At 40.6% G+C, this 41,970-nt stretch carries 47 protein-coding genes, 1 tRNA gene and 1 riboswitch (1 of these 49 cut by a window edge); of the genes, 13 read left to right on the forward strand and 35 right to left on the reverse strand.

From position 1 onward, the window contains the following. Positions 1-504 carry the 3' portion of a methyl-accepting chemotaxis protein gene (locus tag J7I93_RS25590; protein WP_483297120.1) on the forward strand. 93 nt of this gene lie to the left of the window's left edge, so 504 of the gene's 597 nt are visible here — the last part of the coding sequence; its start codon lies off the left edge, out of view; the stop codon is at positions 502-504. Positions 505-572: 68 nt separating this feature from the next. Here J7I93_RS25590 and J7I93_RS02490 read toward each other — a convergent pair whose 3' ends face one another. From J7I93_RS02490 to spoIIIAA, 8 genes are all read right to left on the reverse strand, one after another. Beyond that, positions 573-1,112 carry a SpoIIIAH-like family protein gene (locus J7I93_RS02490; RefSeq protein ID WP_214722938.1) on the reverse strand — a complete coding sequence of 180 codons (540 nt, stop codon included), beginning with the start codon at positions 1,110-1,112 and terminating at the stop codon, positions 573-575. Between the two features lie 3 nt (positions 1,113-1,115). Continuing rightward, positions 1,116-1,784: a stage III sporulation protein AG gene (gene spoIIIAG, locus J7I93_RS02495; RefSeq protein ID WP_214722940.1), complete on the reverse strand. Its 669-nt coding sequence runs from the start codon at positions 1,782-1,784 to the stop codon at positions 1,116-1,118. Then, entirely contained in the window at positions 1,777-2,412 is a 636-nt protein-coding gene (gene spoIIIAF / locus J7I93_RS02500; RefSeq protein WP_214722942.1) for a stage III sporulation protein AF, read from the reverse strand. Before spoIIIAF ends, spoIIIAG begins: the two co-directional genes overlap by 8 nt. Positions 2,413-2,423: 11 nt before the next feature. Then, positions 2,424-3,623, reverse strand: a complete 1,200-nt coding sequence (gene spoIIIAE / locus J7I93_RS02505) for a stage III sporulation protein AE (RefSeq protein WP_214722944.1) — start codon at positions 3,621-3,623, stop codon at positions 2,424-2,426. A 103-nt stretch (positions 3,624-3,726) separates the two neighbouring features. After that, positions 3,727-4,143, reverse strand: coding sequence for a stage III sporulation protein AD (gene spoIIIAD / locus J7I93_RS02510; RefSeq protein WP_214723048.1), 417 nt, complete (start codon positions 4,141-4,143; stop codon positions 3,727-3,729). Continuing rightward, positions 4,131-4,337, reverse strand: a complete 207-nt coding sequence (gene spoIIIAC / locus J7I93_RS02515; protein ID WP_110064378.1) for a stage III sporulation protein AC — start codon at positions 4,335-4,337, stop codon at positions 4,131-4,133. The genes spoIIIAD and spoIIIAC overlap by 13 nt, the downstream gene beginning before the upstream one ends. A 60-nt stretch (positions 4,338-4,397) precedes the next feature. Then, positions 4,398-4,913 (reverse strand): stage III sporulation protein SpoIIIAB, encoded by a 516-nt coding sequence (spoIIIAB, locus tag J7I93_RS02520; RefSeq protein ID WP_214722946.1) that lies wholly within the window; start codon positions 4,911-4,913, stop codon positions 4,398-4,400. Next, positions 4,914-5,837, reverse strand: coding sequence for a stage III sporulation protein AA (gene spoIIIAA / locus J7I93_RS02525; protein WP_214722948.1), 924 nt, complete (start codon positions 5,835-5,837; stop codon positions 4,914-4,916). 258 nt (positions 5,838-6,095) lie between these two features. On the opposite strand from spoIIIAA, the gene J7I93_RS02530 reads away from it, so the two are divergent. The 3 genes from J7I93_RS02530 to J7I93_RS02540 all read left to right on the forward strand — a co-directional run bounded on the left by J7I93_RS02530 (position 6,096) and on the right by J7I93_RS02540 (position 8,482). Then, positions 6,096-7,454 (forward strand): alkaline phosphatase, encoded by a 1,359-nt coding sequence (locus tag J7I93_RS02530; RefSeq protein ID WP_214987815.1) that lies wholly within the window; start codon positions 6,096-6,098, stop codon positions 7,452-7,454. A 91-nt stretch (positions 7,455-7,545) separates the two neighbouring features. After that, on the forward strand, positions 7,546-8,232 hold the full coding sequence (locus J7I93_RS02535) for an SIMPL domain-containing protein (RefSeq protein ID WP_214722952.1): 687 nt from the start codon (positions 7,546-7,548) through the stop codon (positions 8,230-8,232). Between the two features lie 82 nt (positions 8,233-8,314). After that, complete coding sequence (locus J7I93_RS02540; protein WP_214722954.1) at positions 8,315-8,482, forward strand: hypothetical protein; 168 nt, start codon at positions 8,315-8,317, stop codon at positions 8,480-8,482. Positions 8,483-8,522: 40 nt separating this feature from the next. On the opposite strand, the gene efp is transcribed toward J7I93_RS02540, so the two are convergent. From efp to J7I93_RS02560, 4 genes are all read right to left on the reverse strand, one after another. After that, positions 8,523-9,080, reverse strand: coding sequence for an elongation factor P (efp, locus tag J7I93_RS02545; protein WP_214722956.1), 558 nt, complete (start codon positions 9,078-9,080; stop codon positions 8,523-8,525). 23 nt (positions 9,081-9,103) lie between these two features. Further along, positions 9,104-10,165: a M24 family metallopeptidase gene (locus tag J7I93_RS02550; RefSeq protein ID WP_214722958.1), complete on the reverse strand. Its 1,062-nt coding sequence runs from the start codon at positions 10,163-10,165 to the stop codon at positions 9,104-9,106. Next, positions 10,158-10,613 carry a type II 3-dehydroquinate dehydratase gene (gene aroQ / locus J7I93_RS02555; RefSeq protein WP_214722961.1) on the reverse strand — a complete coding sequence of 152 codons (456 nt, stop codon included), beginning with the start codon at positions 10,611-10,613 and terminating at the stop codon, positions 10,158-10,160. The genes J7I93_RS02550 and aroQ overlap by 8 nt, the downstream gene beginning before the upstream one ends. 313 nt (positions 10,614-10,926) lie before the next feature. After that, positions 10,927-11,457 (reverse strand): YqhR family membrane protein, encoded by a 531-nt coding sequence (locus tag J7I93_RS02560; protein WP_214722963.1) that lies wholly within the window; start codon positions 11,455-11,457, stop codon positions 10,927-10,929. Between the two features lie 479 nt (positions 11,458-11,936). Here J7I93_RS02560 and J7I93_RS02565 point away from each other — a divergent pair, with 479 nt between their 5' ends. Next, complete coding sequence (locus tag J7I93_RS02565) at positions 11,937-12,323, forward strand: SA1362 family protein (protein ID WP_353050249.1); 387 nt, start codon at positions 11,937-11,939, stop codon at positions 12,321-12,323. Between the two features lie 31 nt (positions 12,324-12,354). Here the strand turns inward: J7I93_RS02565 and J7I93_RS02570 are convergent, their stop codons facing one another. The 4 genes from J7I93_RS02570 to J7I93_RS02585 form a co-directional block, all read right to left on the reverse strand. After that, positions 12,355-13,239 (reverse strand): patatin-like phospholipase family protein, encoded by an 885-nt coding sequence (locus J7I93_RS02570; RefSeq protein WP_214722967.1) that lies wholly within the window; start codon positions 13,237-13,239, stop codon positions 12,355-12,357. Between the two features lie 183 nt (positions 13,240-13,422). After that, positions 13,423-14,448 (reverse strand): spore photoproduct lyase, encoded by a 1,026-nt coding sequence (gene splB / locus J7I93_RS02575; protein ID WP_214722969.1) that lies wholly within the window; start codon positions 14,446-14,448, stop codon positions 13,423-13,425. 217 nt (positions 14,449-14,665) lie between these two features. Continuing rightward, positions 14,666-17,227, reverse strand: coding sequence for a vitamin B12-dependent ribonucleotide reductase (locus J7I93_RS02580; RefSeq protein ID WP_214722971.1), 2,562 nt, complete (start codon positions 17,225-17,227; stop codon positions 14,666-14,668). A 728-nt stretch (positions 17,228-17,955) separates the two neighbouring features. Continuing rightward, the gene (locus tag J7I93_RS02585; RefSeq protein ID WP_214722973.1) at positions 17,956-18,792 is read right to left on the reverse strand and encodes a lipoate--protein ligase family protein; all 837 of its coding nucleotides are present in this window, start codon (positions 18,790-18,792) and stop codon (positions 17,956-17,958) included. A 182-nt stretch (positions 18,793-18,974) separates the two neighbouring features. On the opposite strand from J7I93_RS02585, the gene J7I93_RS02590 reads away from it, so the two are divergent. Then, entirely contained in the window at positions 18,975-19,358 is a 384-nt protein-coding gene (locus J7I93_RS02590) for a rhodanese-like domain-containing protein (RefSeq protein WP_214722975.1), read from the forward strand. 123 nt (positions 19,359-19,481) lie between these two features. On the opposite strand, the gene gcvPB is transcribed toward J7I93_RS02590, so the two are convergent. Genes gcvPB through gcvT form a run of 3 tightly spaced genes read right to left on the reverse strand, consistent with a single transcriptional unit; the run spans position 19,482 to position 23,404 of the window. Next, positions 19,482-20,942, reverse strand: a complete 1,461-nt coding sequence (gene gcvPB, locus J7I93_RS02595; protein ID WP_214722976.1) for an aminomethyl-transferring glycine dehydrogenase subunit GcvPB — start codon at positions 20,940-20,942, stop codon at positions 19,482-19,484. Continuing rightward, positions 20,935-22,281, reverse strand: a complete 1,347-nt coding sequence (gcvPA, locus tag J7I93_RS02600; protein WP_214722978.1) for an aminomethyl-transferring glycine dehydrogenase subunit GcvPA — start codon at positions 22,279-22,281, stop codon at positions 20,935-20,937. The genes gcvPB and gcvPA overlap by 8 nt, the downstream gene beginning before the upstream one ends. Positions 22,282-22,297: 16 nt before the next feature. After that, positions 22,298-23,404: a glycine cleavage system aminomethyltransferase GcvT gene (gene gcvT, locus J7I93_RS02605; RefSeq protein ID WP_214722980.1), complete on the reverse strand. Its 1,107-nt coding sequence runs from the start codon at positions 23,402-23,404 to the stop codon at positions 22,298-22,300. A 162-nt stretch (positions 23,405-23,566) separates the two neighbouring features. Further along, a riboswitch (glycine riboswitch) is annotated at positions 23,567-23,655 on the reverse strand. Between the two features lie 179 nt (positions 23,656-23,834). Between gcvT and J7I93_RS02610 the strand changes: the two genes are divergently transcribed. Further along, entirely contained in the window at positions 23,835-25,523 is a 1,689-nt protein-coding gene (locus J7I93_RS02610; RefSeq protein WP_214722982.1) for a DEAD/DEAH box helicase, read from the forward strand. Then, positions 25,501-26,295 (forward strand): YqhG family protein, encoded by a 795-nt coding sequence (locus J7I93_RS02615; RefSeq protein WP_214722984.1) that lies wholly within the window; start codon positions 25,501-25,503, stop codon positions 26,293-26,295. Before J7I93_RS02610 ends, J7I93_RS02615 begins: the two co-directional genes overlap by 23 nt. A 53-nt stretch (positions 26,296-26,348) precedes the next feature. On the opposite strand, the gene J7I93_RS02620 is transcribed toward J7I93_RS02615, so the two are convergent. The 9 genes from J7I93_RS02620 to comGA form a co-directional block, all read right to left on the reverse strand. Further along, the gene (locus J7I93_RS02620; protein WP_214722986.1) at positions 26,349-26,534 is read right to left on the reverse strand and encodes a YqzE family protein; all 186 of its coding nucleotides are present in this window, start codon (positions 26,532-26,534) and stop codon (positions 26,349-26,351) included. A 108-nt stretch (positions 26,535-26,642) separates the two neighbouring features. After that, the gene (locus J7I93_RS02625; RefSeq protein WP_214722988.1) at positions 26,643-27,140 is read right to left on the reverse strand and encodes a shikimate kinase; all 498 of its coding nucleotides are present in this window, start codon (positions 27,138-27,140) and stop codon (positions 26,643-26,645) included. Between the two features lie 13 nt (positions 27,141-27,153). Beyond that, on the reverse strand, positions 27,154-27,537 hold the full coding sequence (comGG, locus tag J7I93_RS02630) for a competence type IV pilus minor pilin ComGG (RefSeq protein ID WP_214722990.1): 384 nt from the start codon (positions 27,535-27,537) through the stop codon (positions 27,154-27,156). Then, the gene (gene comGF / locus J7I93_RS02635) at positions 27,527-27,943 is read right to left on the reverse strand and encodes a competence type IV pilus minor pilin ComGF (RefSeq protein ID WP_214722992.1); all 417 of its coding nucleotides are present in this window, start codon (positions 27,941-27,943) and stop codon (positions 27,527-27,529) included. The genes comGG and comGF overlap by 11 nt, the downstream gene beginning before the upstream one ends. A 13-nt stretch (positions 27,944-27,956) precedes the next feature. Then, on the reverse strand, positions 27,957-28,286 hold the full coding sequence (locus J7I93_RS02640; protein WP_214722994.1) for a phosphatase: 330 nt from the start codon (positions 28,284-28,286) through the stop codon (positions 27,957-27,959). Continuing rightward, positions 28,270-28,707 (reverse strand): competence type IV pilus minor pilin ComGD, encoded by a 438-nt coding sequence (gene comGD, locus J7I93_RS02645; protein ID WP_214987817.1) that lies wholly within the window; start codon positions 28,705-28,707, stop codon positions 28,270-28,272. Before comGD ends, J7I93_RS02640 begins: the two co-directional genes overlap by 17 nt. After that, positions 28,707-29,066, reverse strand: a complete 360-nt coding sequence (gene comGC, locus J7I93_RS02650) for a competence type IV pilus major pilin ComGC (protein WP_214722996.1) — start codon at positions 29,064-29,066, stop codon at positions 28,707-28,709. The genes comGD and comGC overlap by 1 nt, the downstream gene beginning before the upstream one ends. Next, complete coding sequence (gene comGB, locus J7I93_RS02655; protein ID WP_214722997.1) at positions 29,066-30,097, reverse strand: competence type IV pilus assembly protein ComGB; 1,032 nt, start codon at positions 30,095-30,097, stop codon at positions 29,066-29,068. The genes comGC and comGB overlap by 1 nt, the downstream gene beginning before the upstream one ends. After that, positions 30,084-31,154, reverse strand: coding sequence for a competence type IV pilus ATPase ComGA (gene comGA / locus J7I93_RS02660; RefSeq protein ID WP_214722999.1), 1,071 nt, complete (start codon positions 31,152-31,154; stop codon positions 30,084-30,086). Before comGA ends, comGB begins: the two co-directional genes overlap by 14 nt. Positions 31,155-31,311: 157 nt before the next feature. On the opposite strand from comGA, the gene J7I93_RS02665 reads away from it, so the two are divergent. Continuing rightward, positions 31,312-31,383, forward strand: a tRNA-Gln gene (locus J7I93_RS02665). Between the two features lie 147 nt (positions 31,384-31,530). On the opposite strand, the gene J7I93_RS02670 is transcribed toward J7I93_RS02665, so the two are convergent. Next, entirely contained in the window at positions 31,531-31,884 is a 354-nt protein-coding gene (locus tag J7I93_RS02670; protein WP_214723001.1) for a Spx/MgsR family RNA polymerase-binding regulatory protein, read from the reverse strand. Positions 31,885-32,192: 308 nt separating this feature from the next. On the opposite strand from J7I93_RS02670, the gene J7I93_RS02675 reads away from it, so the two are divergent. Then, complete coding sequence (locus tag J7I93_RS02675) at positions 32,193-32,891, forward strand: helix-turn-helix transcriptional regulator (RefSeq protein ID WP_214723003.1); 699 nt, start codon at positions 32,193-32,195, stop codon at positions 32,889-32,891. 240 nt (positions 32,892-33,131) lie between these two features. Beyond that, entirely contained in the window at positions 33,132-33,377 is a 246-nt protein-coding gene (locus J7I93_RS02680) for a DUF2626 domain-containing protein (RefSeq protein ID WP_214723005.1), read from the forward strand. Positions 33,378-33,439: 62 nt separating this feature from the next. Here the strand turns inward: J7I93_RS02680 and J7I93_RS02685 are convergent, their stop codons facing one another. Then, positions 33,440-34,510: a class I SAM-dependent methyltransferase gene (locus tag J7I93_RS02685; protein WP_214723007.1), complete on the reverse strand. Its 1,071-nt coding sequence runs from the start codon at positions 34,508-34,510 to the stop codon at positions 33,440-33,442. Between the two features lie 394 nt (positions 34,511-34,904). Beyond that, on the reverse strand, positions 34,905-35,540 hold the full coding sequence (locus J7I93_RS02690) for an MBL fold metallo-hydrolase (RefSeq protein WP_214723009.1): 636 nt from the start codon (positions 35,538-35,540) through the stop codon (positions 34,905-34,907). 100 nt (positions 35,541-35,640) lie between these two features. Between J7I93_RS02690 and J7I93_RS02695 the strand changes: the two genes are divergently transcribed. Both J7I93_RS02695 and J7I93_RS02700 read left to right on the forward strand, forming a co-directional pair. Further along, on the forward strand, positions 35,641-36,120 hold the full coding sequence (locus tag J7I93_RS02695) for a hypothetical protein (RefSeq protein WP_214723011.1): 480 nt from the start codon (positions 35,641-35,643) through the stop codon (positions 36,118-36,120). Between the two features lie 124 nt (positions 36,121-36,244). Beyond that, the gene (locus tag J7I93_RS02700; protein ID WP_214723013.1) at positions 36,245-36,418 is read left to right on the forward strand and encodes a DUF2759 domain-containing protein; all 174 of its coding nucleotides are present in this window, start codon (positions 36,245-36,247) and stop codon (positions 36,416-36,418) included. Positions 36,419-36,455: 37 nt separating this feature from the next. On the opposite strand, the gene J7I93_RS02705 is transcribed toward J7I93_RS02700, so the two are convergent. From J7I93_RS02705 to J7I93_RS02720, 4 genes are all read right to left on the reverse strand, one after another. Then, complete coding sequence (locus tag J7I93_RS02705; RefSeq protein ID WP_214723016.1) at positions 36,456-36,770, reverse strand: MTH1187 family thiamine-binding protein; 315 nt, start codon at positions 36,768-36,770, stop codon at positions 36,456-36,458. Between the two features lie 25 nt (positions 36,771-36,795). Then, positions 36,796-37,950: a YqgU-like beta propeller domain-containing protein gene (locus J7I93_RS02710; RefSeq protein WP_214723018.1), complete on the reverse strand. Its 1,155-nt coding sequence runs from the start codon at positions 37,948-37,950 to the stop codon at positions 36,796-36,798. 513 nt (positions 37,951-38,463) lie between these two features. After that, complete coding sequence (locus tag J7I93_RS02715) at positions 38,464-39,651, reverse strand: M14 family metallopeptidase (RefSeq protein WP_214723020.1); 1,188 nt, start codon at positions 39,649-39,651, stop codon at positions 38,464-38,466. 122 nt (positions 39,652-39,773) lie between these two features. Next, complete coding sequence (locus tag J7I93_RS02720) at positions 39,774-41,633, reverse strand: LTA synthase family protein (protein ID WP_214723022.1); 1,860 nt, start codon at positions 41,631-41,633, stop codon at positions 39,774-39,776. Positions 41,634-41,970: the final 337 nt, after the last annotated feature.

Raw genomic sequence — 41,970 nt, forward strand, 5'->3', positions numbered from 1 at the left:
ACCAACCTGCTTGCCCTTAATGCCTCCATTGAAGCTGCGCGTGCTGGAGAAAGCGGTAAAGGCTTTGCTGTTGTAGCGGAAGAAGTAAGAAAATTAGCAGATATTACAAGAAAAACAGCAAATCAAATATCAGAGAACCTTTGCAATGTGATACAAGAAACGGAGCAATCCAAAGCCAATGTAAACTCCACTGGCGATAAATTAACGGCAAATCTTGATCTGGCCTCACAAACTGAGAGTGCTTTTGAAAACATCCATGAAACCTTTTTAAAGCTCAAAAAAGATATATCAAATTACAAGTCTTTAAGCAATCAAATTCATCAGTCCTCTTCTTCTATAGGAATATCAATCGGGGAGTTTAGTTCAGTTGTAGAGGAGGCAGGCGCTTCCCTCCAGGAAATCTCCTCCTCTGTTGCATTCCAGACAAAGCAATATGAGCATCTTGTGGAATCGATTAATAAAGCCCATTTTTCGATGGAACACCTGGTTAATCTTCAAAAATAGCCTAATAACATTTATAAAAACTAAAAGGTGCCCGCAAGTTATTCTACGGGCACCCTTTTTGGTTCTGATTACTTGGCAATTTGGAATTCAACCGCAACTGCTTCAAGCTGTCCAATTTCATTTCTTACTTCCTGAATGATATTGTTTGCAGCAGAAGGCGAATGATCTTTAGCTTTTACTGTAATTTGAACTTTTTTTCCATCAGCGCGAACGAGGACATCTTCGTAATCCATTGCTCTGATTAACGTTTCAAGCATTGCTTCTTTTTGGGCTATTTCATTTAATTCATCGATTTGATCCTTTGCTTTCATTCTTTCTTCAGCAGGAAGATCTGTCTGTCCCAACACTGTTGTAAGTTCTTCTTTCATGCGGCTGCGCTCGTCATCAAGCTGAAGGCGAAGCGTTTCAAACATTTCATCGCTGGCTGTGTTTGTAATAATGGCATTGCCATCTTCACTCTCAACTGCTTCCATTTCGCCATTTGCCTTCTCCTCCATTGCAGCTAAATCATTTCCTTTTTGCTCAGGAGATGTAACATAATACACGGATAACACAACCACCAAACTTAGCATTGTTAATAACCAGACCGTTTGTTTCTTTAAAAGCATCTATTATTCCCCCTTAGTTTTTTTAGGCATTACAGAAACTCTGTGGCTTGGTACATCAAGCGCTCTTGTAACTGCCTCAATAATCCATTTTTTCACTTGTATATTTTCAGCTCCCTTTGCAACCACCAGTACACCCCTGATTTCAGGTTTCTTGGTTTCTATTACAATCGGAACCTCTTTCTCGCCATTTCGGACAATCACAAGCTGTTCCTCCTGTGACTGGTCCTCTACCTTTCTTTTGCCGCCTTCCCGATCTATTTCATCGGTTGTTTGTTTTTGGGTCGTTTTGTTTTTTTCAAGGACTTTCTTCTCTGTTGCATCCACATTGACGACAACCGTGGCATCATCAACACCGACAATTGCATCAAGGGCCTCTTTTATTTGTGCTTCATATGCCTTTTCATAATTGGCAATTTCGTCATTTCCCCCGGATTGTTTCTGGCCAAATACAGGCACCTCTTCCTCTTGCTTCGCCTCATCCCCGTTTTTAAAAACGGACATGTCTTCAGTGGAAGCATTCTCTTTAAACAGCGTGTTGCTGATCAGCATGATAGCTGCGCCAAAGAGGAGAACAAGAAGCAAGTATTGGTATTTTCCAGCTTTTTTATCGGGCTGCCCGTCTTTGGAGAATAATTTTCTTAACCATGTGAAAGGACCTTTTTCATTATCCATCCCTATCCATATTCCCCCCTTCTACCAGTACTTCGATTGATTTTGCGTCTACATTCCATTTTTGTGCGAGAAGAGAAGCGACTCTTTTTGCCTCATCATCATGTTCAGCCCTGCTGGATGGAAGAGGTTCCCCGGTATTGATTTCCACTTTTTTGACCACTTCTACAGCTTCAGCTTCTGCATCCTTTGCTTTTAATTGGATCATGACCTTTTGCAGGTTATCCGGGAAGGCTTGATTACTGCTTTCATCTACTAAAATATCAATGTTAGCAATTTCCAGACCGTACTGTTCCATCAACTCCTCTTCTGCGTCCTGTTTCATGTGGACAGCCATTTGTTCTAAAATATATGCATCACTTGAGGCTTGTATTTCTTTTTTCTTCATTTCTATTAAATTTTCCATATTTTTTTCACCGGACGCCTCAAAAACAGGCACTGATACAAAAGCTTCTTCAAAGTCACTTGATATAAGTTTTAAAATTGGAGTAAGAATAATTGCGATGAGCAGGAGCCCTGTCACCATTTTTGTATATTTCTGCAGCTTTGAGCTCGGAAGGAGCATATCGATGACAGTGGCCAGCAGAACAAATAATATAATATTTGTTATCCATTCCTTTATAAAATCCACTTCATCCCCCCCTATCTGACCATCATGGTCAAATTCCCGGCAGCAATAATGACAGTAATACTAAGGAAAAACATCAAGGATACAATGGCCAAAGCGGCAAAAACGTATATAACACTTTTGCTGATAATATCCAGGCAGGATATTATCGGGCCTCCTCCCAACGGCTGCAAAATGGCAGCTGCAAATTTATATATAAACGCAATCATTAGTATTTTGATTGCCGGAAAAGCTGCTATGATCAGGAGGATCGCTACACCTGCTATACCTACTGTATTTTTTAAAAGAACCGAAGCGCTGATTACAGTATCTGTAGCATCGGTAAACATCCTTCCGATAACCGGAATAAAATTGCCTGTGATAAACTTTGCTGTACGAATTGTAATTCCATCGGTAACTGCAGCGGAGGCTCCCTGTACTGAGATGACTCCCAAAAACACTGTCAGGAACATGCCGAGAAGCCCTATACTCCAGTTTCGGAGCAGATTGGCAAGCTGGGTCACCTTGTAATGCTCGGAAAGGGTGCTGACAATACTTAGCAATGCTGATAAAAATAGGAGCGGAAGGATGACATATTGAATAAATAAGCCGCTGACATTCATTAAGAATAAAATCACGGGGTGAAAAAAAGCAGCTGATACCACTCCTCCGGACGAAGCAATTAGAGCTAGCAGCAGTGGAATTAGGGCCATTATGAAGGAAACCATCGTTGAAATTGTTTCTTGTGTGTAGTCAATCGCTACATGAAAGCTATTAAGGGCAATAATGATTAAAACCATAAACACAATTGCATACGCCGCTTTGCTGACTGTGCTTTTTTCAAACGAATTTTGCAGAGACTGCAGAAACATGCTGAACACCGTCAGCAAAATTAATGTGCCGAGCAATTTTCCGTTTACAATAAACTCATGAAATATAAACTTCATTGCGCCGGTACCCCATTCTTTAAGTGAGAATTCCTTATCCCCCTTGATGAATTCATAGAGGCTCCCTTTTTGGCTTTCCGGCAAAAAACCGCCATACTCTGTCGTAATTTCTTCCCAAAACCCTTTTAGTTCATCCAGATCAAGGGAATCCACCTGCGACTCCACTAAATCCTGGGGGGAAATCGTATCATCTACTTCGCCGGTCTTTGGTGAGGCTTGTACAAATGGTGCGAGTAAAAAAAATAGGATTATATTGGACAATAAAATTTTCTGCATCCTTTGCTTCATTTTTTCACCTCTTTTATAAGACCCTATCTTGCAGCTTTACCAGCATAAGGGGGCTTGTCTTGCATAACAGGCCTGCTAAGGTTGATTGTCCGGCCAGCTCCATTTAACTTGGAATCATCTGGATGATTGTTTCAATCAATACAGTCAGAATTGGGATGGCCATTGCCAGGATCAGGATTTTTCCGCCCATTTCGATTTTTGCCGCAATAGCCCCCTGTCCTGCATCTTTCGTAATTTGAGCAGCAAATTCAGCAATATAAGCAATCCCAATTATTTTTAAAATCGTTTCTACATATACAATGTTGACCTTTGCATTTATAGCAATCTTTTCAATCATGTGAATAATAGCGTAGATCTGGTCGACCAGAAACAGGAAAATGGCACAGCCTACAAAAACAATCAGTAAAAAGGCAAAATTAGGTTTTTGTTCTTTCACAATCAGTGCAAGGAACGTTGCAACCAGAGAGAATCCGGCTATTTGAAGAATTTCAATGGCTAAGCCCCCCTTTAGCTCTGAAATAAGAACACTGATTTTATTTTTTGGAATAGGTTATCTACAATAGATGCAACCATGAATAAAATATAAATAAAGCCGAAAAGCGTAACCCACTGTGCATATTCCTTTTTTCCGACCTGATCCAAAATCGTATGCAAAAAGGCTACTACGATCCCAACACCCGCAATTTTGAATATGATATCAACCTCTAACCCCATCCATCTCTCCTCCTAAGCTCTGTCCAGAATCCGGCAGCCCATAGCTGCTGCCCGCAAAAACTACATTAATAAAATGATTAAAAGCAGTCCCGATAAAAATCCGAGGCTTTTGACCATTCTTTCGTATTTCACTTGCTTATCATGCGCATCTGCTTCTTCCCGTTCGAGATGTGAAAGGGTAAGCATAATCTGCTTTTGCTGCGAGATCCGGTCATGCCGCCCAAGTGTTTCCCCAAATTGCTTCATAATCTCGAATTCACCTTGTTTAAAAGCGGTCAATTTCCATATTTCTTTTAAGCTTTGTTCCCAGGCATCCTTAACAGTTGTCTCAGAGTCAGTCAATTTTTTAGCAAAGGATTCGAAAAACCATGATAAAGGCTTAGGCAACTGGGCAGAAAGCCTTCTGGCTGCTTCATGAAGCGGTGTATGGCCGTACATTATTTCAGCCTCCAGGGACTGCAGGGCCGATTTCAGCTGCCGCAGCTGACGTGGCCGTTCAGTCAGATGTCTCGAGGCTTCAAATCCAGCCCAAGTTGTAGCGATTATAATAAATACAGCTCCAATTAGCTTCATCATTTAGGTCACTCTCACTTCTTGCAGGAGCTCCTTGCCTGAAGCATCCTTAATACAAGTAATGCTGCCTGGTCCGTCCCTCCTGCTGAGTTCAATAAACCGCTGAAAAATTCCCATATCCAAAACTGCTTTTAAAGTGGGCCGTTTCTTAATTTCTTCCAGGGAGTTACCATGCGTGGTCATAATCAGTTTGATTCCGGCATTTACTGCCTCCATTATGGCTTCCGCATCTTCCTGCCTCCCAATTTCATCGACAACTAACACCTCCGGGCTCATTGAACGGATCATCATCATCATCCCCTCTGCTTTCGGGCACGCATCAAGGACATCAATTCTGTGTCCAAATGACATTTGTGGAATTCCATTTACACAGCCTGCGATTTCCGAACGTTCATCAATAACACCCACCTTGCTCGCCTGAAATGTCCCATCCGGGTCCCCGGATGATATAATTCTCGCTATATCTCTCAGCAATGTGGTTTTACCTGTTTGCGGCGGTCCGATGATCATTGTGTGCTGCCAGCCTTCATTGTAGATGCGCCGAATCAGCTTTTGGGCAATCCCGATTTTTTCTCTGGCAATTCTTATGTTAAAAGAAGAAATATTTCTGATTGCCTTTACTTTTCCTTCTTCAAGAATCACTTTCCCGGCGAGTCCAACACGATGGCCCCCTTCAATCGTGATATAGCCCCTTTTCAATTCTTCTTCGAGTGTATAAATGGAAAAATGGCTTATCTTATTCAACAAGTGGACCGCATCCTCCGAATCAACAATGTAAGGAAGGAAATGAGGCATACCCTTCGTAGTCAATTCGAGCGGCCTGTTAATACGGACTCTTATTTCTTCCAGATCCTTCAAAAAATGTGGAGGGATTTGCTTCAGCTTCTCAGAAATTTTTTTCGGCAAAAAGGCTAAAATCGTTTCCATGTTCGGTCCTCCATTTTTAAATATTTCGTTTCGGACTAGCTTCTCATTATTTAAAATGTATGCCTGCAACAAAACATTATGACTTTGATTTGCTGGCTCTCCCATTTTCTTTGGGACGAGTTTACTTTTCTAATTTAGATAACTAAAAGCAAATTTTAAATTCCAATCGGAGTAAAAAATTTGCTTTTCCAAAAAATAAGCCTATGCAAAATTAAAAAAGGCTGGTGTTAATATATGAAAGCCACATGGATATGCCTTATGATAATCATTCAAATCACGGTGTTTGCTTGTTACCCTGCTCAGGGGCTCGCTCGGCCTGCAAATCTGGAAGAACCTCGAAATGTCATTCTGATGATTGGAGATGGCATGGGAGTCGGGCAAATTGAGATTGCGAGGGAAATGGAGTACGGGAAAAAAGGCCGGCTGTTCCTCGAGACCCTTCCTCACACTGCACTTGTGCATACCTTTTCTGCCAATAACCTGGTAACCGATTCCGCTGCAGGCGGAACGGCGTTGGCGATTGGCAAAAAAACCAATAATGAAATGATTGGAGTCACTCCGGATGGAGCTGAATCAGACAGCATATTGGATTTATTTAAAAAGAACGGAAAGAAAGCAGGAGTTATTTCTACAAATACGGTTACAGATGCAACCCCTGCTGCATTTACCGCAAGTGTCCCCAACAGGTGGTCAGGACAGGAGGAAATAGCCCGTCAGCAGCTGAACAATGAAGTGGATGTACTCATGGGGGGAGGAAGATCCTATTATAGTCCGGAAAAACAGAATGGAAAAGATTTAATTAAGGAAGCCATTCAAATGGGTTATACCTATGCAAGCAATCGGGATGAACTGATGCAAGCAAAGGGAAATAAGCTGCTCGGGTTGTTCAATAATAGTTATATGAATTTTAAGCTGGATCGGCTTCTAATTGGGAGCAAAGAACCAAGTTTAAAAGAAATGACGGAAAAAGCAATCGGTGTTTTGTCAAATGGGAAAAATGGTTTTTTCCTAATGGCAGAAGGAGCGAGGATTGACCATGCTTCACACGCAGGCGATATTACAAGCATATGGAAAGAAACAATCGAGTTTGATAAAGCTGTAAAATATGCGGTTGAATGGGCTAAAAATGACGGAGAGACACTCGTACTTGTCGTGGCTGACCATGAAACAATGGGAATTTCTGCCACAGAGCCGCTGGATATACAGCATCTGAAAAAAATTAAAGCTACCCCTCAATATATGGTCAGCCAATTTGTGAAGGATCAAAATTCTAGATCTTACAGGGCTTACAGCATCAAAGAGGTTCTGAAGAAATACGCCAAAATTGAACTAACTGATAAGGAAATTGCAGCTTTTAATGACCATTTGCTAAACTCCGACAATAAAGTATATCCTCAATACTTGGCAGCCTGGGAGATTGGAAGCCTGATTGCGGAAAGAAACAACGGGGGAATCATTGCAAACAAAGTTAGATCTTTAAGCTCAACTGGAGGGCATACAGGCAATATGATTCCTTTATTTGCTTATGGCAAAGGAAGTGAGGTTTTTTCAGGCGTCCTTGATAACACCGATATTCCTAAAAAAATTGCATCATTGATGAGATACAAATGGGAATAATGCCTGGCTGGTAATTTAATGCGTATTTTATCCCCTTATCCGCCGTACATTCTAGAGAGATATTAAATTTTGAAAGCGGGGAGAGCATTTCATGTATTATCAGCAGCCATTCGTCCGCCATTCAACCCATTCTGTCAGCCAGGCCAGATCCAAACCCAATATCATGAGAGTTTCAGGCGAAGGGAAAATAGCAGTCCAGCCAAGCCAGTCCATAGTAACACTCGGAGTTTCAACCGAAGACCAAGTGCTGCAGAAAGCACAGGAGAATAATGCACAGGCAATTGCTAACATTAAAAATGCTTTAAATAACATTGGAATATTGGATCAACAAATTCGCACAGCCGATTTTTCGATTTTTCCGCAATATGATTTTGTAGATGGGAAACAGGTTTTTCGCGGTTATAAAGTGGAGCATGTGCTTGGCATTACTGTAGATGATATAGAAAATACCGGCCTAGTTGTCGATACGGCAGTGGACAGCGGTGCCAATCTTGTCAGGGGGATTACTTTTGAAATGGAAAGCCAAAGTTTTTATTATCAGCAGGCATTGACCCTGGCTGTTGCGGATGCTTATAAGAAGGCCGAAACAATTGCGGCTGCCTTAAGAGTCCAATTAGTCGGGACACCTTTATCAGTAACTGAGGGTGCTTTTGACTTTGAAAGGCCTGTTCCCTACCAGCCTGCAGCTTTTGTTAAAAGTGAAGTGAGTACACCCATCCAACCGGGAACGATTGATATAACGAGCCGGGTGTCTGCAGAATTTATGTATTACAGCTAGGATGAATTTGACTTATAATTCTCTTCAATATGAAGATAATAAGAGTCTGAACGACAATACGTAACAAGAGAGGTCCTTTAATATGAATGAAGAATTGGGAGAATTTTTAAAAAACCAGAAAAAAGGGGACAGGGCCTATCTCGGCGGAACACGAGATAACCAAAAAGCGCCTACTTCCGACCCTGATTATAATAACCGCAATGACACCGATATATCACCTGGAGCGGAAGGCAGAAAGTATAAAGGATAACACAAAAAATCCCGAGAAACTCGGGATTTTTTTCTAATTATTATGCACGTGACACATAAGAACCGTCAGTTGTATTGATGATAAGCTTGTCTCCTTCATTAATAAAGAAAGGAACTTGTACAGTAAGACCTGTTTCAAGAGTAGCAGGCTTTGTTCCGCCTGAAGCTGTATCCCCTTTAATGCCCGGCTCCGTTTCAGTTACTGTCAGCTCAACAGAGTTCGGAAGCTCAATTCCTAGAGATTCTCCATGGTAAAGCATGATTGCAACTTCCATATTTTCCTTTAAAAACTTCAATTCGTATTCAATTGAAGCAGCAGGCAATTCAATTTGCTCATAAGATTCATTGTCCATGAACACGTGCTGATCCCCATTTGCATATAGATATTGCATTTTGCGGTTGTCAATTTGCGCTTTGGCAACTTTTTCACCGGCACGGAATGTTTTTTCCTGAATGGCACCTGTGCGAAGGTTACGTAACTTGGAGCGGACAAATGCCGCACCTTTTCCTGGCTTAACATGCTGGAAATCCATTACGCGCCAAATGCCGTTATCAACTTCAATTGTTAATCCCGTACGAAAATCGTTTACTGAAATCATGAATATGTCCTCCTAAAATTCAATTAAAGAATAATCAATTCTTTGGTAGAATGAGTAAGCGTTTCATTATGATCCTTTGTAATTAATGTATCATCCTCAATGCGGACTCCGCCAAGACCCGGTATGTAAATGCCCGGCTCAACTGTTACAACCATGCCAGGTTCAAGAATGACATCGGATTTAAACGACAACCCTGGTCCTTCGTGCACTTCCAATCCAATGCCATGGCCAGTGGAGTGGCCAAAATATTCTCCAAAGCCTTTTTCGGAAATATAGTCCCGAGTTATAGCATCTGCTTCTTTTCCGCTCATACCCGGTTTGATGCCTTCCATTCCCCGCTCCTGGGCTTCAAGCACAATATCATAAATTTCTTTCAGCTTATCTTCAGGCTTCCCTACTGCTACTGTACGGGTAATATCTGAAACATAGCCATTATAGTAAGCGCCGAAATCCAGAGTGACGAAATCTCCTTTTTCGATCACCTTATCGCTTGCCACTCCATGCGGAAGGGCAGAGCGGTGTCCGGATGCTACGATAATATCAAACGAAGATGAAACTGCACCCGCTTTTCTCATAAAAAATTCTAATTCATTCGATACTTCCAGCTCGGTAATTCCTGGACGAATGACATCTAGAATATGTTTAAATGCAGCATCTGCTATGTCAGCTGCCACCTTTATTATCTTAATCTCTGATTCGGTCTTAATCAAGCGTAACTTTTCAATTGTCCCGGAAACAGGAACAAGTTCGGCTGCAACCGCTTTTTCATAGGTTTTAAAAGCGGAAAAAGTTAAATGGTCCTCTTCAAATCCCAGCTTCTTAATCCCAAGTTGTTTCACCTGTTCTGCCACTTCTTCAGGAATGGCTCCTGTATGCTTAACAATCTCATAGCCTTCGCATTGTTTTGCAGCCTGCTCAGTATAGCGGAAGTCTGTAATGAATAACGCTTTCTCTTCACTGATTAAAACTGCACCTGCTGACCCGGTAAAACCTGTCATGTAACGGCGGTTATAACTGCTTGTAATCAACATTCCATCTATACCTGATTGCTCGAAGCTTGAGCGCAGTTTCTTTATTTTATCCATGATTATCCTCTCCCTTTAAAAGATCCATTAAGGCATAAAAAGCCAGTTCATAGCCCTTAAATCCCAGTCCGACAATTTGTCCATGTGCCACAGGGGCAATCACAGATGTATGGCGGAATTCTTCACGGGCATGAACATTCGATATATGTACTTCGATCACAGGAACCCGGATTCCTGCTATGGCATCCCTTATTGCATAACTGTAGTGGGTAAATGCTCCAGGATTAAATATAATACCTTTTGTTCCATCTTCATTGGCAAGATGAAGCCTGTCTATTAATTCGCCTTCATGGTTGGACTGAAAACAAGACACTTCTGTCTGGTGTGCACCGCCCAATGATTTGATGTTTTCTTCCAGATGCTCAAGAGTTTCATTACCATAAACGCCTGGTTCCCGCTTCCCAAGCAAATTTAAATTTGGCCCATTTAACAGGAGTATCTTCCTCATAATCAACCCCCTCTTACTTAGTTGCTAATGGGCTTCTTTTTTGGAAAACAGTATGAATGAAATCGTCTTCCTTGCATCCCGAATCCAAGTTTAAAAAGAATGTCCATTAAGAACATTCTAACATAATGTGGAACTTCATACAGTTAAGATGTTTTTACTAAAAGAGGGAAGGCCGCATAAGATAAGGCATTCCCTGTTTGGCATTTGGCTGGTATGATACAAATCGGGAAACAGCTTTAAAAAGTGCTTTCTAACACTGAAAATTAAATATGGAGCTGCTTTATGAGGGCTATTTCCCATTCTCCACAATTGCTTACGGAAACTCCGGATCAGTCCGGGCCTTCTTCTCATCCTCGCTTTTCCCGCGAAGTTCATGGGCTTCATATGAAATGGAATACCCCACAAACACTCCAAATAAAAGATAAAAACATATGGATGTGATAATCGTATTTCGCTCCAATTCCCAGAATGGGCTGATGCCAGGGAATATCGGATTTAATACAAAAAATACAATTAAGAAAAGGGCAATTCCATAGGCGGCCCCAACAAAGATGCTTTCAAACTTCCGCAGCGCTGCATAATAAATAAGTGCGGCAACAATTGAAATGCCTCCGATCAGGAGAATCGAAATCACTGTTCCCAACCACCCCTCTTTCCACGCCCCTATCGTCCAGGGTTCGAGAATGACATTAGGGCGTATTTCTGTAAAATTGAATACATAAGCCAAATAGGCCAGTCCGCTCCACAGAATGCCTCCGATCAAACCAGTAATCACGACCATAGCCATAAAAGACATCGGTTTTTCTCTCTGATTTTGTTCCAATTGCTCTTTTTCTTCTGCCATTTATGCCACCTCCATTTCCTATTATGTCCACCCGCATTTATTCCTTTGCATCAGATTGTAAATTATATTTAAATCGATTGTTGGCGGAAAAAAAAAAGAGATTTTTTTTATGATATTTCCCTTTGGATAGAGGTTTTATCAGTTTTTAAGTAGAATAAAATAAGTATACGAATATAAATTTCAATTGCTTCCTACCCAATTCAACCCATTTCTCTAAAAGGGGTTCCGGGACTGCAGAATCGTGCATAAATTTAAGTAAGAATACGGGTTGCCTTGGAAATGTGCAAGCCTATCTTGATTTAGATCTGCCTGGTAGAAAAAAATGCCAGGTAAATACGATAAACATGACATTCATTCGTTTAAAATGTAAAGAAATAGGAAAAGAAAAAACTGAGGACAACTTTTAATGAAGAAATTACTTAAATCTTTGTATATATAGTTTAAAAGCTTAGAAATTTGCTCATCATGCTTTTAGGGAGGTGGCTTTCTTGAAAAATCGGATTTCATTTTATATTGTCTCCGGGCTTATAATTCTTGCTGCCCTTGGAGTTACCGTCAGCCTGATCTCAGATCCTGCCGGTTTTTTGCAGAGAATAGCTGTCATTGTCATCATCGGTGCTGTCATATACTTTCTTTTTCAGCGCATTAACAGAGCTAACCCCTCTAAGCGTGAGCAGCGGGCTTTTATAAGGGCAGCCAAAAAATCTAAAAAACGCTTTAATTATAAAGAAGCAGGTTCAGCCAACGGCAAAAAGGCGTCCCTTGGTTCCCTTACTTCAATAAAAAAATCTAAGAAAAAGTCTTCTCCACATTTGACTGTCATAGAAGGCAAAAAAGGCAAAAAGAAAAATCGAGCATCCCTTTAATAAAGGGCTCGATTTTTTGTTTTTTTAATCTTTAGTAGCTCCATCTTGAGAAAAATCGCTCCGCACATTGCCTTCCATGCTCAAGCAAATCCCTTTTCTTTTGGTCAGTTAGCTCAAATTCGGCGGTCAGCACCCCATCAGTTGGGATAAATATTATATTTTGCGCGTGTTTTCTTGAAATGTATCGTGCATCATGCGCATCCTTCATGGTTTCGAAAAGGGCTTCATACATCTGTATCGCATTCGCAATCTTATTCGGCGGCCGTTCACTTAGGTTATGGCTTAGTTTAACCCCCAATACAGGCCTGATTTTTTTCACATTTTCCCTATCAAATAACCACATCGGAAAATTGCTCAAAACTCCTCCATCAACGATTACACTTGTGCTGCTGTATGCCTGCATTTTTACTGGCTCAAAAAAATAAGGAAGACTGCAGCTCATACGGATTGCCCTGGCCACCGGGAAAGAGCCCGGATCGATTCCATATTGAACAAGATCATCGGGCAAAACAACAAGCCGGCCATTAGTCAGGTCGGAGGCTATTACTCTTAATGACTGTGGCGGCAGGTCTGCAAATGTTCTTATACCTCTTGCAGCCAGCTTTTCAGCCATCCAATTCTCCAGTTCCACACCTTTGTAAAGTCCTAATCGCCAATAGAGGAGAAGCCATTTAGTGACAGAGAAGGGTATGAATGTCTTTCTTTCATCAAGAAACTTTTTTACATCAAGTTCATCCACAAGCTGATAAATTTCGTCACTTGTATATCTGGCAGCGATTAATGCTGCAACGATGGAGCCTGCACTCGTTCCGGCTACCCGTTTGAATTGGAACCCCCGTTTTTGGACTGCGTCATATGCACCGATTAAAGCAAAACCCTTAATTCCTCCTCCTGAAAAAACACCGTCTATATACATGTAAGCCACTCCTGTCGATGTACTTACTAATAGAGGAACTCTTACTTATACATCTTTAATCAGGAGCTTTTTAAAATAGTACGGCTGACAAGCAGAATTTCCTGCCGATTAGGAATTTGTAAAATAGGAGGTTATTATAGCGTAAAAACTCCACTGCATCCTGTTTCATTTTCGCATTTATGTTTAGGTGAAATATTGGACTTCTGCTTCCGGAAAGAAGGAATGGACATATTCCCTGATCGTGTTCTCCAGTTCTTTAGCTTCTTCCGTTGGATATACATATTTACCGATTCCATATCTTCCCCATTTATACTTGCGCTTTTCTTCATCCATCTCAAGCTTGGATTTAGGATAGCGCTTTTCAATTACCTTTTTGGCTGGTTTGGTAAATCTATGCTGAATCAATTCGAAGGTCAACCCTTGAAGATTGATGCCTTCAAGCGATTTGCTTAATCTTTGAAAAAGTTCAAGATAGCCTTCACGCCAATCTTCATGCATATAAATAGGCGCAACGATAAAACCCAGCGGATACCCTGCGTTTGCCACTTTTCGGGCAGCTTCAAGCCTGTCATCAAAAGAAGAAGTACCCGGCTCAAAATTTTTGATTACGTAACGTGAATTGACGCTAAAACGAAAGCGGGTTTTTCCATTATGGTTAGCATCAAGCAGGTGGTCTACATGATGGTACTTCGTCACAAAGCGAAGCTGGCCAAATTCTGTTTGGCCAATAAATTCAATTGTTTTTTTCAAAGAATGTGTCAAATGATCAATCCCGACGATATCGGATGTACACGCTGCTTCAAAACGTGTTAACTCAGGTTTTCTTTCCTCCATATATTTCGTCGCCTGGTCAAATATTTCTTCCAGGTTCACATACGTACGTATATAAGGCTTGCTGCCAAGTGTCGTTTGCAAATAGCAGTAATGGCAATGGCCCATGCAGCCGGTAGCGAGCGGAATGGCGTATTCGGCTGAAGGCTTTGAGGTATCAAATTTCAGGGTTCTTCTTATACCCACAACTAATGTGGATTTTGCATTGCGGTATTTCTGCAATTCATTGTCGCCGGGAATATTTCTTACCTGGTTGTGGGAAGTCGTCTCCCTAATTTCGATATTCATTTTTTCAAACTTCTCCTTCAGCTCTCTGCCTAAAGGATATTCCAATGCCTGGGGTTCAATATAAACAAGCTGCGGGATAAAAGGATTCATGGGTAACCTCACTTCTTATGTTAGTCGATTTGTTCAACGAACCTTTACTTCTTAATGGTTGACTGAACCTGATAACACTAGTATGAGCAAAATCCCCAAGCAGCAAAAAAAGAAGATGGAACAATTATTTCCATCTCCTTTGGTAATTCTTTTTTATTTGGCTGTTATCGCAAACTTAGTTGCTTTTTATACCTTACGCTCCATCAACTTTACCTAATTATAACCCGCATTTCAGCTGGGCATTACAGTTCGTACACGTATTGCATCCACCTATTTCTTTTACCTTTCCTTTTCGGCATACCGGACAAGTATTGCCTACTTCTGAACCGATTGTTACATCAGTTGAACGAAGGTCGCTGATGGTATCAACTAAGACAACATGCTGCTTTGTTTTCTCTTTCTTAACTGTTTCTGTATCATCAAAGCTGTTTTCTTCTGCTTTCAGTGTCAGGACCTGAGAATCGCGTGATCCGTCAACATAGACCGTTCCACCCTTGGCACCGCCACGGTACAGGCGCTCATACACTTTTTCAACCTGCTCAACACTATAGCCCTTCGGCGCATTTACTGTTTTGCTTATTGAACTGTCAATCCAGCGCTGGATTACACATTGTACATCAGCATGTGCTTCAGGAGCCAAATCCATCGCTGCAATAAACCATTCAGGCAGATTATCCGGATCTGCATCGGGGTTGTGGTCCAAATATTCCTGAACGATATCTGCCTTCACTTCGATAAACTTGCCTAAACGGCCACTTCTGAAATAAGAGAAGGAGAAGTATGGTTCAAGGCCAGTAGAAACTCCAACCATTGTTCCAGTAGATCCAGTCGGAGCAACAGTTAATAGATGCGAATTACGAATTCCATTTTCCAGGATAGACTGACGGACATCTTCAGGCATTTTCTTCATAAAGCCTGTTTGTGTGAATGCTTGGCGCAAGCGGTTTGTATCCTCTGCATTCTCGCCTGTTAGGAATGGGAAGCTTCCCTTTTCCTTTGCAAGCTCCACAGAAGCTCTGTACGCTGTCGTTGCAATTGTTTCAAAGACTTTGTCTATCAGCTCATTTCCTTCTTCCGAGCCATATTCAGTTTCGCAGTAGATGAGCAAATCATGAAGTCCCATAACACCAAGGCCAACACGGCGCTCACCAAGTGCCTGCTTTTGGTTCTCTTCAAGGAAGTATGGGGTTGCATCTATTACATTATCCTGCATACGTACACCCACTTTGACAGTACGCTTCAGCTTTTCAAAGTTTACTGTTTTGTTTTCCTTATCTGCCATTTCTGCCAGGTTCACTGCTGCAAGATTGCAGACAGAATATGGTGCGAGAGGCTGTTCCCCACACGGGTTTGTTGCTACAACCTTTTGTCCATATGCCTGTGCATTTGTCATGTCGTTGGCATTATCGATAAAAAAGATTCCTGGTTCTGCAGAGTATGTTGCACAAATATTAATCAAGTTCCAAAGCTCTTTCGCTTTAATTTTGCGGTAAACACGAACCTTGTAGCCCAGCTTTTCCCATTCTCTTACGTCACCGACTTTATGCCATTCTTCATTATAGATTTTCATGGTCTCGGCATCGTAGGATTCCACATCCGGGAAGCGAAGATTGTATTCTGCGTCATTCTCGACTGCATCCATGAATTCTTTTGTCAGGCAGACTGATATATTTGCACCTGTCAGGAATTCAGAATTATGGACACTGTAAGTACCGCCAGTTGACAGCTTTTCTTCTGCATCTTTGATAATCTTCTCGCTGAATCCGCCATATCCAGGAATAGTCTTGTAATTAACAATTCCCTGATACATATCAATTTCCTGTTCGGTGAAAGGGGTAAATTTCAATTTTTCTTTAGCGTATTTTTTAATGGTTTCATCATTTGTATTTTCAAGAAGGAATCGTAAAATCCTTGGATTTTGCATTTTAGAGATTATGAATTCAATAATGTCCGGATGCCAGTCCGACAGCATAATCATCTGAGCCCCTCTGCGGGAGCCTCCCTGTTCAACAAGGTGAGTCAGTTTCGCAATGTCATCCAGCCAGGAGACTGAACCGGAGGATTTACCGTTGACACCTTTTGCCAGTGTATTGCGAGGTCTTAGGGTAGAACCGTTTGTTCCTACTCCGCCGCCGCGGCTCATGATTTCCATAACCTGCTTGCGGTGCTCTGAAATGCCTTCTCGGGAATCCTGTACAAAAGGCATTACGTAACAGTTGAAATACGTTACATCCGTGTCAGCACCTGCTCCGTAAAGAACACGGCCGGCCGGGATGAAGTTTAAGTTCTTTAGTTCCCGGTAGAAATTTTCAAACCATTCTTTTCTTTTTTCTTCTGTCTTCTCTACCGATGCAAGGCCTGTTGCGTTACGTTTAGCAATTTGTTCGTAGTAGATTTCAAGCGGTTTTTCAATTACATCCAGCGGCTTCGTGATAATGCCTGTACGTGCTTCCTCCGGATCATCGAGCACGCTTCTGTAATCTTCTTCGACTAAAACTTTGGCTGTCTTGTTTTCCCAGTCAATATCCAGGATAAAACCTAGGCCGCGGGCTGGAAATTTCGGATCTTCTTTGATAGTTAGGACAACAAAGTCACCGTTTGTCAGAGTCACTTTCTCAGTATCTTTGAATGTGTATCTGTCCAGCATGACTAAACGGGAAACACCTTTGTGGGTCATTTTCATATCCGGGGTTACAGGGTGAACCTGAGGGAATAAACGGATGTCCTTGTTTAAACGATCAATGTTCAATTTCATTTTTTGTCCTAGCGCAACAGACATTGTTACAACTCCTTCGATATAAATTCATGCCATTTTTCTGTATGTTGTGTAAACATTTTCATAGATAGAACGACTCTAGCTGTGTTAGAAGAGTACCCTAAAGTTACCATACCTCAAACCTCAAAATCAATATATAGTGTTTAAAATATTTTCGACACTACTATATGTTGTGTTAGATTCAGGCTTAACCGATTTTGTCAAACTTAAAAAATACTAGATTTTGAAGAAAACAAGAGTTAATGACAGATTTACGACAAATAACGATAAATTTTCATAAATTTCGAGGTTTGCACTTTTTATTTATATAAATTGGTAAAATATTCAAAAAATAAACTCTGTTTCACATACTTCTTGATTTCCGCTGCAGGCACCCGCTTTCTGCGTGTTTCCATAAGTATTCCAACGCGTTCCATGCCTGCTGGATTTCCTTTCGTACGCTTTCCGCCAGTTAATGAGAATATTCATACCTGTTAAAAAATCCCACGAAGAAAATGCGAAGGCATTTTGAGGGGTTCAGCCATCTGATCCAAATCAACACAGTGCTATAGTCAAAATAAGCTTAGCCAAAAAGAAAAAAGCGACAGGGCCGCTTTTTATCTTTGGCTGTTTTCTAAAGGATCGTTGTTTTTGAATAGACTTGTGAACCCGAGGTTTGCTAAGGCATCCTGAAGCAGAAACAAGCCTCTGCTCTATACTGTTTAAAAAGTAGCAAAGTTTGCGAAAACAGCCTACCTTTTATAGCTCCACTCATCATTTTCATAGCGCTCTTTTGCAATTTTTTGCACGTAAGTCATTTCTTCAGCAGTCAGCTCGTATGGTTCCAGCTCTATATTCAGGCCTTCCTCAAAGCCTTGTTTAAAAGCCCGTTTGGCCTGATCCAGAGTAATTTTTTCGTCCGTCAGCTGGTTCATGGCAACAGCTTTATTTTTAAAAGCTTTCTGCATTCTCTCTTTTACTCTTTCATTTGGATACTTGAATAAGCTAAACAGTTTATCTTCATCCAAGTCAAGCAGAATGGAGCCATGCTGCAGGATTACCCCTTTTTGCCTTGTTTGGGCACTGCCGGCCACTTTGCGTCCTTCTACCACAAGCTCATACCAGCTTGGAGCATCGAAACAAACAGCGGACCTGGGATTCTTTAAAGAATCCCTTTCCTCAGCAGTCTTCGGCACAGCAAAGTAGGCCTCCATCCCAAGTGCGTGAAACCCTTTTAATATTCCTTCAGAAATGACTCTGTAAGCTTCAGTCACAGTCTTTGGCATATCAGGATGCTCTTCCGGAACAATTACACTGTATGTAAGCTCATGTTCATGAAGCACGCCCCTGCCACCTGTCGGCCTGCGTACAAAACCCAACCCATGCTGTTTAACGGCCTCCATATCGATTTCTTTTTCAACCTTTTGGAAGTACCCGATGGAAAGCGTCGCTGGATTCCATCCATAGAAACGAATAACCGGAGGCATCTTCCCCGAACTGTTCCAATCAAGCAGGGCCTCATCCAAAGCCATATTAAAAGAAGGGGATCCCTCTCCTGAATCAATAAAACGCCAAACTTCTTTTGTCATATGTAACCCTCATTTGCAGATTCTTTAACCAGTCATTTGCGGTTTATAGTCTACCAAAATTCCTACGAAAATTAAAGCAAGTTGATTTTCCATAATAAATTTAACAGATTCCCTTTACTCGCATAAGGAAAGGCTTATATAATATAAGTTGGCTTAGCTAAGTGTGAAAGGAGAAAGACACATTGGATACACTTTATTTCATTCTTATCATTTTAGGTGCAATTATTACCTACTCCGTCGTTACTTGGTTATATCAGCGCAGGATTGTTAAAACGCTTAATGAAGACCAGTTTCGCGAAGGTTATAGAAAAGCCCAATTAATTGATGTCCGCGAACCAAACGAATTTGAGAATGGTCATATTTTGGGTGCCCGCAATATTCCGCTTTCACAAATGAAAACGCGAATGAAGGAATTGCGTCCGGACAAGCCTGTCTACCTCTATTGCCAAAGCGGCATGAGAAGCGCGAGAGCTGCCCAGTTTTTACATCGTAAAGGCTATAAAGACCTTTCACACCTTCAGGGCGGATTCAAAAAATGGTCCGGCAAAGTTAAAGCGAAAAAATAATAGTAATAGACTAAAGGCCCCAGCCATTTTCGGCTGGGGTTTTTTGATCGTTTCCTTCGTTTCCTGCTTTCTCTCAATTAAAAATAAAAGGATGCCCCTATTCCGGGACATCCTTTTATTTTTTTATTGCTTTTGATAGCGAAGAACAGGTTTGCGGGCAGCCATTGTTTCATCTAGGCGTCCGATAACCGTTGTATGAGGCGCTTCCTGAACGATCTCAGGGTTTCCCTCTGCTTCTTTGGCAATTTGGATCATAGCATCAACGAATGAATCCAGTGTTTCTTTTGATTCTGTTTCTGTCGGTTCGATCATAATGCACTCTTCCACATTAAGCGGGAAGTAAATAGTTGGCGGATGGTAGCCAAAATCCAGAAGACGCTTAGCTATATCCAATGTGCGGACTCCCAGCTTTTTCTGGCGCTTTCCACTCAATACAAATTCATGTTTGCAGTGCCTGTCAAAAGGAAGATCAAAGAATGGTGCCAGCCTTCTCATCATATAATTTGCATTTAATACCGCATATTCTGTTACAGCCTTTAATCCATCCGGTCCCATTGTACGGATATATGTGTAAGCACGCACATTGATGCCGAAGTTTCCATAATAAGGCTTTACTCGGCCGATTGATTGCGGCCTGTCATAATCAAATTCATACTTGCCATCTTTCTTAACTAATATAGGCTTTGGAAGGTATGGAATTAGATCTGCTTTTACACCGACAGGACCTGATCCCGGTCCGCCGCCGCCGTGCGGCCCAGTAAAGGTTTTATGAAGATTAAGGTGAACAACGTCAAATCCCATATCGCCTGGGCGGGCTTTGGAAAGAACGGCATTCAGATTGGCTCCATCATAATAAAGCTTTCCGCCTGCACCGTGCACAATTTCAGCCATCTCCAGGATATTTTCTTCGAAAAGGCCCAAAGTGTTAGGGTTTGTCAGCATTAGGGCAGCTGTATCTTCGCCAACCACTCTTCTTAGGTCCTCTAAATCGACCAAACCGTTTTCGTTGGATTTAACGGTAATTGTTTCAAATCCTGCTACTGTTGCAGAAGCCGGGTTTGTACCGTGGGCAGAGTCAGGAACAATAACCTTGGTACGCTTTGTATCGCCATTGGCTTCATGGTATGCACGGATCATCATTAGTCCCGTCCATTCCCCGTGCGCCCCGGCAGCCGGCTGAAGCGTTACTTCATCCATTCCTGTAATTTCAATCAGGTGCTCCTGCAAATCATACATAAGTTCCAAGGCACCTTGAACAGAGCTTTCATCCTGAAGGGGATGCAAATGGGCAAACCCGTTAAAGCGGGCAACATTTTCATTGATTTTAGGATTATATTTCATTGTACATGATCCCAATGGATAGAATCCTGAATCAACTCCATGGTTACGTTTGGAGAGAGCCGTATAATGGCGCATAATATCAAGCTCGGATACTTCCGGCAGTTCAGGCTCTTCTATCCTTAAATAACCTTCAGGGAGAAGTTCGCTTAAATCCGTTTCCGGAACATCCATTTCAGGGAGGCTGTAACCGATACGCCCTGCTGTACTTAGTTCAAAGATGAGTGGCTGATCTTCCTTATGCATGGTAATCCCCCATTTCTTTAACAAATGTATCAATTTCTTCTTTCGTTCTTAATTCTGTGACTGCAACGAGCATATGGTTTTTCAAGTCTGCAAAATCTCGGCCCAGATCAAAGCCGCCAATAATGCCCTTTTCCAAAAGCTGTTTGTTTACTTCTTTGACCGGCTTGTTCAGTTTAATGACAAATTCATTAAAGAAAGGGCCTTCAAATGCTATTTCGAAACCATTTTCCTTAAACTTCGTTTTGGCATAATGGGCTTTTTGCATGTTGGAAACAGCCATTTCCTTAACGCCCTTCTTTCCTAGAGCAGTCATTGCTACCGATGCAGCAAGAGCGTTTAATGCCTGATTGGAACAGATGTTGGACGTTGCTTTATCGCGGCGGATATGCTGCTCACGTGCCTGAAGCGTCAGAACAAAGCCACGGCGCCCTTGATCATCAACAGTCTGGCCTACAAGGCGTCCCGGAACTTTTCTCATCAGCTTGGATGTAACGGCAAAATATCCGCAGTGGGGCCCGCCGAAAGCTGTAGGAATCCCAAAAGGCTGTGCATCCCCGGCCACGATATCTGCTCCGAATTTTCCTGGAGGCGTTAATGCTCCTAGAGAAAGCGGGTTGCTTGAAACAACAAACATTGATTTATGGGCATGGATAATTTCTTCAAGCTCTTTTAGTGGCTCTACTCTTCCGAAGAAGTTTGGATACTGGACGATTACTGCCGCAATATCCTCGCCAATCATATCATTTAACGCGTCAAGATCTGTTACACCATCTTTGTGAGGAATTTCAATTACCTCAATATATTGACCCTTCGCATAAGATTTGACAACTTCCTTTGACTCAGGATGAACACTGCTTGAGATCAGCACTTTTTTGCGGCGTGTATTTCCCGCACTCAGCATCGCAGCTTCAGCAAGAGCAGTTCCACCATCATACATGGAGGAGTTCGCGACATCCATTCCAGTCAATTCGCAGATCATCGTCTGGAATTCAAAAATTGCCTGAAGCTCACCTTGGGATATTTCCGGCTGGTAAGGAGTGTAAGCAGTATAAAATTCTGAACGCGATAATACATGGTCAACGATAACCGGCATGTAATGATCGTATACACCTGCTCCAAGGAAAGAGGTGTTTGTGCGAAGATCAGCATTTTTCTGTGCCATTAAAGTTAGCTCTTTCATAAGTGCTGTTTCAGATTTTGCAGGTTTTATTTTATATTCACCTTTAAATCTTACGCTTTCAGGAATGTCACTGAAGAGTTCTTCCACAGCTTTAACGCCGATCGTTTCGAGCATTGCTTTCTGATCAGACTCTGTCATCGGTAAATAGCGATGTTTCATCGTTTTCTCCCCCCGGTTAGTTCTTTTCTCTTTTATAGAAAGGTGTAGATGCAATTTTTGCTTTTAAACGTTTGCCGCGAATTTCTACTTCCACTTCTGTTCCTAGCTCAGTATGTTCTTTTTTAATTAGTGCAAGGCCAATATTCTTCTTTAAGGTTGGAGATTGGGTACCTGTTGTCACTTCCCCGATAATCTCTTCTCCCTTATAAACAGGATAGCCATGGCGCGGAATTCCGCGGTCAATCATTTCAATCCCAGCCAGCTTGCGGGGAACTCCATTTTCTTTTTGCTGCTTCAGCACTTCCTTGCCGATAAAATCAGCTTCCTTGTTCACTTTTACAGCAAAGCCAATTCCTGCTTCAAGCGGTGTGATATCAGGTGAAAGTTCCTGGCCATATAGTGCAAGATTAGCCTCAAAACGCAGTGTATCCCGTGCGCCAAGACCGCATGGAAGCACGCCATCTTCTTTGCCTGCTTCAAGTATTTCATTCCACAATGCTACAGCATCCCTCGCATCGCAGTACACTTCAAAACCATCTTCTCCAGTATAACCAGTTCTTGAAACAAGGGCTTTCTTTCCATTCAGATCAACATCCTGCTGAAATTTGAAAAAGCCAATTTCCGCCAAGCTTGTATTTCCTGCAAGCTTTTGCATTACCTTCTCAGCAAGCGGTCCTTGGAGTGCAAGCTGTGCCATATCTTCCGAAAGGTTTTTCAATTCCACATTGCCTTCAACATGGTCTTGCAGCCATTGGTAATCCTTTTCAATATTTGATGCATTTACAACTAGCAGATAGTGGTCATCGCCAATTTTATAGACAAGTAAATCATCAACAGTTCCGCCATTCTCATAACACATCGCCGTATATTGAGCACCAGCGGTTTTTAATTTTGAAACATCATTTGTCATCATTTTTTGAAGATAAGCAAGGCTGTCAATGCCTTTCACTTCGATCTCACCCATATGGGATACATCGAAAAGGCCAGCCTTGTTACGGACTGCTTCATGTTCTTCTTTAATGCTTGAAAACTGTACAGGAAGGTCCCAGCCCCCAAAATCGATGGTTTTTGCTCCATAGTCTTTGTACACCTCATATAAAGGTGTGCGTTTTAACTGTGACATTTACTCGTCCCCCTCATAATCTTTTTAAAACGGTGTAGGAAACATAAAAAAGGACAGAGTATCCCCTCGTTATTGAGAAGATCTCTGTCCTTGCACCTGAAAGTTTACCGAAATCGGCTTTCCCCTTGGGTGGCTCCTCTATAGAAGCACTCTCCAGAGCTGCGTCAAACAAGAGTTCTTTTGCCTGAGAGATTCACAGGATTTGCTTGCTCCTTCGGCGCTACAAACGTAGTCTCTCCCCTTGTTATCATTCGCATTTATAAAATTTTCCAAGTTGGTCATACTTATACCAAACAGAAAAATAATGACTCCATTATTTCGATAAACTAAATTTAATGTGTTAACTTTCAAAACTTTCAAAGCTATTATCATCCTACCACCTAAACCAGGTTTGGGCAATATGTTTATATAGATTAAAGGAGCTGTTTTTATGACGGTGCAAATTGGCGTTGATTCTTCCTGGCAGGATGAATTTTTAAAGAGAATAGAAGATGATGGTCCTTGGGGAAATTGGGAACTGTATAAGCTGGCTGTAGAGGTTGAAAACCATACGGTCATACCTGAATTCGAAGGACTTCAGGCTCCAAAGCACCTGCCTAATCTGACACCGCTTCCCCATCAGCTGGAAGTAGCAAAGCAGGTTGTTGAAAGCATGAACGGAAAAGCCATCCTTGCTGATGAGGTTGGTCTTGGAAAGACGATTGAGGCTGGTCTTATTTTAAAAGAATATATGATAAGGGGTTTGGTAAAAAAAGTGTTGATTCTCGTTCCGGCGTCCCTCGTATCTCAATGGGCAATGGAGCTGAACAGCAAGTTTTTCATCCCTGCGGTTGCCCAGCGGAAAAGCTATGTATGGGAGCAATGCGATGTTGTCGTTTCTTCCATAGACACCGCCAAGAGGAATCCCCACCGGGACATCATTTACAGCCTGGACTATGATTTGATCATAATCGATGAAGCTCACAAGCTTAAAAATAATAAAACAAAAAACTATGAGTTTGTGCAGAATTTAAAGAAGAAATTTTGCCTTCTGTTAACCGCAACTCCGATCCAAAACCGGATCGGTGAAATATTTAATTTGGTATCCCTGCTAAAACCCGGCCACCTCGGCAATGAGTCCGCCTTTTATGAGAGCTATAAAAAAGATTCACGTTCGTTAAATGATGATGAACATTTAAAAGAGCTAGTGAATAAAGTTATGATTCGGAACCGCAGGGCGGACACAGGGATCGAATGGACCAAGAGACATGTTGAAACCATTCCGATTGAATTCTCCCAGGCAGAGAGAGAGCTATATGATGCTGTAACCGAATTGCGGAGAGAAGGTGATTGGGTGAGTTCCAGCCAATTTTCTGTCATGACTCTGCAAAGGGAAGCATGCAGCAGCAGGGAGGCTGTTTATTTCACTTTACAGAATATGCTCAAAAAACAAGAAGAGCCTACTAAAGCTTTCCAGGAGCAAATTCAATACCTTGTTTCCAAGGTTGAAGCTGTCCAGCAAAATTCAAAAGCCCAAAAGGCTCTTGAATTAATCCAAAAAATAAATGATAAAGTCATTATTTTTACAGAATACCGTGCGACCCAAATGTATTTGCAATGGTTTCTGAAACAATACGGCATTACCTCAGTCCCTTTTAGGGGAGGGTTCAAACGGGGCAAAAAGGATTGGATGAGAGAACTTTTTCAAAAGAATGCGCAGGTTCTCATTGCAACAGAAGCAGGTGGAGAAGGAATAAACCTTCAATTTTGCAATCATATCATTAATTTCGACCTTCCATGGAATCCGATGCGCCTTGAACAGAGGATTGGCCGTATCCATCGTTTAGGCCAGGAGAAGGATGTTTTGATTTATAACTTTGCCACTAAGGATACAGTTGAAGAGCATGTTCTAAAACTGTTATATGAGAAAATCAACCTGTTTGAAAAAGTTATTGGAGATTTGGATGATATTTTAACAAAGCTTGAATTTGGCAACATTGATGATCACCTTATTGATATTTTTGGAAAGTCATCTTCAGAGGGTGAGATGAGAATTAAAATGGAGAACTTAACTAGCATGATTCAATTTGCAGAGGATATGAAAGAAGGTGAACTGAATGCAGCAACAGGAAATTCATAAATTTCTTGAGAGATATTTTCACGCAAATGGATGTGAGATTGTCAATAAAGGCCCAGGTTATATGACAGTTCAGCTGACCATCGAACTTGATAAGGAACTCATGAACCGTCCGTTCTATTGGCATTACCTCGAGAAAACAGGCGGTATCCCAAATCCCATGCAGCTGACTCTTATTACAAACCAGCAGCTGGCTCCTGATCATTTAAAGGGAGAGGTCATTCATTTTGGATCCCCCCGACTCCACCAAATATTTGAGTCTGCCCGAAACCTTGCAGGCTATATCAGGCTATATGAAAATCATCATCATGCTCCCGGCCAGCAAACTCCATTACGGCCCTGGCTGGGTATGAACGTTCGAATATCCTATCAATGTGACCGGAAGAGAGACGTTTTCAAATCGATTGGTCTCCAATTAATAAATGGGCAAATGGTGGAGGACTTCCATGACAAGCTGCTTGAAATGAATTTAACACCCAAGATCCCCGATTATTCTTTTACTCTTTCTCCACTCATTATGCCGAAAAGCGGTGTATCAAGGGTAGCAAATTTTTTAAAGATGGGGATTGAGCAGGAAGAGCATAGCTGGGCAGATGATGCCCGGATGCGCTGGAAAAAGGATCTCGATTTGCTGGAGCATTTTTATGAGGATGCTGAGGAAAAAGGCGAAAGCTACGAAACGGAAAAGATTGCCCTGAAAGAGCAATATGAGCCAAAAATAAATATTTCCATCATTAACGGAGGGCTCTTTTATCTGACAGACAGCGCTGTCTGAACAAAGCATAAAAAACAAAAACCGGCAATTGCTGCCGGTTTCCTTTTTTGGTGCTATTTATGTTTTTTCTTATTTAGGGCAAGGTAGAATATATAAGGAAGCACGCCAAACCACCTGAATAAAAAGGGCTCTTTCATATCCTTTTTCTCCATCCTGTGCTTTTTTCGTTCATCCTTGGGCTGGTCAATATATTTAACTACAGTCTGTGTGATATATTTTACGTACTCGTTTGATTTCATTTGACACACCTGCCTTTTCCGCTCATTGTTCAACCAACTAACTGTGAAGGAAACTGCACATTATAGAAGTTTCACATTGTCGTCATTAACAAGTATGTCCAGGCAGAATTATTCTAAACGGCTTATAATCTCTTTAATAATAAAGCCACTCTCTTTATGGGTTGTGTCAATAATCACATTCGCTGCATCTTTGTATAAAGGCATTCTTTCTTCATACAACTCGTGGATTTGTTTTATTTTATCCCCTTTAAGCAAGGGTCTGGATTGATCATTTTCAAGACGCTTAAATATTTCCTCCGGTGTAGCATAAAGAAAAAAAACATTCCCTTTCCCTTTTAAAGCTTCCCTGTTTTCAGGCCTAACTACTATTCCGCCGCCTGTTGTGATAACAGCATCCCGGTTATTCAACTCCTGCAGCATTTTAGTTTCAAGCAATCTGAAATATAGTTCACCTTGTTCTGTAAAAATGTCATTTATGCTTTTTTTCTCACGTTTAACAATCTCTTCATCAGTATCAATTACTTCTTTATTCAAACAAGCCGCTAGTTCTTTACCAATGGTGGTCTTGCCTGCACCCATGAATCCTATTAAGTAAATTGATTTCATCCTTTTTCCCCAATCAGTTTTTTTCACTCCATTTTATCACTTTTTCCAAATCGATGTCATAATAAGCGTACGTTGTGAATTCCGAATCAGAGCCTATTTTTGTTCTGAATGTGATTTGGTACAAGCTCGAGGCTAGGGGTGCCATACTGTATGAAACATGTCCATTTGCAAAGTAATAATAACCTGATAAATCATATTCCTGTTTCTCTTTCAGCAATCTTTCTGTGCTCTTGAGAGCATTTAATAAATAATACTCTTGCTTTAAAACTGTTTTCGCCTCTTCCATGAGTCTTTTTTCCGATAGATATTGTTCCAATTGAATCGTTAGCAAAAGAAAAGCAGCAAGAATAATTGTAAATGTAAGAGGATAAACAAATCCCTTCTCGTTACGGCACATTAAAACCAGCCCAATCTATGTAGTAATAAAGGGAAGCAGAATATACCTGGGCAAATGTATCTTTTACTTTCATTTCCAATCCTCCGTTAATGCTAGTAAATGAAATGGAATCAACCTGCTGCAGAACAACTTCATGGCCTTTCAAGTCCACTCTCCTTCGCAGGCTTGAACCGTATTTTTCATATACTACGTTTTGCCCGGCTACCTTTAGAACAATTCTGTCATTTGAGACATCTGCATAATCTGCAAGCCTGACTTCCTTTTTCAACTGATTGATAAATACCAGCCATTCTAGCCGTTGTGTCCTTGCATCAAATTTCCAGTCGTGAAAGAGAAAGTTAAAGCTAAGCGGCAAAAAGGAAACAAGCATCAAGAATATTGAAAAAGCAAAAAGCATCTCCAGCATGGTAAAGCCTTCGCTATTTATATACCTCACATTTCTCATTGGCTTTCTTAAATATATCCTCATACTTTACACAAACCTCCGTTAATTCTGAGCCTTCCTTCAAAAATATTTCATATACAATTTGGCCCCTCTTAATGGATTCACTGGAAGGCGAGTACCCCTCAACCACAGATTGCTGCAGTTTTTCATAAAGGAGCTGCGTGCTTTCAAAATCCTGTTTCATTTCAACAGAGTGTTCAACCGCCTTGATTATGAGAGGGAAAAATACTCCCGCCACAATTACCCAGGCTGATAAAGAGAGCAGCAGCTCAGCCATGAGGAAGCCATCATTCTTTCGCCACATAAAACCTCCCTCTCCCTATTAAGAATGTAATCAAGTACCTTTCCTCGCCCATATTAATATAGAAGCTGCCAAATTTATTCGTGTTCCCGCTAGGTCCATACTGAAAATACAAAGGCATGGTCCCCTTCCTTATCTCAAACAAAGCAGAATATTCCCGGCTAATAATGATATCCGAACCTAACTTCACCTGTGCGGTATAAAGATGCTTGTCTGGTACAAATTGCACGACCACATCTGTATGATGGGTTATTGCATACTGCTGGGCATACATCAAATCAGATTTTAATTGTGAAAAAAACATTTGTTTTTCAAAATAGAGGAAATGTGGTTTAACTAAAACAGCCGTAATCGAGGCAATAATGATGAATATGCTGAGGACGAAAAGGGATTCAATAAGAGTGAATCCTTGTTGATTTTTCATTATGTTCCTGATGGATCTGTCTCTGGAGAAGAAGCAGGAGGGGTTGCGAGTTCAACCTTTCCATCAGCGGAAATTTTAATCTCATCTCCATTCGGACATGATCTTGTTTTATCAGTAAGATACTCTTCATCTACTAATTCTTGGATAGTAGATGGTGGTGCTTTTTTATCTATCTCATACGCCTGAACCTGAGCTTGAACCATTTGAATAAAAGCCTCACAACCTTTGCTGTTAATTTTTGAATTATGTTTAGTCACATTCGGTATGGTGATGATTAACAGCACAGAAATAACCAGCAAAACAATCATCATCTCAATCAGTGTGAATCCCTTTTCGTTTTCGATTTTCTGTAATTTCATTAAAATCCCTCCAATAAATGAAACATTGGCAGTAAAACCGCCAGGTACATAGATACAATTAAGAAGCCGATAAACAGGTACAAAAGCGGCTGAATCAGTTTGAGCAGCTTTTCTGTTTTTTCCTCAAGCAGATCTAAGCAGTGCCTGCTAAAGAATATTAATTCCTGATCCAATCTTCCATTTTTCTGCCCGTGCCTTACAATGTTTGATAACTCCTTTTCAAAGAAAGGGAAGCTTATTAAAATATCCTCCAGCTTCTCACCCTTACGCAAATTTATTTTCACAACCTCGCCTATCTCCCTGTAAAATGACTGTTTATCATTTCTCTCAAATAAACTTAAAGCTTCAAACACAGAAAGGCCTCCTGCTAATAGATAACTAAGCTGCACAGCAAAGAAGTGAGTATAGTACAGACGAAGAAAAGGGCCTGCGACAGGAACTCTCACAATTTTCCGCTTTTGATCAAGTGAAGATTGCTTTCGAAATCTTAAAAAATAGTAGCCAAGCAGAACAATCATACTGAAAAGACTTAGGATCAATAACACAGGGAGAAGCTCGCCAAAAAGGTAGACAACTTTTGTGAAGAAATTAGGCTGAAGTTTCATCGAAACAAACAATGAAGAAAAACGGGGCAATAATATATTTTCTACGAAAACAAAGAGAAATGAGGTTATTAGGATTAAAAAAAGAGGATATGCGATTAGTTTCTTTAACTTATCAACCTCCTTTCTTCTTTTCAAAATCATTTCACTGCCATCAAGAAACGCTGCTGCCAGGCCTCCATGCTGTTCAGCAAAAAACACGTATCCAATCAAGCTTTTATTAAAGTCCATGTTGGAAAGGATTTGATAAAAGGGGTATCCTTCTTTCAACTCAGAGATGCACTGGCTTATCTCCTGTTTTCTTTTGCTTGGGAGCTGGTATATTAGTGATTCTAATGCTTCAGATAATGGATATCCCCTGGACAAAAGATCACCTGTATTTTTTAGAAAATATCCTTGTTCATTAATTGTCCATTTATGTTGCTTCATTGTCATGCACCCACCTGCTGTATTCCGATTCCTTAATATAGCCAAGGGCTATCCCCTTTGTAATTACCTCCTTTAACGTCCGATATTTCACATCATTTCCCTCCCCTCTAGCCTCTTTTATGGAAGCATTCAGCGCTCTGCCCGCCAGGAGTTCAAATACACTCGCCCTCTTCCATCTGCCATACCCATAACAATACGGCGAACATTCACCCTCGCAATATGGGCAAGTAAGTTCTACAAGCCGCTGTGCCGTCACTGCCACAAGAGTCTGTTCAATTTCAAGCATATTTACGCCAAATTCAGCTAGACGATGTACAGCCCCTTTTGCATCCCTTGTATGCATTGTGCTCAAAACTAAATGACCAGTCAGTGCTGCCCTTACTGCTATTTTGGCTGTTTCTGCATCCCGGATCTCTCCAACCATAATGATGTCTGGGTCATGGCGAAGAATAGCCTTTAAACCAGCAGCATAGGAAACGCCCGCTTTTTCATTTACTTGAACCTGGAGAACCATATCATTTACTTTTTCAATTGGATCTTCCAGAGTTATGACATTTCTGTGGAACATATGGGAGGTCTCATTTAATAAGGAATACAATGTTGTGGTTTTGCCGCTTCCAGTTGGACCGGTAAAAATTATTAGGCCGTGGGCATGCTTCAGCAGTGCCAGCATTTTTCTTGTCATATTCGGGAAAAGGCTGATTTGAAAGAAAGGAATTTGTTCCTGCTGGGGAAGAATTCTGATTACGAGACTTTCATTGTAGCTGGAAGGAAGAGTAGAAAAACGGAGTCCAATCATTTGTCCATCGACTTCTAGTGAATAAGCTCCGCTTTGCGGCCGCCTCTTTTCACCAATATCCATTGAAGCAGTAAACTTAAAATGTGAAATCAGTCTGTCGCATTCTTCCCTGGGGAGATAAAGCCTTGGGGTCAGTTTGTTTCCAAATCTTAACTGGATAAGTGTATCTTTTCTGCGGGGAATAATATGAATGTCTGAGGCATGGCTCCTGACGGCATCTTTAATAATTCGTTCAGCCATTCTTTCGATTGTGCTCAATTGATTTTAACACCACCTTTTTTAATGTAATGAATATATTCGGCTTATTCCGAGCAATTCCTTTCATTACCGACATAACTTTTTGACGAATTTGTGAATAAAAAAATGGGAGATATCTAAAAATATTATCGTAGCAAGCCGAGAGGCATTTAATCGATGGGCTATAGCCAAGCGGTAAGGCAACGGACTTTGACTCCGTCATGCGTAGGTTCGAATCCTGCTAGCCCAGTTTTTTAGCGGAAGGGAGCTGATTATGCTCCCTTCTGTTTTTTTCGCTTCTATTCGCTTTTAATTATCTGCTCATACTTAGGAGTTATCAGCACTCTATACCTATCCAAAAGTAGAAAGCCATGATCAGCATTCTTCCTCCCAAAATTCACTTTGCCATATTTTTAAATGCATCCGGGTTGTAACCGATTACGATCTTTTCTCCGTTTGTGAGAATAGGCCTCCGCAGAAGCTTGGGATCTTTTATGACCATTTGTACTACTTCAGATAATGACAGTTCATCAAGATTCAGTTCTAGGTTTTTAAAGGTTTGGCTTCTCGTTGCAAGCAGTTCGTCCAGGCCGTGCGTTGTTAAGGAAAGGATTTTCAATATTTCTCTTGGAGAGGGCGTATCCTTGAAGAGATGCCTTTCTACAAATTCAATTGAATGGGCAGTCAGCCATTTTTTTGTTTTTCTGCAGGACGTACAGCTGGGATACGTAAAAAAAGTCAGCTGGCTCATTTCTCTTCACCTCACATTTATCTATTTTCTTATCTATTAACAGTATTGTATATCATTTGTACAATATTTGTACAGTTTATTACATTCGATTAGATATTAATTGTGAACATTTTCTAAACTTATAGTGATTACAGTGTTAACCTGCTGCGCCTGTATTATAATGGGAGAAAGCAACGCAGCTGAATTTAGAAACCAGGCTTTTAGCGGGCAGTTTTTCGCCATAGCCCACTTTCATGGCCCGGCTTTCTTCGGGGAAAAGCAGCTGCCCGTACAACGGGATAAAATAACCCTTTTGAGGTGACAATAAAATGGAACAGACATTAAAAATTACAAATGTTTTATCCGATCCAACCCGCTATTATATTTATCAATACATTACCAAAAGGCATAAAGATGTTACCGTTCAGGAGATTGCTGATAACTTCAGTATCCACCCTAATGTGGCAAGATTGCATTTATCCAAGCTGGAAGATGTAAATATGCTTGTTTCAGAAACGAAGAAGACAGGCAAAGGCGGTAGGCCAAGCCGGTTATATCGCTTGTCTGATGATGTAATCCAGCTGCATTTTCCATACAGGGACTACCAGCTTCTTGCAAAAATCGCAATGGAAACCATGCTTGAATTAGGCGAAGAAGGCAGAAAAGCCTTATATGCTACAGGTAAGAGGTTCGGCAAAGAGTTAATTAATCAGGAGCTTAAACGCTTTTCAAGCTCTGAAGAACTTACCTTTGACCAAAAATTAAATATTTTAAAACATGCAGCCAATCTTTCAGGATTCCATCCTGAATTTGATAGTAATGAAGAAAAGACTAAAGTATATTTCCAAATTTATAACTGCCCTTTCAAAGAGGTCGCTGCTAAACATGCAGAGCCTGTTTGCAATATGCACTTTGAATTTTTGCAGGGAATGTTTGAAAGTTTGTTTGATTCCATACAATTGGTGGAAAAAGGAAATATGCTGACTGGCTGCGATACTTGCACCTATCAGGCCATTGTGGGTAATTAAAAGAAATGTTGTTCAAAAAGTTTGGGGAAAATAGCAGTCGAATCTTTGCGTAAGCTTTCTTTTCCTGCGTGCGATGAAGTATCAACAACATATGCTTTGCTTAAAGGAGCGCACCTCTGATCTTCTCGGCTCTTTTTCTCCTCTTTTTGAACACTATTTAGAAACATTATTTACTTTTAATAAGCATTTACTTTATAATATTGTAGTGATGGACTTGTAAGGGTAAAAGGAGGGATACATATGGATCGTATGTACAGAGTATTAGGATTCTGGACGGGAATTTTCGCCGTTATGTTTTACTTGGGCGACATGTATACAACGTCCTTGATTTTCTTCGGCCAAACAGGATTTTTCCTGCTATTAAGCTACTTAAGGCTTTCCGAACGTATGTATATTTATGTTTTTGGAGCGTACTTAACAGTTTTCTTCGTAGGCTTCACTTACTGGTCAACTTTTATGATGACTCCAGGCGCGGGCGGCCACTAATAGCCCACGTGCATTAATAGCATTTATACCAAATAAAAAAGCGGTGAATTTTCATCGCTTTTTTATTTGGCTTCTATTCCTTTTTGCTGAAGGATAACATGAAATGCCGAACTCATTCCGGAAGGCATAATCAGACTCCTGATAGCCCGGTTTCTTTTGCTGACCTCTGAAAAGGGGTTAGGGTCATAGTGGTCTTCAAGCTCATGCAAGATACCTGTGGATAGCAAGAATTCATCCTGCCTCAGCTTTTGAATAAATTTCAAACCATGCTGATCTCCAATTCGGATCAGCGAGTCAAAGTGGATATGACTTGTAATGTCCATTTCACCGGGATTCTTAAGAATATTATTAATTTGCGAGTGCTTATAATATCCCCGCAAGCTCCCCTTTCTTCTAGCAGGCTCCTTCCACTCTTCATTTGAATAGCCATAATCTACTGTTAACACCATTCCGTGCTCCAATGAATCAGCTATGCTTTTGATCATATGTTCCATTTGCAGAGGAATTTCAATCCTTTGTCCAATATTCAGCTTTAATCCGCTATCCTCAAGGAAGGAGAGAATTTCTTCATTGCTTAATGGAACAGCCATTTCCGCCAGCTGCTCATCTTTAACTGTCACCATTATTTCAAATAGCCCTTCGTTTTTCTTTTCAATAACATGAACAGGAAACGCATCAAATAATTCATTTGAAAAGATCAGGCCTTTAAATGGCGATATTTCTTCCAGGCTTTCTATTTGCCTAATATGATTTGAAAATGAGATTTGCTCCTGCTGCAGCTGGCGATGGTAAGGGCTAGTTTCCAAAATATAATATTGAAGCTGACCGTCTGCAAGCAAATTCCACTCATCAATAAATGCCTTGGCAAAGCGCCCATTTCCACCCCCGATTTCACAAACATGAAAAGGGAGATGATTTTTACAGGCCTCCTTATAAAACCACTTGGCTAATTTCCGGCCATAGATATCAGATATATTGCTGGTTGTTATAAAATCGCCATTAGGACCGATTTTAGCTTTACTATTCATATAATAACCGTATTCAGGATGGTAAAGTGCCTGCTGGATATACTCTGCATAGCTAATCATTTTTATTGGGGAATTCTTAATATAATTCTTTAAATAATTCAGCATATTAACTCCTTTTTTCTGAGTGGAATTCGCATAAAAACGCGTTGTTGATAACCGCCAATTATATTGTTTTATTTATCTATTTTCACTATTGACATAGTGTTTTCTGTGTTATATTGTTAAGGTAGTAGCTTAACTATATCCCCTCCCATTATATGAATAAAACATCCCCCAGAAAAGCCCTTCTCATTTGGAGAAGGGCTTTTCTATTTTTTTGGCTCTGTTAAATTTGCCTGTTGATTTCATCACGAGGNNGCACTCCCGCAGGACTTTGAGTAAGCTTCCTTGTATAAACACCGCACGAAGGAAATGCGAATGCATTTTCGAGGAGCTCATGCCTTCCGCTCCAATCAACAGGGTGCTCAAAAATAACAATAAGCTTTAACAGAGCCAATTTTTAGAATCCATTCAGAAACGGATTTGAATCCATTTCCTGTCCAACCGTCGTAGCGGGCCCATGTCCAGGCAATACTTCCGTTTCTTCAGGCAAGGTCAGGAGTTTGGCATGGATACTGTCCAGCAGCTGCTGATGGTTGCCGCCCGGAAGGTCTGTACGGCCAATGCTGCCATTGAATAGAGCATCACCGGCAACTACGAGCTCTGCTTCCTTAAAATAGAAGGAAATGCTGCCAGGGGAATGACCTGGTGTCTCAAAAATTTCAAACGTAAATTCCCCTATGCTTAATTCTTTCTCTCCCGTTATAATATGATCTGCGGGCTTGGCTTTAATAAGCTTGCCAACTTTGAAAAGATGCGACCCGTTTAAGGCTGGATCGAGCAGCCAATCTGCCTCTTTTTCGTGTATGTATACAGGGATGGTGAATTCTTCTCTTATATCGTCTACTGCCCCAATATGATCAAAATGAGCATGGGTAAGAACAATGGCTAGAGGCTTTAGCCCTTTTTGCTTAATGAAGCTGCTTAGCTTTCCGCTTTCTTCACCCGGATCAAAAATTAAGCATGCTTTGTTTTTATTAGATAGTACATAACAGTTTGTTTGCAATGGGCCAAGCGGAATCTGATTCCATTCCATCGCCGACACCTCCGATTGATGTATGAATTACTTTTAATTCTACACTATAATAGCTGCATAATTAAATGGGATGTCTAAATATTGGATGAAGGAGACTAAGATGAAATTTCTTTATGGAGTTGAAGCAAACTATATTGTTGAAGATGTTCCCGAATTTATGGATTTCATTAAAAAGGAAACAGAATTATTTGATTTTCAGAGAAGCATTTTTTTATTTGAAAATGATAGTGACGCGGAGCTGGCAAAAAACTTGCTGATAGAGTCTAATCTAATTGAAGGTTCTTCACTATTGTATTACATAACGAATGGCGAAAAAGGAGAAAGTTTTGATGACTTTGGGCTAGAATCGGCCAAAGGATTTTATTTATACCCAGAGATGCTTTGCGCTTTCTTCATAACGAGAGGCGATGCTGAAGACATTCAAATGGCTAAATATCAGTTCCATGAACATTTGGTTTTCACCGCAAAGGATGATGATATTGGCCTGATTTATTTTTCTGAGCTGCACTTAAAGGATTTAATAAACGGAATTGCTGAAGCCTATGACATAGAAGTGTCATTTTTAGACCTCGACAAATAGAGAAAAAAAATATAAAATAAATTACGAATGTATACTTAGGCTTTACATACAGGGTATATTACCTGAAAAGGGATTTTTAACATGGCTATCGCCTGCTGATTACGAAATAAAGGGGGCTATTTTAATGGGACTACCTATTATCTTTGCATTAGTCGCAGTTCTTGCAGCTTTTGGTGCCATCAGTGCACTTAAAAACAAGAATTTCCTTGGATTGTTTTTTGCTGCCGGAACGCTTGCCGTTTTCGGATGGTTTGCTGTAATGACATTAATTAACAGCGGATACCCAGCGGTTCACTAAAATAAAAGGGCTGCCCTATTCGGGCAGCCCTTTTATTTTAACTTTCTAATTGGCTTTCGACTCTGTGGACTTTTTCTTCCATTTTTCTTACAACATCCCGCCTATCATCAATACGGATATTTGTCGCTACCCTCATTAGCCCTTTTTCAAATGGAACTTCATGCATTGCTTGAATAACCTCAAACAACACAGAAAGCTCGCCTTCTATGATGGTGTTCATTGGCGTTAATTGAAAACGAATTTTCCCGTTTTCTTCATATTTTTTCAATACACGCTGTATATCAGCTACATAACTGCTGACGCTTGGCGTTTCCGTTCCAATTGGAATTACTGTAACATCTACGATTGCCATAATCAGACTCCTTTTTTACTTCTATTCAAATTTCTTTATTTTCCAAAATCGGAACTTTCTCCTTACTATCAAGCATAATTAATTCTTCAAGGTAATAACCAGCCAAGCAAGCTAAACCATCTGGTGAGCAGCTAAGTGGCGTATTTTCCATTCCTTCCATTAAAACCTCTTTAACACCTGTTTTACTATCAAAAGCAACAAGCTGAAAACCTCCGGTATACGTATCACTTTCAGCACTGTATAAAGGCTGGAAGGTTATGAGATTATCTTTTGACCAGTCATAATAAGGAACCAGCCAGTCGGAAAATCTTGTTAAATGCGGAACAGTATAGGATGACAATTTACGGAAATTATTATCCATAAACGTATAAACAGCTTGTTCAGATTTTTCTGAAGGCACCGTAATAGCCATAACCCTGTTTTTGGAAGCATCAAAATGAAAAATGTTTTCCATTACCTTCGTTTCATTATCTCCATTGATTGTTTGCATTATTAATGGAGCAAATAAAGATGGGCTCTCACTGTCCCAGCCAAGAAATAATATCTGGTCGTTCTTCAGCCATTTCGCAAATGGTTCCCTAATTTTGATTTCTTCTAGGGTGTCAGCCTTGATATCCATGTGCCAGGAAGAAAAATCCCAATCTTCTGTAAACGAGGAAACTAGAAGAGACTCTTCATTATAAGGGTTCCACTCCACAGCAAGATCAAATGATGAAAGACTCTCATTCATCAGAATTTCTCCATTCCCTTTTACAACTGTCAAAGTACTTTCATATGTGCCCGGAGACGACCGAATCAGTACGTATTTTCCGTTTGGGCTAATCGTAACCGCAGCAATAGGCACCGAACTTTCGAAAAGGAGATTTTGTTCTCCGGTAAATAGGTTATAAGCGTAAACACTTGATGCAGTTCCATTATTTACAGTGTAAACAATTGTTTCATTGCTAAGCCAGCCGTTTGCTCCCTGGAATTCTCCTGCTATAGGTTTGATAGGCGCTATGCTATCTTTCTTATTATCAGCCGGAGGTACGGAGTCTTCAGAAATTTGATTTTGTTTTGACTTTGGCTGAATCTCCGTCACTTCTGTATTTTCACAGCCTACTATGAAAATCAAGTGATATAGGAGAAAAAGAAATAAAAAAAGAAACCTATAACTATATGTAATTTGAATGTTTTTCAAATCCGCACCTCCTTTTCTCCCTATATATGAGTACGTAAACACTGTAAAAATGTTTCAATTATAATAGAAAAAAATATTTAAAAAGGAGAAAGTCGACTTTCCGGCTTTTAATGGAACGCTGTTGTCGCAAAGTTTGTTGCTTTCGGACCAATTTTTATCACTGAGTTGATTGGAGCGGAAGGCGCTAATCCCGCGAAAATGCTATCGCATTTTCTTCGTGCCGTCCATTCGAGGAAGCTTATTCAACGTCCTACGGGAGTAGCATTCCAAGGGAGACCCCGCAGACTCGGGAGCGTTGAGGAGGCTCCCGGCAGCCCCGTGGTTCGCTAAGTGCCTCGTGCTGAAATCAACGGGCAGAGTTCTTAAGCAAAAACAACAAGCTAAACGAAAAGAGCCTAATGGAAAAGCGGCTAAATCTTATGTCGCTGTTAGCTGTAATTATGATGATAGTTTATTTTAATCTCTGGCCAATTAAAAAACAATACAGAAACATGCGGCCTAAAAAATATTTTTTTACATATATAGAGATGCAAGGAAAATACCAAGAACCTCTTCGTATATTTCATCATACTGCGATAAAGGCAAAGGATTGATTCCACTTCCAAGCTCGATTGTGAATCCCGGCCTGCGAAACTCCTGAATAAACCAATCCTTATAACCGGCAAAGCTGTCAATAAATTGGACAGCTCTATAGCCGCTGACACGTTCAAATTCAGCAGCGATCACTTTTGACTCCGGAGGCTCCATTCCCTCATATCCCCAATAAAACTCTGATCCCTGGGTATGGAAAGCAAGCATTCTATTAAATTGGTTGTTCCTTGCCAGGTCAGCCATGGCTATTGCTTCCGGCTCTGTTAAAGGTGCTTCCCCCAGGTAGTCTCTTGGAGCAGGGGCATCTTGTTCTGATCTTTCTTTTTCAAATTCCCATTTGGCAGGGAATTGATTATTTAAATCCACCCCTCTAATATTCGCCTTCCAGCCGGAAAAATCAGTACTTCCTCTGTTTATCTCAATTACCTGGTCCCTTACTTCAGGAGGGGGACCGTTTAAAACAAGATTAACTCCATCCGGGTTAACCATCGGCACGATGGAAAGATCCACTGTATTATATAAAGGCATTGTAGATAAGCCCCTTATTGGCCTTACATTGGTTAAAGATAAAAGGAAATTGTTTAGCAATGCCATTAAAATCGGTGTTGTAATCCATTCGTTCGCATGGAAGGAAGCATTTATTTGCACTTTTTTATTTCCTTTTCCAAAGCGGACTTCCTGAATGGGCTTTCCGAGAACACTATTTCCAATTGTATTTATCTTAATAAATGGATATATGGCAGCCAATGTCGATATGTCAGCCGTTAAAGCCTGATAATCATATTGTCTCCTGCCTTCCACAATTGGTGAAATGACTCGTTTAGGCAGTTTTATGACCGCTCCTATGGTCAGGCTATTTGGATTAAGGGTTTGATTTATCAGCAGAAGAGCATCTACGGACAGATTTCTAGATGAGCTTAATTTCCAAAAGGTATCACCCTTTTTTACAGTATAGTTTTGTAAGGTAAAACCGGGAATGTTTATCTCCTGTCCAATCGTTAAAGAAGCCGGATTTACGCTAGGATTTGAATCAATAATAAGATTTATTGGCATCATGAAGAGCTGGCTGTAATACCATAATGAATCTCCGGACCGTACTATGACTTTCATCTTTCTCCCCCTTTCCATCATTTCAATCTTATGATTAAAAAGAAAAAAGATGACCTTTCCGCAGAAAAAAAAGCCAGCGAAAACGCAGGCTTTAGGTTGTTCAGTGGCACTTATATTTATATTTACTCCTGGTCTGCATCTTCATAGAAACGCAGCAAGTCTCCATAAATAATCTTATCCGAATATTGGAGTTCATTTTTTGCTTTAGACATATATGGCTCACAAGCGGTTTTGTCGATCGGCTGTTCCGTTTCCTTGTCATAGCAGATATCCCGGGTATATACATACCTTTTAGTTACAAAGCTGCCGTCCCGCAATACGGCAAAGTCCACTTTATCTTTTGCAAATAAATCAGCACCAAATTCAATGGACCCTTTCGTATCAATGCCCAGCATATGAAGAATAGTTGGTTTAAGATCAATCTGACCGGAAACCTTGGAAATCGTCTTTCCTTCCTGTCCCGGTATATGAATGATTAACGGAACTTTCTGCAGCTGTGTGCTCACAAAAGGTGTAACTTCTTTTCCGAGGAATTGACCCATTGCTTCATTGTGATTTTCGGAAATTCCATAGTGATCTCCGTAGAGAATAATGATTGAGTCTTCATATAGGCCTTCTTCCTTTAATCGCTGGATGAAATTTTTGAGCGCTTCATCCTGATACCGAACAGTCGGAAAATAATTATTTACCGTTTTATCTGCAGAATTAAAGGGCTGGATGAATTGGTCTTCTTCCTCGAGTTCAAATGGGAAATGATTCGTGAGTGTTATAAATTTTGCATAAAAAGGCTCTGGCATTTCTTTCAAGTGCTGAACAGATTGTTCAAAGAAATCAATGTCTTTTAAACCCCAGCCGACTGAATTTTCATTGGTGACATGATAATCAGGCAAAGAATAAAAACGTTCATATCCAAAAGACTGGTACATGATATCCCGGTTCCAAAAGCTTTTGTTATTTGCATGCAGAGCTGCTGTAAAATATCCTATATTTTTTAAAATATTAGGAGTTGCGTTATACTCGTTTCCGGAGTGAGTAAAGAAGACTGCTCCACGGCTAAGCGGATATAGGGAGTTATCCACCAGGAACTCAGAATCTGAAGTCTTTCCCTGGGCTGTCTGATGATAGAAATTTTCAAAATAATAGCTTTCCTTAATAAAATCATTCAGAAAAGGCGTTATTTCCTGTCCATTTACTTTTTCATTGATAACAAAATTCTGGGTAGACTCCATTGAAATAAGGATTACGTTTTTGTCTTTTGCAATCCCTAACATCTCTTCATTCGGCTTTTTATAATTCGCTGTTACGTAGTTTTTTATATCTGCCATTTCACTACCGTCTGCAAGTGCTCTTTGGGCAGATGATTTTGACTGAAGAAAGATATCATAGATATGATAGTTGTAGGTCCCGATATTTTTTACTAGCATCTCTCTGTCAAAGGTACGGGTCAAAAGCTGTGGCCGTTCAGTCTCTGCTAATGCAAGATTAAAAAATGCAATTGCAGCAGCAGCTAAAAAGTAAGCCCTCCGATACATTTTTGAGGCGGGGCGATAGGCTGCAAGGCCAGGTTTCATGGAAACAATGAGGGCAAGCAATGCAAAGTCAGTAAAATACAGGATGTCACTTACATTTAAAAGTTCATTCACACTGCTTCCAAGATCGCTCATATTACTTGTTTGAAAAAGCACAGGAATCGTTAAAAAATCGTTAAAAAACCTGTAGAACACAACATTAGCGAATAAAATAGCGGAAATGGCAAAGCTGGAAATCATAATATAGCGTTTTTGCTTTTTTTCCCTCAAAAATAAACCGAGCCCAAATACGAACAGAAGGAAGCTTAGAGGATTGAGAAACAAGATAATTTCCTGTTTCCAGTTTTCTATTTTAATTTCAAAGCTGGTTTTATAGACAATGTATGTCTTGAGCCAAAGCAAGACCGTCGCAAGGGCAATCAGCGAGAACTTTGACCATTGGATTTTCTTCATGATCTTCTTCTACCTCCTAGAAGTTTTGGAAGCAAACAAGCTCTTTTCAAGATAAGGAATATATATTTTTGTCATTTACAACTTAATACTTTTTTTACACAAAACTATTTCAGAATTCAAATTCAACTTGTAAAATTATAGAATGACTGCTATTGTGTTTACCCCAATTATTAGACGTTTAAAACATTAATTAGTTTCGCAATTATCAGAATTCAGAATTATTAGATTTTATATGATCCTTTGTTAAACTTGCTGTTAATATCCGCTCCGTATAAAGAGTGCTTACAAACATTGAGCTTTAATACAGCCAATAATAAAAGGAGGCTGGGACATAACT

The sequence above is a fragment of the Bacillus sp. ISL-47 genome (assembly GCF_018613175.1).
Taxonomy (GTDB): domain Bacteria; phylum Bacillota; class Bacilli; order Bacillales; family Cytobacillaceae; genus Cytobacillus.

Bases quoted from the DNA above. Each gene is read 5' to 3' on its own strand.
- J7I93_RS02490 (WP_214722938.1), bottom strand. From the start codon at position 1,112: ATGCTTTTAAAGAAACAAACGGTCTGGTTATTAACAATGCTAAGTTTG.
- spoIIIAG (WP_214722940.1), bottom strand. From the start codon at position 1,784: ATGGATAATGAAAAAGGTCCTTTCACATGGTTAAGAAAATTATTCTCC.
- spoIIIAE (WP_214722944.1), bottom strand. From the start codon at position 3,623: ATGAAGCAAAGGATGCAGAAAATTTTATTGTCCAATATAATCCTATTT.
- spoIIIAC (WP_110064378.1), bottom strand. From the start codon at position 4,337: ATGGGGTTAGAGGTTGATATCATATTCAAAATTGCGGGTGTTGGGATC.
- spoIIIAB (WP_214722946.1), bottom strand. From the start codon at position 4,913: ATGATGAAGCTAATTGGAGCTGTATTTATTATAATCGCTACAACTTGG.
- spoIIIAA (WP_214722948.1), bottom strand. From the start codon at position 5,837: ATGGAAACGATTTTAGCCTTTTTGCCGAAAAAAATTTCTGAGAAGCTG.
- J7I93_RS02530 (WP_214987815.1), top strand. From the start codon at position 6,096: ATGATAATCATTCAAATCACGGTGTTTGCTTGTTACCCTGCTCAGGGG.
- J7I93_RS02535 (WP_214722952.1), top strand. From the start codon at position 7,546: ATGTATTATCAGCAGCCATTCGTCCGCCATTCAACCCATTCTGTCAGC.
- J7I93_RS02540 (WP_214722954.1), top strand. From the start codon at position 8,315: ATGAATGAAGAATTGGGAGAATTTTTAAAAAACCAGAAAAAAGGGGAC.
- efp (WP_214722956.1), bottom strand. From the start codon at position 9,080: ATGATTTCAGTAAACGATTTTCGTACGGGATTAACAATTGAAGTTGAT.
- J7I93_RS02550 (WP_214722958.1), bottom strand. From the start codon at position 10,165: ATGGATAAAATAAAGAAACTGCGCTCAAGCTTCGAGCAATCAGGTATA.
- aroQ (WP_214722961.1), bottom strand. From the start codon at position 10,613: ATGAGGAAGATACTCCTGTTAAATGGGCCAAATTTAAATTTGCTTGGG.
- J7I93_RS02560 (WP_214722963.1), bottom strand. From the start codon at position 11,457: ATGGCAGAAGAAAAAGAGCAATTGGAACAAAATCAGAGAGAAAAACCG.
- J7I93_RS02570 (WP_214722967.1), bottom strand. From the start codon at position 13,239: ATGTATATAGACGGTGTTTTTTCAGGAGGAGGAATTAAGGGTTTTGCT.
- splB (WP_214722969.1), bottom strand. From the start codon at position 14,448: ATGAATCCTTTTATCCCGCAGCTTGTTTATATTGAACCCCAGGCATTG.
- J7I93_RS02580 (WP_214722971.1), bottom strand. From the start codon at position 17,227: ATGTCTGTTGCGCTAGGACAAAAAATGAAATTGAACATTGATCGTTTA.
- J7I93_RS02585 (WP_214722973.1), bottom strand. From the start codon at position 18,792: ATGACAAAAGAAGTTTGGCGTTTTATTGATTCAGGAGAGGGATCCCCT.
- gcvPB (WP_214722976.1), bottom strand. From the start codon at position 20,942: ATGCATAAGGAAGATCAGCCACTCATCTTTGAACTAAGTACAGCAGGG.
- gcvPA (WP_214722978.1), bottom strand. From the start codon at position 22,281: ATGAAACATCGCTATTTACCGATGACAGAGTCTGATCAGAAAGCAATG.
- gcvT (WP_214722980.1), bottom strand. From the start codon at position 23,404: ATGTCACAGTTAAAACGCACACCTTTATATGAGGTGTACAAAGACTAT.
- J7I93_RS02610 (WP_214722982.1), top strand. From the start codon at position 23,835: ATGACGGTGCAAATTGGCGTTGATTCTTCCTGGCAGGATGAATTTTTA.
- J7I93_RS02615 (WP_214722984.1), top strand. From the start codon at position 25,501: ATGCAGCAACAGGAAATTCATAAATTTCTTGAGAGATATTTTCACGCA.
- J7I93_RS02620 (WP_214722986.1), bottom strand. From the start codon at position 26,534: ATGAAATCAAACGAGTACGTAAAATATATCACACAGACTGTAGTTAAA.
- J7I93_RS02625 (WP_214722988.1), bottom strand. From the start codon at position 27,140: ATGAAATCAATTTACTTAATAGGATTCATGGGTGCAGGCAAGACCACC.
- comGG (WP_214722990.1), bottom strand. From the start codon at position 27,537: ATGTGCCGTAACGAGAAGGGATTTGTTTATCCTCTTACATTTACAATT.
- comGF (WP_214722992.1), bottom strand. From the start codon at position 27,943: ATGCTGGAGATGCTTTTTGCTTTTTCAATATTCTTGATGCTTGTTTCC.
- J7I93_RS02640 (WP_214722994.1), bottom strand. From the start codon at position 28,286: ATGTGGCGAAAGAATGATGGCTTCCTCATGGCTGAGCTGCTGCTCTCT.
- comGD (WP_214987817.1), bottom strand. From the start codon at position 28,707: ATGAAAAATCAACAAGGATTCACTCTTATTGAATCCCTTTTCGTCCTC.
- comGC (WP_214722996.1), bottom strand. From the start codon at position 29,066: ATGAAATTACAGAAAATCGAAAACGAAAAGGGATTCACACTGATTGAG.
- comGB (WP_214722997.1), bottom strand. From the start codon at position 30,097: ATGAAGCAACATAAATGGACAATTAATGAACAAGGATATTTTCTAAAA.
- J7I93_RS02670 (WP_214723001.1), bottom strand. From the start codon at position 31,884: ATGAGCCAGCTGACTTTTTTTACGTATCCCAGCTGTACGTCCTGCAGA.
- J7I93_RS02675 (WP_214723003.1), top strand. From the start codon at position 32,193: ATGGAACAGACATTAAAAATTACAAATGTTTTATCCGATCCAACCCGC.
- J7I93_RS02680 (WP_214723005.1), top strand. From the start codon at position 33,132: ATGGATCGTATGTACAGAGTATTAGGATTCTGGACGGGAATTTTCGCC.
- J7I93_RS02685 (WP_214723007.1), bottom strand. From the start codon at position 34,510: ATGCTGAATTATTTAAAGAATTATATTAAGAATTCCCCAATAAAAATG.
- J7I93_RS02690 (WP_214723009.1), bottom strand. From the start codon at position 35,540: ATGGAATGGAATCAGATTCCGCTTGGCCCATTGCAAACAAACTGTTAT.
- J7I93_RS02695 (WP_214723011.1), top strand. From the start codon at position 35,641: ATGAAATTTCTTTATGGAGTTGAAGCAAACTATATTGTTGAAGATGTT.
- J7I93_RS02700 (WP_214723013.1), top strand. From the start codon at position 36,245: ATGGGACTACCTATTATCTTTGCATTAGTCGCAGTTCTTGCAGCTTTT.
- J7I93_RS02705 (WP_214723016.1), bottom strand. From the start codon at position 36,770: ATGGCAATCGTAGATGTTACAGTAATTCCAATTGGAACGGAAACGCCA.
- J7I93_RS02715 (WP_214723020.1), bottom strand. From the start codon at position 39,651: ATGAAAGTCATAGTACGGTCCGGAGATTCATTATGGTATTACAGCCAG.
- J7I93_RS02720 (WP_214723022.1), bottom strand. From the start codon at position 41,633: ATGAAGAAAATCCAATGGTCAAAGTTCTCGCTGATTGCCCTTGCGACG.